Source organism: Fusobacterium ulcerans, from assembly GCF_003019675.1.
GTDB classification, from domain to species: domain Bacteria; phylum Fusobacteriota; class Fusobacteriia; order Fusobacteriales; family Fusobacteriaceae; genus Fusobacterium_A; species Fusobacterium_A ulcerans.
On the sequence record NZ_CP028105.1, the window covers coordinates 3,402,620 to 3,460,290 of the forward strand.

The 57,671-nt window shown below is 29.8% G+C and carries 62 protein-coding genes and 7 riboswitches (2 of these 69 running past the window's edge); of the genes, 23 read left to right on the forward strand and 39 right to left on the reverse strand.

Going from position 1 to position 57,671, the window contains the following annotated elements; translation table 11 throughout:
• The 8 genes from C4N20_RS15780 to C4N20_RS15815 all read right to left on the reverse strand — a co-directional run.
• A protein-coding gene (locus C4N20_RS15780; RefSeq protein WP_005980067.1) for an HNH endonuclease crosses the window boundary here: on the reverse strand, window positions 1–407 show its 5' portion. It extends 229 nt beyond the left edge of the window; the window shows 407 of its 636 coding nt (coding positions 1–407); the start codon lies at window positions 405–407; the stop codon falls past the left edge of the window.
• Window positions 400–1,005 (reverse strand): hypothetical protein, encoded by a 606-nt coding sequence (locus C4N20_RS15785; RefSeq protein ID WP_005980068.1) that lies wholly within the window; start codon window positions 1,003–1,005, stop codon window positions 400–402. The genes C4N20_RS15780 and C4N20_RS15785 overlap by 8 nt, the downstream gene beginning before the upstream one ends.
• Before the next feature lie 3 nt (window positions 1,006–1,008).
• Entirely contained in the window at window positions 1,009–3,165 is a 2,157-nt protein-coding gene (locus tag C4N20_RS15790; RefSeq protein WP_005980070.1) for an ATP-binding protein, read from the reverse strand.
• Between the two features lie 16 nt (window positions 3,166–3,181).
• Entirely contained in the window at window positions 3,182–4,615 is a 1,434-nt protein-coding gene (locus C4N20_RS15795) for an Eco57I restriction-modification methylase domain-containing protein (RefSeq protein WP_005980072.1), read from the reverse strand.
• 119 nt (window positions 4,616–4,734) lie between these two features.
• Window positions 4,735–4,929 (reverse strand): hypothetical protein, encoded by a 195-nt coding sequence (locus C4N20_RS15800; protein ID WP_005980074.1) that lies wholly within the window; start codon window positions 4,927–4,929, stop codon window positions 4,735–4,737.
• Between the two features lie 20 nt (window positions 4,930–4,949).
• Window positions 4,950–6,155 (reverse strand): hypothetical protein, encoded by a 1,206-nt coding sequence (locus tag C4N20_RS15805; RefSeq protein ID WP_005980076.1) that lies wholly within the window; start codon window positions 6,153–6,155, stop codon window positions 4,950–4,952.
• 61 nt (window positions 6,156–6,216) lie between these two features.
• Window positions 6,217–6,639, reverse strand: a complete 423-nt coding sequence (locus C4N20_RS15810) for a S24 family peptidase (protein ID WP_005980078.1) — start codon at window positions 6,637–6,639, stop codon at window positions 6,217–6,219.
• Window positions 6,640–6,658: 19 nt separating this feature from the next.
• A complete protein-coding gene (locus tag C4N20_RS15815; protein ID WP_005980080.1) occupies window positions 6,659–7,333 on the reverse strand; it encodes a LexA family protein in 675 nt (224 codons plus the stop codon).
• Window positions 7,334–7,490: 157 nt separating this feature from the next.
• Between C4N20_RS15815 and C4N20_RS15820 the strand changes: the two genes are divergently transcribed.
• The 13 genes from C4N20_RS15820 (at window position 7,491) to C4N20_RS15870 (ending at window position 15,176) form a co-directional block, all read left to right on the forward strand.
• A complete protein-coding gene (locus C4N20_RS15820) occupies window positions 7,491–7,688 on the forward strand; it encodes a hypothetical protein (protein WP_005980082.1) in 198 nt (65 codons plus the stop codon).
• A gap of 34 nt (window positions 7,689–7,722) precedes the next feature.
• Window positions 7,723–7,893 carry a hypothetical protein gene (locus tag C4N20_RS16570; protein WP_005980084.1) on the forward strand — a complete coding sequence of 57 codons (171 nt, stop codon included), beginning with the start codon at window positions 7,723–7,725 and terminating at the stop codon, window positions 7,891–7,893.
• 12 nt (window positions 7,894–7,905) lie between these two features.
• A complete protein-coding gene (locus C4N20_RS15825) occupies window positions 7,906–8,103 on the forward strand; it encodes a hypothetical protein (RefSeq protein ID WP_005980085.1) in 198 nt (65 codons plus the stop codon).
• 12 nt (window positions 8,104–8,115) lie between these two features.
• Window positions 8,116–8,583 (forward strand): hypothetical protein, encoded by a 468-nt coding sequence (locus C4N20_RS15830; protein ID WP_005980087.1) that lies wholly within the window; start codon window positions 8,116–8,118, stop codon window positions 8,581–8,583.
• A 246-nt stretch (window positions 8,584–8,829) separates the two neighbouring features.
• Complete coding sequence (locus C4N20_RS16575; protein ID WP_005980091.1) at window positions 8,830–8,973, forward strand: hypothetical protein; 144 nt, start codon at window positions 8,830–8,832, stop codon at window positions 8,971–8,973.
• Entirely contained in the window at window positions 8,963–9,463 is a 501-nt protein-coding gene (locus C4N20_RS15840; RefSeq protein ID WP_005980093.1) for a DUF2786 domain-containing protein, read from the forward strand. The genes C4N20_RS16575 and C4N20_RS15840 overlap by 11 nt, the downstream gene beginning before the upstream one ends.
• A gap of 18 nt (window positions 9,464–9,481) precedes the next feature.
• Window positions 9,482–9,664 carry a hypothetical protein gene (locus C4N20_RS15845; RefSeq protein WP_005980095.1) on the forward strand — a complete coding sequence of 61 codons (183 nt, stop codon included), beginning with the start codon at window positions 9,482–9,484 and terminating at the stop codon, window positions 9,662–9,664.
• A gap of 21 nt (window positions 9,665–9,685) precedes the next feature.
• The gene (locus C4N20_RS15850; RefSeq protein WP_005980098.1) at window positions 9,686–10,564 is read left to right on the forward strand and encodes a hypothetical protein; all 879 of its coding nucleotides are present in this window, start codon (window positions 9,686–9,688) and stop codon (window positions 10,562–10,564) included.
• Between the two features lie 6 nt (window positions 10,565–10,570).
• Window positions 10,571–10,762 (forward strand): hypothetical protein, encoded by a 192-nt coding sequence (locus tag C4N20_RS15855; RefSeq protein WP_005980100.1) that lies wholly within the window; start codon window positions 10,571–10,573, stop codon window positions 10,760–10,762.
• Between the two features lie 10 nt (window positions 10,763–10,772).
• Window positions 10,773–11,474: a ParA family protein gene (locus C4N20_RS15860; RefSeq protein ID WP_005980101.1), complete on the forward strand. Its 702-nt coding sequence runs from the start codon at window positions 10,773–10,775 to the stop codon at window positions 11,472–11,474.
• Window positions 11,471–12,175: a ribosome-recycling factor gene (locus C4N20_RS16405; protein ID WP_005980103.1), complete on the forward strand. Its 705-nt coding sequence runs from the start codon at window positions 11,471–11,473 to the stop codon at window positions 12,173–12,175. Before C4N20_RS15860 ends, C4N20_RS16405 begins: the two co-directional genes overlap by 4 nt.
• A 60-nt stretch (window positions 12,176–12,235) precedes the next feature.
• The gene (gene dnaB / locus C4N20_RS15865) at window positions 12,236–13,549 is read left to right on the forward strand and encodes a replicative DNA helicase (RefSeq protein WP_005980104.1); all 1,314 of its coding nucleotides are present in this window, start codon (window positions 12,236–12,238) and stop codon (window positions 13,547–13,549) included.
• A 133-nt stretch (window positions 13,550–13,682) separates the two neighbouring features.
• The gene (locus C4N20_RS15870) at window positions 13,683–15,176 is read left to right on the forward strand and encodes a recombinase family protein (RefSeq protein WP_005980108.1); all 1,494 of its coding nucleotides are present in this window, start codon (window positions 13,683–13,685) and stop codon (window positions 15,174–15,176) included.
• A gap of 14 nt (window positions 15,177–15,190) precedes the next feature.
• Here the strand turns inward: C4N20_RS15870 and C4N20_RS15875 are convergent, their stop codons facing one another.
• The 4 genes from C4N20_RS15875 to C4N20_RS15890 form a co-directional block, all read right to left on the reverse strand.
• Entirely contained in the window at window positions 15,191–15,772 is a 582-nt protein-coding gene (locus C4N20_RS15875; protein WP_005980110.1) for a hypothetical protein, read from the reverse strand.
• 1 nt (window position 15,773) lies between these two features.
• Window positions 15,774–16,367 (reverse strand): HD domain-containing protein, encoded by a 594-nt coding sequence (locus tag C4N20_RS15880; RefSeq protein WP_005980112.1) that lies wholly within the window; start codon window positions 16,365–16,367, stop codon window positions 15,774–15,776.
• A gap of 24 nt (window positions 16,368–16,391) precedes the next feature.
• Entirely contained in the window at window positions 16,392–16,802 is a 411-nt protein-coding gene (locus C4N20_RS15885) for an META domain-containing protein (protein WP_005980113.1), read from the reverse strand.
• Between the two features lie 826 nt (window positions 16,803–17,628).
• Window positions 17,629–18,339 carry an NAD-dependent protein deacylase gene (locus C4N20_RS15890; RefSeq protein WP_005980115.1) on the reverse strand — a complete coding sequence of 237 codons (711 nt, stop codon included), beginning with the start codon at window positions 18,337–18,339 and terminating at the stop codon, window positions 17,629–17,631.
• 297 nt (window positions 18,340–18,636) lie between these two features.
• On the opposite strand from C4N20_RS15890, the gene C4N20_RS15895 reads away from it, so the two are divergent.
• Both C4N20_RS15895 and C4N20_RS15900 read left to right on the forward strand, forming a co-directional pair.
• Complete coding sequence (locus C4N20_RS15895) at window positions 18,637–19,482, forward strand: aldo/keto reductase (protein WP_005980117.1); 846 nt, start codon at window positions 18,637–18,639, stop codon at window positions 19,480–19,482.
• Between the two features lie 31 nt (window positions 19,483–19,513).
• Window positions 19,514–20,695 carry a MalY/PatB family protein gene (locus C4N20_RS15900; protein WP_005980119.1) on the forward strand — a complete coding sequence of 394 codons (1,182 nt, stop codon included), beginning with the start codon at window positions 19,514–19,516 and terminating at the stop codon, window positions 20,693–20,695.
• Between the two features lie 190 nt (window positions 20,696–20,885).
• Here C4N20_RS15900 and C4N20_RS15905 read toward each other — a convergent pair whose 3' ends face one another.
• The 4 genes from C4N20_RS15905 to C4N20_RS15920 are packed head-to-tail and all read right to left on the reverse strand — an operon-like array spanning window position 20,886 to window position 23,814.
• Window positions 20,886–21,131: a TIGR03905 family TSCPD domain-containing protein gene (locus tag C4N20_RS15905; RefSeq protein ID WP_005980121.1), complete on the reverse strand. Its 246-nt coding sequence runs from the start codon at window positions 21,129–21,131 to the stop codon at window positions 20,886–20,888.
• A 10-nt stretch (window positions 21,132–21,141) separates the two neighbouring features.
• Window positions 21,142–21,888 (reverse strand): ABC transporter ATP-binding protein, encoded by a 747-nt coding sequence (locus C4N20_RS15910; RefSeq protein WP_005980123.1) that lies wholly within the window; start codon window positions 21,886–21,888, stop codon window positions 21,142–21,144.
• Between the two features lies 1 nt (window position 21,889).
• Window positions 21,890–22,927 carry a FecCD family ABC transporter permease gene (locus C4N20_RS15915; protein WP_005980125.1) on the reverse strand — a complete coding sequence of 346 codons (1,038 nt, stop codon included), beginning with the start codon at window positions 22,925–22,927 and terminating at the stop codon, window positions 21,890–21,892.
• Between the two features lie 26 nt (window positions 22,928–22,953).
• Window positions 22,954–23,814, reverse strand: a complete 861-nt coding sequence (locus C4N20_RS15920) for an ABC transporter substrate-binding protein (RefSeq protein WP_005980127.1) — start codon at window positions 23,812–23,814, stop codon at window positions 22,954–22,956.
• Between the two features lie 79 nt (window positions 23,815–23,893).
• Window positions 23,894–24,064: riboswitch (cobalamin riboswitch) on the reverse strand.
• A gap of 242 nt (window positions 24,065–24,306) precedes the next feature.
• A riboswitch (cobalamin riboswitch) is annotated at window positions 24,307–24,484 on the forward strand.
• Window positions 24,485–24,647: 163 nt separating this feature from the next.
• On the opposite strand from C4N20_RS15920, the gene C4N20_RS15925 reads away from it, so the two are divergent.
• Entirely contained in the window at window positions 24,648–26,627 is a 1,980-nt protein-coding gene (locus C4N20_RS15925) for a TonB-dependent receptor (RefSeq protein ID WP_005980128.1), read from the forward strand.
• A 223-nt stretch (window positions 26,628–26,850) separates the two neighbouring features.
• Here C4N20_RS15925 and C4N20_RS15930 read toward each other — a convergent pair whose 3' ends face one another.
• Window positions 26,851–27,444 carry a toxin-antitoxin system YwqK family antitoxin gene (locus C4N20_RS15930; protein WP_005980130.1) on the reverse strand — a complete coding sequence of 198 codons (594 nt, stop codon included), beginning with the start codon at window positions 27,442–27,444 and terminating at the stop codon, window positions 26,851–26,853.
• A 298-nt stretch (window positions 27,445–27,742) separates the two neighbouring features.
• Window positions 27,743–27,921: riboswitch (cobalamin riboswitch) on the forward strand.
• A 136-nt stretch (window positions 27,922–28,057) separates the two neighbouring features.
• Between C4N20_RS15930 and C4N20_RS15935 the strand changes: the two genes are divergently transcribed.
• Together C4N20_RS15935 and C4N20_RS15940 are read left to right on the forward strand one after the other, a co-directional pair.
• Window positions 28,058–30,091 (forward strand): TonB-dependent receptor, encoded by a 2,034-nt coding sequence (locus tag C4N20_RS15935; RefSeq protein WP_005980132.1) that lies wholly within the window; start codon window positions 28,058–28,060, stop codon window positions 30,089–30,091.
• Window positions 30,092–30,111: 20 nt separating this feature from the next.
• On the forward strand, window positions 30,112–30,642 hold the full coding sequence (locus tag C4N20_RS15940) for a hypothetical protein (protein WP_005980134.1): 531 nt from the start codon (window positions 30,112–30,114) through the stop codon (window positions 30,640–30,642).
• A gap of 128 nt (window positions 30,643–30,770) precedes the next feature.
• Here C4N20_RS15940 and C4N20_RS16580 read toward each other — a convergent pair whose 3' ends face one another.
• The 10 genes from C4N20_RS16580 to C4N20_RS15985 all read right to left on the reverse strand — a co-directional run bounded on the left by C4N20_RS16580 (window position 30,771) and on the right by C4N20_RS15985 (window position 37,691).
• Window positions 30,771–30,941 carry a hypothetical protein gene (locus C4N20_RS16580; RefSeq protein WP_005980136.1) on the reverse strand — a complete coding sequence of 57 codons (171 nt, stop codon included), beginning with the start codon at window positions 30,939–30,941 and terminating at the stop codon, window positions 30,771–30,773.
• On the reverse strand, window positions 30,938–31,162 hold the full coding sequence (locus C4N20_RS15945; protein ID WP_005980138.1) for a hypothetical protein: 225 nt from the start codon (window positions 31,160–31,162) through the stop codon (window positions 30,938–30,940). The genes C4N20_RS16580 and C4N20_RS15945 overlap by 4 nt, the downstream gene beginning before the upstream one ends.
• Before the next feature lie 85 nt (window positions 31,163–31,247).
• Complete coding sequence (locus C4N20_RS15950; protein ID WP_005980140.1) at window positions 31,248–31,994, reverse strand: toxin-antitoxin system YwqK family antitoxin; 747 nt, start codon at window positions 31,992–31,994, stop codon at window positions 31,248–31,250.
• A gap of 135 nt (window positions 31,995–32,129) precedes the next feature.
• Window positions 32,130–32,316: riboswitch (cobalamin riboswitch) on the reverse strand.
• Window positions 32,317–32,341: 25 nt separating this feature from the next.
• Entirely contained in the window at window positions 32,342–32,653 is a 312-nt protein-coding gene (locus C4N20_RS15955; RefSeq protein WP_005980141.1) for a hypothetical protein, read from the reverse strand.
• 93 nt (window positions 32,654–32,746) lie between these two features.
• A complete protein-coding gene (locus tag C4N20_RS15960) occupies window positions 32,747–33,436 on the reverse strand; it encodes an energy transducer TonB (RefSeq protein WP_005980144.1) in 690 nt (229 codons plus the stop codon).
• A 15-nt stretch (window positions 33,437–33,451) separates the two neighbouring features.
• A complete protein-coding gene (locus C4N20_RS15965; protein ID WP_005980146.1) occupies window positions 33,452–33,862 on the reverse strand; it encodes an ExbD/TolR family protein in 411 nt (136 codons plus the stop codon).
• Window positions 33,859–34,488, reverse strand: a complete 630-nt coding sequence (locus C4N20_RS15970; RefSeq protein ID WP_005980148.1) for a MotA/TolQ/ExbB proton channel family protein — start codon at window positions 34,486–34,488, stop codon at window positions 33,859–33,861. The genes C4N20_RS15965 and C4N20_RS15970 overlap by 4 nt, the downstream gene beginning before the upstream one ends.
• A gap of 163 nt (window positions 34,489–34,651) precedes the next feature.
• A riboswitch (cobalamin riboswitch) is annotated at window positions 34,652–34,827 on the reverse strand.
• 192 nt (window positions 34,828–35,019) lie between these two features.
• Window positions 35,020–35,799, reverse strand: a complete 780-nt coding sequence (locus C4N20_RS15975; RefSeq protein ID WP_005980149.1) for an ABC transporter ATP-binding protein — start codon at window positions 35,797–35,799, stop codon at window positions 35,020–35,022.
• Window position 35,800: 1 nt separating this feature from the next.
• On the reverse strand, window positions 35,801–36,802 hold the full coding sequence (locus tag C4N20_RS15980; protein ID WP_005980150.1) for a FecCD family ABC transporter permease: 1,002 nt from the start codon (window positions 36,800–36,802) through the stop codon (window positions 35,801–35,803).
• Window positions 36,789–37,691, reverse strand: coding sequence for an ABC transporter substrate-binding protein (locus tag C4N20_RS15985; protein WP_005980151.1), 903 nt, complete (start codon window positions 37,689–37,691; stop codon window positions 36,789–36,791). Before C4N20_RS15985 ends, C4N20_RS15980 begins: the two co-directional genes overlap by 14 nt.
• Window positions 37,692–37,804: 113 nt before the next feature.
• Window positions 37,805–37,978: riboswitch (cobalamin riboswitch) on the reverse strand.
• A 149-nt stretch (window positions 37,979–38,127) separates the two neighbouring features.
• A riboswitch (cobalamin riboswitch) is annotated at window positions 38,128–38,308 on the forward strand.
• Window positions 38,309–38,434: 126 nt separating this feature from the next.
• Between C4N20_RS15985 and C4N20_RS15990 the strand changes: the two genes are divergently transcribed.
• Window positions 38,435–39,373, forward strand: coding sequence for a sirohydrochlorin cobaltochelatase (locus C4N20_RS15990; RefSeq protein WP_005980154.1), 939 nt, complete (start codon window positions 38,435–38,437; stop codon window positions 39,371–39,373).
• Between the two features lie 157 nt (window positions 39,374–39,530).
• Here the strand turns inward: C4N20_RS15990 and C4N20_RS15995 are convergent, their stop codons facing one another.
• Complete coding sequence (locus C4N20_RS15995; RefSeq protein ID WP_005980157.1) at window positions 39,531–40,283, reverse strand: DUF4261 domain-containing protein; 753 nt, start codon at window positions 40,281–40,283, stop codon at window positions 39,531–39,533.
• A gap of 253 nt (window positions 40,284–40,536) precedes the next feature.
• A complete protein-coding gene (locus tag C4N20_RS16000; RefSeq protein WP_231940470.1) occupies window positions 40,537–44,016 on the reverse strand; it encodes an autotransporter outer membrane beta-barrel domain-containing protein in 3,480 nt (1,159 codons plus the stop codon).
• A gap of 321 nt (window positions 44,017–44,337) precedes the next feature.
• On the opposite strand from C4N20_RS16000, the gene C4N20_RS16005 reads away from it, so the two are divergent.
• A complete protein-coding gene (locus C4N20_RS16005) occupies window positions 44,338–45,507 on the forward strand; it encodes an IS110 family RNA-guided transposase (RefSeq protein WP_005976615.1) in 1,170 nt (389 codons plus the stop codon).
• A 566-nt stretch (window positions 45,508–46,073) separates the two neighbouring features.
• Here the strand turns inward: C4N20_RS16005 and paeA are convergent.
• Window positions 46,074–47,417 (reverse strand): polyamine export protein PaeA, encoded by a 1,344-nt coding sequence (paeA, locus tag C4N20_RS16010; protein ID WP_005980163.1) that lies wholly within the window; start codon window positions 47,415–47,417, stop codon window positions 46,074–46,076.
• Between the two features lie 184 nt (window positions 47,418–47,601).
• Between paeA and C4N20_RS16015 the strand changes: the two genes are divergently transcribed.
• Complete coding sequence (locus C4N20_RS16015) at window positions 47,602–48,315, forward strand: sulfite exporter TauE/SafE family protein (RefSeq protein WP_005980166.1); 714 nt, start codon at window positions 47,602–47,604, stop codon at window positions 48,313–48,315.
• Between the two features lie 79 nt (window positions 48,316–48,394).
• On the opposite strand, the gene C4N20_RS16020 is transcribed toward C4N20_RS16015, so the two are convergent.
• The 3 genes from C4N20_RS16020 to C4N20_RS16030 form a co-directional block, all read right to left on the reverse strand.
• Window positions 48,395–48,829, reverse strand: coding sequence for a bactofilin family protein (locus C4N20_RS16020; protein WP_005980168.1), 435 nt, complete (start codon window positions 48,827–48,829; stop codon window positions 48,395–48,397).
• Window positions 48,769–49,662 (reverse strand): M23 family metallopeptidase, encoded by an 894-nt coding sequence (locus C4N20_RS16025; RefSeq protein WP_005980169.1) that lies wholly within the window; start codon window positions 49,660–49,662, stop codon window positions 48,769–48,771. Before C4N20_RS16025 ends, C4N20_RS16020 begins: the two co-directional genes overlap by 61 nt.
• 190 nt (window positions 49,663–49,852) lie before the next feature.
• Window positions 49,853–50,635, reverse strand: a complete 783-nt coding sequence (locus C4N20_RS16030) for a sigma-70 family RNA polymerase sigma factor (RefSeq protein ID WP_005980170.1) — start codon at window positions 50,633–50,635, stop codon at window positions 49,853–49,855.
• A gap of 143 nt (window positions 50,636–50,778) precedes the next feature.
• Between C4N20_RS16030 and ruvC the strand changes: the two genes are divergently transcribed.
• Together ruvC and C4N20_RS16040 are read left to right on the forward strand one after the other, a co-directional pair.
• Complete coding sequence (ruvC, locus tag C4N20_RS16035; RefSeq protein ID WP_005980172.1) at window positions 50,779–51,351, forward strand: crossover junction endodeoxyribonuclease RuvC; 573 nt, start codon at window positions 50,779–50,781, stop codon at window positions 51,349–51,351.
• A gap of 22 nt (window positions 51,352–51,373) precedes the next feature.
• Window positions 51,374–51,949: a nitroreductase family protein gene (locus C4N20_RS16040; RefSeq protein WP_005980175.1), complete on the forward strand. Its 576-nt coding sequence runs from the start codon at window positions 51,374–51,376 to the stop codon at window positions 51,947–51,949.
• 142 nt (window positions 51,950–52,091) lie between these two features.
• Here C4N20_RS16040 and C4N20_RS16045 read toward each other — a convergent pair whose 3' ends face one another.
• From C4N20_RS16045 to C4N20_RS16070, 6 genes are all read right to left on the reverse strand, one after another.
• Window positions 52,092–53,255 carry a GNAT family N-acetyltransferase gene (locus C4N20_RS16045; RefSeq protein WP_005980177.1) on the reverse strand — a complete coding sequence of 388 codons (1,164 nt, stop codon included), beginning with the start codon at window positions 53,253–53,255 and terminating at the stop codon, window positions 52,092–52,094.
• 147 nt (window positions 53,256–53,402) lie between these two features.
• On the reverse strand, window positions 53,403–53,642 hold the full coding sequence (locus C4N20_RS16050) for a hypothetical protein (RefSeq protein WP_005980180.1): 240 nt from the start codon (window positions 53,640–53,642) through the stop codon (window positions 53,403–53,405).
• 9 nt (window positions 53,643–53,651) lie between these two features.
• Entirely contained in the window at window positions 53,652–55,010 is a 1,359-nt protein-coding gene (locus C4N20_RS16055) for a membrane protein (protein ID WP_005980181.1), read from the reverse strand.
• 12 nt (window positions 55,011–55,022) lie between these two features.
• Window positions 55,023–56,324, reverse strand: a complete 1,302-nt coding sequence (locus C4N20_RS16060) for an acetyl-CoA hydrolase/transferase family protein (protein ID WP_005980183.1) — start codon at window positions 56,322–56,324, stop codon at window positions 55,023–55,025.
• A gap of 4 nt (window positions 56,325–56,328) precedes the next feature.
• The gene (locus C4N20_RS16065) at window positions 56,329–56,607 is read right to left on the reverse strand and encodes a NifU family protein (RefSeq protein WP_005980185.1); all 279 of its coding nucleotides are present in this window, start codon (window positions 56,605–56,607) and stop codon (window positions 56,329–56,331) included.
• A gap of 3 nt (window positions 56,608–56,610) precedes the next feature.
• Window positions 56,611–57,671, reverse strand: the 3' portion of a protein-coding gene (locus C4N20_RS16070; RefSeq protein ID WP_005980187.1) for a 4-hydroxyphenylacetate 3-hydroxylase family protein. Its footprint extends 391 nt past the window's final position; only the last 1,061 of its 1,452 coding nucleotides appear in the window; its start codon lies beyond the right edge, outside the window; its stop codon occupies window positions 56,611–56,613.

Genomic DNA, 57,671 nt, shown 5'->3' on the forward strand with positions numbered 1-57,671 from the left:
TCTCTGTAAAAAATTTTCTTTATTTCTTCTTTATCTGGTTGCAATTTCTCTAAATACTCATCTTTAATTCTTAATCCTCCCTTACTTCTATTACAACTACGGCATGCTACAACCAGATTCTCTAATGCACCAGCCTCACCTGTACTAGAACAAGAAGCCTCATTTTTATAATGATCTATTTCAAATAAATCAGGATCTAATACAAAGACTGAAGTTCCACAATAAGCACATTTATAATTATATATCTCTAAATAATTCCCCTTAAATTCATTTCTTACAATATTATAGAAATTATTAGTTAAAGGATGATTATGTGTTCTTATTATTTCTTTTAGTTCCTCTTTTTTTCCAGAAATTTTTTCTAATTTTTTACAGTAAGTAGTATTTCTATAATCATTTTTATCCATCTATAGCCCTCTTTAATTTTTTAAATTCTTCAATAAGTTCCTTGATGTCTTCACTTTTTAATTCTGAATATTCATCTCCACCATCTAATGAAAGTGAAATTTTTTCTAATAACTCACTATCTACTTCTTTTTTTTCATCCAATTTTTTAAATATTTCTCTTCCCATCAAAATTTCATTTATTTTTTTATCTATACACTTCCCTAATATTTCTGAATAATATTCTTCTGGATCTTGAGATAAATTTTTATCACAATTATATTTTTTTATAATATCATATGAGTCTTTTTGCTCATTTTGGCTAATTACAATAGTTTCAATATATGGAAACAGCCTTTTTAATATTATTTTAAACTCTTCTCCTGTAAATCTTTTATCTCTTTGGTCATCTAAAAGAAATAATGCAGAATCTATAACTAATAAATTTATGTTTTTATCAGTCAATTTTTTTAACAATGTTTTGTAATCATCTTCTTTTGTAAATTTAATCTCATATGATCTAATTTCAACTGGTTTTATATTGTAATCGTATTCATCTAAAAATCCAGATATTGCTCTCTCTATTATATCATCTACATATGCAATATTAATTACTTCCATATTTTATATATCACTTCCTAGTCTAAAAGACATATAAAAACCTCTATTAACTCCCTTGTCTAAAATATTTTTAATTTCTTCAATTTCCCCTGAAGTTTTAATAATGGTATTATTAGTAATCCACATACCTAAACCATGTCCATTTTCTCGTGAAGTTTCATGAACATTTAATATCTTCATAGGATCTTTTATATATTTTTCAAGAAGTCCTCTACCATCATCCTCGTAACTTATTTCTAAAAATTCACCAATTTTTTCTATATTAATTTTTATATTAATTTTATCTTTAGAACTATTTTGTTGAAAACTATTTAAAATTAAATTATCAAAAATAACTTTGAATATATCTTCCGAACTTTTAAATCTTGTATCTGGGTCAATAATTAAATCTATTTTTAACATTTTATAATCTCTTTCCCAAATATTTTTTATCTTTTCCATTACTTCTAAAATTTTCAAATCATTACTTTTAAATTTATTTTTTTTAATATCTTCCAGTAATGTTCCAATAAAAACAGATACTTTCTTATTTATTTTTTCATTATCTTCCAACATTTGAGGTACATTATAAATTGCTTTTTCTTTATTTTCTTCTTTATCTAAAATATCCCAAACTTTATGTTTAATTAAAGCTTTTTTTAAATCCTTACATAACCTATTAATATTATTTCTTTCATTCTGTAAATCGTGAGCTACTGAACTTGCTTTTAGTCCTATTGTAGACAACATATTTAATATCCTTGCATCATATTTAAAATTATTTTCAACTTCTTTTAAAACCTCTTTAATAGACTGCTCTCTTTTTTGCAATCCTAAAATTTCTGTTTTTAATTTTTCTTTTTCAAATTGATCTAATCTTTCTATCATAGTAAAATCTTTTATAATTCTTTGTAATATTTCCTCTTCTGAAGTTTCTTTCAATACATTTTTTTTATTAATTTCTCTTATTATTTCCTGACGATAAACCTCAAAAGCTTCTAATACTTTCTCTATAATTTTTATAAAAGTTTCATAATATTCATTCTCTTCTAATCCTTGACGATTTGATAAATCTCTCAATACACTATTTTCATTTTTATCAATTTCTACTTTTCCAGCAATATTATTTTCTCTAACTTTCCAAGCCCCAGTAAGATGTGTTGCAGCAGCTGGTGACTTTCGAGCCCTTTGACCTATTCCTATCCAATCTTTAGTTCCATCATATGAAGATATACTAAAAGAGTTTCTATACAAAATAATCCCTTCTATATATTGCTCTGGAATTCTTAAATATTTATATAAAAATTTTTCTTTATCAGTTTTTGAAGCAGATATCCTAAAGTAAAATTCTCCTTTAAAGTTTCCAAGTTCTTGTAGCTTATTTTGAAGTTCTATATCTTTTTCATTTTTTTTAGAAAATAGGGTATATATATCTAATACTTCATTTTTAAAGTGAATATTTCCTTTATAGTAATTTTTTGCTTCATCAGTAAATTCATCTGAAGTAATAGTATACTCCAATTTTTTATCTAGTGCTGAATATTCAAATCTTATTATACTTAAGCAATTAATTCCTAGTTTAGGTTCTGAAAAAAATTCTTCTATTTTATAAACTTTCTCTCTAAATTCAATATATATTTTCATTTTTGAATTTCTTGTTGTTCTGGATAAATATTTTTTTAAGTTTTCAATACTTCCTTCATTCCATCTATCTCTTAATTCAGATATTATTATTTTAGTTTTTGAATCTTTAGTGATTATATCTTCAGTATTAAAATTAATGTTATTCCAATCTGTTTCCCAAATGACTTTATAATCTTTTAATTTATTAGAAATAAGTTTTACTCTTTTTCCTAATCTAGCTAAAGCAAACCTTCCAATTCCCTTTGATCCTGAATAAATTCTTTCGTTTCCTTCTATATCATAAAAACTATATTCATTTTCTTTACTACTTTTCCCAACATGCATCCATTTATTTCTTATGTCATCTTCATTCATTCCTTTTCCATTATCTTCCAATATTAATTGATCTTCTTTAAAAATTATTTTTAATTCACTTGCTCCAGCATCAAAAGAATTTTTTACTAATTCCAATATAGCTGATTCCTTTTTAGTAAAGTTTTGTACTCCTAGCAATTCAGCTACACGACTATCTTCTACTATATATTTTAATTTCCCCACTGCTTACCTCCCTATTTTAAAAATAATAATTATTAATATCTTTAGCAGTTATCATTATTGTTTTTCCACTAGCATTTTTCCCAACATTTTTTATATATTTATAAAACTCTTGACTTTCTAATATTTGTTGTGCTAATTTTAATGGTAAATTTGATTTAGCTATAATATAAATTCCTGAATAAGGTATATAAGTATCATTTAAAATATAAGTTTCAACTCTATTTGTTATTAAAGTTGAAAGTATTAATTTATCCGTATTTAAATATTGCAGTGCTTGGCTTCTTCCATATTCAAACCACTTTGCTGACCTATCAGCATCTCTTTCCATTAATGCTTCATAATGATGTAATAAATAGTTTTTAGCTTCTGGAAATAATGTCCCAAATTCTTCTTCAGAAAATTTATATAATTTATCTTCAATATATTTATAAGGGAAAATTATAAGCTCATTTTTTCCTTTTTTCATTCCAGATGGGCTTGCTCCTCGCTTTAATATTTCTCTTTCTATTTTCATTCCATTTTTATAAACATAAATTTCATCTTCTTTGTAATCATTTATAACAAAAGATTTATTACTTAAAGTTGCTACTCCCATAGAAACTTTAAAATAATCCCCAAATTTTTTTAAATTATCTTTAAGTAAATCGTTTTTTTCTTCTACAAATATCCATTTTTTATTTAAATTTTCTTTTAATATTTTTATTTGATTTTTATTTTCATAATCAAAATATAACATAGATTTTTTCTTTTTTCTCTTGTCACAAATTAGAATTGCTGATGTGGTAGAAACATTTTTAAAAATTTTATGAGATTTATAGTCAACAATTTTACTGAGTGAAGGCAATATTATTTTTCTTAATTCTTCCCCAAATTCATTTTTAAAAATACTATTTGGAATTAAATATACAAACTTTCCAAAACTAGATAAACAGTTTAAACTTTCTTCTATAAATGCATAATAATAATCAAACTTTCCTTTTTTACATGAAGTATATTTCTCTTTTAATTCTTTTCTAATAGTATCATTTATATCCTTATAAGAAATATATGGTGGATTTCCAATAATATAGTCAAATTTTTTATCCCATTCTTTTTTTAATGCATTTTCATTAAATACTTTCCAGTTGACATTTCTAATCCCATAAGTTCCTGCTATCATATCTAAATTTTTTAAACAAGTTGAATAATGTTCCTTATCAAGCTCAATCCCATAAATATCATTTTCTAGACCAAATTTTATTTCATCCAAAGTTTTCATTTTCAATAAACTATTTATATATTTATTAACTATTACTTTTAAAATTTCGCCATCTCCACATGAATTTTCAAGTATTTTTTTTCCAAATAAATTTTTTTTATACCCTGCATATTCTAGAAGTTTATTTGCATATTTTTCTGGTGTAAATATTTGGCATTTATTTAGTACTGATTCTTGCTCTACCATCCCCATTTTATACTCCTACCTTTAATAAATTTCTTTCTTCTAGATTATACTATAATTTTCTTGTTTCGTCTATAGCACCAATAAAATTAAATTTAATAATTAAATATAATTTTATTAACAATTTTTTAGCTACAAACTTTACAAGGTTGTCTTCCTCCAACTTTAGAAATATCAATTTCTATGATTTGTTTGCTCCTAGCTAAAGTCCTACAATTTTTTGTAGAATGATATTTTTTTCCTTTAGGAGTTATATACACTAATTGCCCTGCTATGCTTATAGTTGTAAAAAGTATAAAAAGAAATATTATAATTTTTTTCATAGCTACTTCCCCTAGACTTTTTATTCTCTTATATTATCAACTATTCTAACAACCACAAAACTCTCTATTTCATTAATCTCCAACTCAAATCCAAAATTTTCTATTTCAACATAAGTATTGCATCCTTTTTCCCAATTAGCTTTATCATAAAATCCTAATTTATCCATAAGATTTTTAAATGTACTTTCAGAAATTTTTATCCCAGATGAAGCTATTACTTTTTCAACTATTGCTAAATACTCTTTTTTTAATTTTTCAGAATTTTCTATCTGAGCTCCAACTATAGATAAATTTGTAAGTTTATTACTTTTCTTATTCCAAGAATTGAATATGCCAATATTTTCAGTTAAATATAAATTTTGATTAAAATAAGTTCCCTTATCTTCTTTTTCTACATATATAATTTTTTCACTGCTAAAATATTTAGATATATTTTTTCCCCATTGTTTTCTTGTAAGTTTAAATTTAGGTTTATTATAATATAAATTTTCTAATTTTTTTGAAAGATTACTTCCTTCTTTTATCTCATTATTTAAAATTATATTTTCCATTTCTTTGTTTTCATTTTCAGTTAAAGCACTATTTGCTGAATAAAAACTTATTTCTTTTATTTTATCATTTTCAGAGGTAAGATATAGAGTTCCAAGTGTTTGATGACTATTATTTAATAAAATATATGAATTCATACTATCTTTACTAAAATAAGGTTCTCCATTCTTATTTATAAAACCTTTTATACTACTACCAATTTCAATTGGAATTATATTCTTATATTCTATAAAGCCTAACCTTCCTATAAAATCTGGTTTAATAGTCATAATTTCATATTCTAATTGATATTTAAAATCCATTACTTCTATTTCTTTATCACCAACTTTTCTTATATCATAAATAGCAATTCCACTTTTATCTAATGTACTAGAAGTAAGACTTGAAGATATTGGAAGTACAAATATAGCAAAATGATTTTCCTTATTAGGATATATTTCCATCAAATCTTTAAATACAGCTTTTAACTCTTCAATTGTTGGAATTCTTTTAATTTCAGATTCAGAATTTATATCTACCAAATTCACTTTAACAATATTTTGTACTTTTGGTCCATTATCATAAATATTCTTATACAAATATGGTATTAACTTAACAGGTTCTTCTTTCTTCTCTTTACTCCCTCCACATCCTAAAATACTAAATAATAAAAATAATAAAATTGCTAATTTTTTCATAAAATCCTCCCAGATTATTTTTATTTTCTCTTTAATAAAGAGATTTTAATTTTTTTTGCATTTATTTTGCTATTGATAAAGTTCCTTTGTATAATCCAACTATTGTGAAGTCATCTGAAGCTTTTATTTCAATGTCATCATAATAACTATTGTCACTTCTCAATACCATTTCTCCTTCCTTCTCACAAAGTCTTTTTAAATAGGCACACCCATTCAACATAAATGCACCTATCTTTCCAAAAGGAATATCATCACACTTTTTAATAAAGACTATAGCTCCATCTAAAATAGTATCTTCCATACTATCTCCTTTTACAACCACTCCAAATACATCTCCAGTAAAAACATCATTAAAATTTACAACAGATATATAATTTTCAATTTCATTTTCATAAGAACCATAGCCTGCACTTATACTTTTGTAAATTGGAATATCTTTAAATTTACAATCAGTTGCTATATTTGATTTTATTTCTCTTCCCATGTTTATTATTTGTTCCCCTTTATTCTTCTCTTATGAATGATCCAATGTATTTCCCAACTACAATGAAATCATCACCAGCTTTTATTTCTATATCTCTATATTCCCTATTATCACTTCTTAAAAATACCCCATGTTCATCTTCAAAATATCTCTTCAAATAAGCATTATTATTAACTATAAAAGCTCCAATCTTTTTATTTTGAATCTCTGCATCTTTCTTTATAAATACAATAGATTTATCTTCTATAGTATTTTCCATAGAGTCACCATGTACCTGAACAGCAAAAATATCTCCTGTAAATGTTCCTTGGTAATTTGGAAGTGAAATATAATCTAAAATATCACTTTCAGCAGCTCCATACCCTGCACTGATATTTTCATAAACAGGAACTCTCTTAAAATTAAATGCTATCTCTGCATTAGGAACTATTTTTTCGTCTTCATCTAAATATCCAACTATTTTATAAAATTCTTTATAATCTACATTTAAAGCTTTTGCTAATTTTTTTAAGTGGAATGGATTTACTTTTTTAGCTTTACCATTAATTATTTCATTCAAACTTCTAACATTAACTCCACTTTTCATAGCTAACTGATTAAATCCATAATTTTTTTTATTTCTTAATTCTTCAATATAATCTCCAAGTTTTTTTCTTAATTCTTCTTTTATTTCAACACTAACATTTTCAGTCATAATTCCCCCCTTTCAAAACTATTTTACCCTTTATATTTCCATATGTAAAACAACTTTTAATTTTTCTATTTACATATTGAATTTTTTATGTTATATTTACATTATGAAATATTTACAAAACGAAATAAAATTATAAATTGAAATAGGAGGTTATTTTATGGAAAATTTAACACTAACACAAATTATAAAAATTGAGTGTATAAAACAAAACAAGAAAGTAGAAGATTTATGTACTCAAATAGGTTTATCAAGACAACTTATGTGGCATCATGTGAGAAGAAAAAATAATGAAATAATAAACAAAATAGAAACAGCTTTATCTCTACCAAAAGGAACTTTATTAAATTTATCATGAATATTTACCTTTGTATTTTTAAAATGGAGGGCTAATGAAAGTTTATTATTTTATTTATGAAAATGGTTCATATACTAAAAAATTTATTTCTTCTGATAAAGAAAAACTAGAAGAAAGAAGGATGCAATTATCTAAAATATATGAACCTACAAAAAATGTGAGTAAGCTTATAGAACTAGATATTTCTAAAATCAATATTATTTAGCTAGGAGGACAAATGATAAATACTCAGATAAAAGAATTGATCAATCCAAAAGAAGATAAACGACTTGTCAAAATCATAGTCAAAGGATTTTTAAAATTAATCTATCTAAAAATTATTAAAAGAGAAGATATAACTAAAGAAGCTGTTGATGAAATGATAGATTATTTCAAAAATGATACTAATTACAAATATAAACAATATATAAAATAAGGAGATTAATTTATGAAAAATTGTAGTGGAATTTCTTCAGACTTAGAAAGAAGCATGAATCTTCAGAGCAGAATAATGACTTTTGAGGAATGTTTAAGAAATGCAAAAGTAATAGATGCTCTAGATGATAAGAGAAGAGTAAAAATGTTTAATCTTTTAGTTTGGAATGATGATATGCAAAGTAATTTTATTTCTAGATTAGATAGAATAATTCTTGAAGCAGAAATTGAAATACTTAAACAAGATATCAGAGAGCTGAGGAAAAACATGAAAACTTTTACTGAAAAATTTAAAAAAAGTATAAATGTAGTAAAAAATGATGAAATAAAATATGAAGAAATGGATGATAATTTAAGAGAATTTCTAATAAATTATGCTGTAGAGTGCAGAGAAAAGCTAAAAATAGAAAATTCTGAAGTAGAAACAAAAATGATACTAGAAAATCTTGAAAAAAGAAAACAGAGAGGGTTATATGATTAAATGCCCTGAATGTGGAATAAAGCTTTCTCCTTACTGCACAAAAATAAAAACTGGTATTAAAAGAAGATACTATAAATGCTTTGTATGCTCTCATTCTTTTACCACCAGAGTTACAGAATCTGAAACAATAGAATTAAATCAAAATGAAAAAAAGGCAGACCACAAGATCCACCTACCTTCGACAAGTAGAGTATATCATGGTCTCCTTAAAAATTTCAAGCTTTTTTTTAAGGAGGTTTTTTAATTATGAGACAAATATACCTAGAACATATAAACTTATTTATGCTTTCAATCATTATTGGTGGGACACCTAAAATTTTTATAGGAACAGATGAAGAAATAAAAGAGAAAATAGTTGAATTGAAAGGTGGTGTTCTAATTGCTGGATAAATTAAGAAAATTAAGAGCATTATCACAAGATATGACAACCACTGAAGCTGAAAGGGAATTAGCATATAAAAGGTATCAAGAAATCAAAAAAAAGTATGCAGTTGATGATAGTGAATTAGAAAAAAAAGAAGAAAGATTTCACATTCGAGTACAAAATATTTTTGAAAAAGATTTACTTAGATATATTCTTTGGAGTTTTGATTTAACATCATACACAGAAAAGTATTGTTCAAAATTAAAAGTAATTTTTTATACTAAAAAAAGTGTTTATGAAGCTATTCAAGATGATTTTAAATTTCATTCTAGAAAAACAAATGCAATTTTAGATGGAGTTTTAACGAAATATCTTCACACACAGATTAAAGAACCTGAACTTGTTGCATCTCCTGAAACTATAAATAATTTAGATCCAGATATGTTAAAAGCATATTGGAATAATAGCTGGATGAATAATGAAAATTATTCAAAAAAATTTAAAATTGAAGATTAAAAAATGAGGTGATGGCAAATGTCTAAATTAAAAAAAATTCCTGTGTATTTAGTAAGTAAGAATGGTATTCCTGTCCATATTTCTACAAACAAAGAAGTAGCAGAAGATATTGTAAAAGAAAATGCAGGACATACATACCAAGTATTATATTTACCACTAACTAAACAATTTATAAAAACTTGTATAGCTACTGCTGAATAAAGAAGTTAGGAGTGATCAAAAATGAGCTACTTTGATAAGAGTATTTTAAAAAAGAAAAAAAAGAATAACTATACAAGTATTTCAAACGACTTTTTGCAAGATCCTTATATTTCTTTTGAAGCTAAAGGACTAGCTGCTTCTCTTCTTTCAAGACCTGAAGACTGGGAAATTAATGTTTCCGCTTTAATGTCTGAAGGAAAAATTGGAAGAGATAAAGTTAATAAAATTATTCAGGAGTTAATTAAAGCTGGATATATGTATAAATCCCAAAGTAGAACTTCTGGAAAATTTTCAAGAAATATTTTATTTATATCTGATGAAAAAGATTATCTTTTTGAAGAAGTCATAGAAAAAGAGGGAACTTCACCGTTAACTGAAAAAACCGCAACGGTAAAACCAGTAACTGGTGAACCGTCAACGGAAAATACTGAACAACAAACTAAAGAATATACAAATACTAATATAACAAATACTACTACTACTAAAAAAGAAAAAAGTAGTAGTAGTCCATATGAATTTTTAGTAATAAAAGAATTCCCTCTTTTGAATGCTGCAACTATAAGCAATATAAAAAGATTTATTCCAGATCTTACAGAGGATATATTTAAAAAAGCTTATTCTCTTACAGAGAAAGAAATAACACTGGGAAAAGGAAAAGACTTTAATGCTATTCTCTACAAAGCCTTAAAAGGAGAATGGTCTTTCACAGAAGAAAAGAAAAAAGAATCCTCTACTGTGAATGAAGAGAATAAAATAAAAAGTAAATTTGAGCAATATGCTGCTATGGTTTCTACTTGTGGAAATTTCAATTTTGCTTTTGAAGAGTTTAAAAAATCTATTACTAAATATGATAAAAACTTAGCAACTAGCTATCTAGAAAAATTTAAAAAATTGGAGTGATAAAATATGGGAATTTTAAAAATAGAAATGCCTCTGGAATGGTGGACTAGAATCAATGAAAAATGCAAAGAACTCAATCTAAATCCTGAAAGTTATACAGAAGTAAAAAATTATGGAAAACTGTATTTTGACTTACAAAAACATCAATTTGATAGAAGATTTCCAATTCCAGATCCAAAAGATTATTTGAAAATATAGGGGGCATTTTATGGGAAAAATGATAGCATTTAAAAATAATAAAGGTGGAGTAGGTAAAAGTTGGATAACTCTTCAAGTTGGACATGCTCTTGTTATTTTATTTGGATATAAAGTATTAATAATAACTTCTGATACTCAGAACAATATTTTACTTTTTGCTGGAATAGATGCCGAGCCTGGAGCAGGATTAGAAAGTTGGGTAACAAAAGGTGATGGTGACTTAATCAGATTAAGAGAAAATCTTTACTATATCCCTCTTTCTGTAGGAGTGGAAATATCAAAGAAATTTAAATCAAATTTAAAAAATACTATATCCCAATTAAAGCAAGAATATGACTTTATACTTTTAGATCCTAATCCTACTTTAAGGCTAGATAAAGAGTTCACAGATGAAGCTGATTACTTTATTATACCTACTTTTTTAGATCAAGCTACTTCTCAATCTATGCTTAATATTATAAATGATACTGACAAAAGAAAAGTAAAAGCTGTTATTCCAAATAGATATACTAATACTAAAAAAGAAAAAGAATATTATAACAATCTAAAAGACATATTTAATTCTTATGATATTTATTTAAGTTTACCTCTTGCTCAAAGTTCTACAATAGGGAGATTAATAGATAAAGGGAAAACTATATGGGATGTGCATAATCAAGATGTAGCACAATTTAAGCAAATTATAGAAGATGTATTGGATGTGATAGTGTGAATAAAAATGTTTTGAATAAATTAGAAGCAGCTTTGGAAAAACAGGAGTATAAAAGTAATTTTGATTTCGAAAAATTTGAAATTAGAGAAAAAAGTGTAATTGACTTAGTTATTCAAAAAGAAAAATTAATTTCTAGAAAATTAGATAAATATAATGAAAGTTTATTTGATATCTGTGAAGCTATATATGATATTTCTGTAGTCTTAAAAGCTACAAATAGCTTTATGGAGTGGTATGAAGGCTGTGGACTTACAAAAGACATGATTTCTATGTATTTAAAAAGACATTCATTGTATCAGGAATTTCCAAATTATAAAAGTTTTATATCTGCTCTTACAGATTCAGCTGTAAAAATTCTTACAAATAAAGATGTTACATATGATAACAGGCTTATGATAGTAGATAAAAGAATGTCAAATACTCAAGATATAAAAGAATTTTTACAACCTTGTATTGAAAAAACAAAAGAAGAATTTAAAAAAGAAATACCTTTTTTCAATACAAAAAGAATAAAAAAAATGAAAAAAAGAGTTGATAAAATAGAGGATCCAAAAGAATTAAAATCTTTAGTTGATAAAATTTCCATTTATAAAAAAGAAATAAAAGAAATAGAACAATTACTAAAAGATAAAGAAAAAGAATTTGAAAATAAGAATAATCTTCAAATTGAATATAACGGTGATGAAAATGAAAATGATTAAATATCACGGTTTTGTAACTTTTCGTTTGACTTTTTTGGAAAAAATAAAAAGGTGGTTTAGATGAAAGATTTTGAAATAAAAAAAATTCCTTATAATACAGAAGCTGAAAAAGCTGTAATTGGTGGTATATTTTTAAAACAAAATGCCCTTACCGATATAGCAGAGTTTCTCTCTCCAGATGATTTTTATAATAAAGACCTTAAAATCATATATGCAGCCATCTTAGAACTTTACAATGAAAATAAAGCAATAGATCCTATTCTGATTTTAGAAAAAAACAAAAATATAAAAAATGATACTTTTTATGAAGTAATAGAATCTGTTCAAACAGCTGCAAATGTTATTGAATATGCTCATATAGTTATGGACAAAGCTAAATTAAGAAATCTACAAGATTCAGCTACTAAAATTGTAGAAATGACATCTGATGAAGAAGAAACAACTGAAGATATAATAGATAGATCTGAAGCTCTTATTTTCAAAATAGCAGAAAACAATAATACTAGAAATGTTATCTCTATAAAAGATATGATGAATAGTGAATTTACTAGACTTCAAAATGTTTATGATAATAAAGGAACTACAATTGGGATTTCATCAGGATTTACTGATTTCGACCAGATGACAAATGGATTTAATCCCTCTGACCTTGTAATTCTTGCTGCTAGACCAGCAATGGGAAAAACAGCTTTTGCACTTAATTTAGCTTTAAATGCTGCTAAGACTAATAAATCTATTCTTATTTTTAGTTTAGAAATGTCAAGTTCTCAACTGCTTCAAAGATTTATTGCAATAGAAGCAGGGATAGGATTACAAAAAATTAGAACAGGATTTCTTTCTGAAAATGATTGGGGGAGAATGGGGTTGGCAAGCGAAACATTAATGAAAACCCAATTGAATATTGCAGATCTTCCAAATGCTACAGTAATGGAAATAAGAACTGTAGCCAGAAGAATGAAAGCAGCAGGAAAACTTGATATGATACTTATTGACTATTTACAATTGATAAAAGGCAGCAGTGGAAAAAATGAAAATAGGCAGCAAGAAATATCAGATATATCAAGATCACTTAAAGGAATAGCTAGAGAACTTGATGTACCTATTATAGCTCTTTCACAGTTATCACGAGCTACAGAACAGAGAGCAGATAGAAGACCTATGCTTTCAGATTTAAGAGAATCTGGAGCGATAGAACAAGATGCTGACATGGTAGCATTTCTATACAGAGATGACTACTATAATGAAGAATCTGAAGCTAAAGGGATAACAGAAATAATTATAGGTAAACAAAGAAATGGCCCTGTAGGAACTATAAAATTAAGATTCTTTCACGAACTTACTAAGTTTGCTAATTATACTAATAAAGTTTATTAAAAATAAAGGAGAATTAAAATGTTTATAAAAGACCCTAGTATAGATGAAATAATATCAAAAGAAAAAATGAAAGAATTTTGGGAAAATTTAGAATTTTTAGGAAGGGAAATAAATAGTAAATAGAGGTAATTTTATGATAAAAGAAAGATTACAAAAATTAGCTATTGAATTAGGACATCCTCCTCAAGCTTATCTCTATGCTAGAATATCCAGAGAAGATTACAAGGATGAAACTAATCCACAACATGCCATTGAAAGTCAACTTTCTATTTTAAGAAGAGTTGTTAGTGAGAATAACCTTAATGTATATAAAGAAAAAGCTGAAATAGAAAGTGGTGTAACTGCTGAAGATGCACAAAGAGAAATTCTTGAACTTATAAAATCTAGAACTATAAATATATTAATAATTAAAGATTGGTCAAGATTTGCAAGAAATAGAGCTTGGGCTGAAAAAATGCTTGATTATGCTGAGTTATTTAAAAAAACATTTATTTTATATTCTCTTTCAGATAGGGAGGGAGTATATAATCCAGTTGCTAGAATGTATTGGGATTTAAATAATGTATTTAATGCGCAATATGTTAGAGATATCGTATCTAAGATGAAAACAGCAAAAGAAGAAAGTGCTAAGCAGGGATTCTATATGACTAGACTCTTTGGTTATATGAGAGTAAATAAAAAAACTTACCCTGACACAGTAGAACCTCTAAAAGCACAGATTGTAAGAGAGTTACATGATTTATTTGATAAAGGTAAGTTTAAAAATAAACACCAAATGTTAGACTACTGCAAAGAAAAATATCCTCAATATAAGTTTGACTATACACGAATTGATAGTTTCTTCTTTAATCCTGCATATAAAGGAACTGTTATATATGGGAAAGTTAAAACATACAAAGGAAAAATAATAATGGAAAATACTGAAGAAGAAATAATTGAAGTAAATAACTCTCCAAATATTATTCCTCTGATTCCTCCAGCTCTTTGGGATAAAAACAATCTTAAACTAAGACAGGTTACAGAAGTATATAGAGCAAAAAGTGAGGGAGCATATTTGTTTTCTGGTAAAATCTTTTGTTATTGTGGTTCAAAAATATATGGAAATGAAGAATACTACAAATGCAATTCAAATTCTATAAATGAAAATCATAAGCATTCAAATAATAAGATTATATGTGACTGGAAACCAAAAAGAGTAGAGGTTTTAGAAAACTATATCCTTGATAAAATAATTACTGAATTTAATCATATTGAACATTGTAATACCTCTTTGGATGATGAAATAGAAGCTCAACTTGAATTTTTAAATGAAAATATTGACAAATGTAATAAATACATTAAAAACATTAAAGAAAGTACTAAAATTGGTATTTACACACCATTAGAAGCAAAAAAAGAAATAGAAAATATAAATAAAGAATTATACAGACTTGAAAAAGAAAAAAAATCTCTTGAAGAAAAGAAAAAACAACAAAGTTTAGATATAAATAAAGAAGAAATATTTAAATTAATTATTGAATATAGCAAAAAAAATAATAGAGTTATGCTTAAACGATTGCTTAATTGCTATATATCTAGAATAGTGTTTTTCAATTATTTTAATGCTGAAATTTATACATATTTTTAAAAATCCCCAGAAATTTACTTCTGAGGATTTTTTTCTATGTATTCAATTACTTTAAAAGTTCTGCCATCAAAAGCTAAATGATCTTTTTTCTTTTTAGGATGATATAAAACCATATAATTAATATTATAATCTGATTTAAATTTTTCCAATTTATTCTTTTCCCCATATATCTCTATATGATCTTTAAATAAAGTATATTCAAACTCTTTTAAATCTTTTTTTAAATCTTCTATTTCTCCAATATAAGGTAATAATACAGAAAAAGAATCTGCATTCTCTGTAAAACCTCTCAATAAAGCATTTACTATAGTAGTATCAAGAAACCCATTTTCAACACTTAATTGTCTCATTACTTTTCCCGCTTTTAAAAGATTAAATAATGTCTTTTTCTCTTTATATTTTTTATACTTTTCTCCATAATCTTCTAAAAAATCAGAGTAAGTATAATCAATTGGAGAAATATCTATTCTAGAAGCTACAGTTTCAAGTTTTGCAAATTCTCCTCTTTTCAATCTTCCAACTAAAGAAACAGATAATTTTTCTTTTAATTCTTTTTCAGTATATTTATTTAATAGTTTTTCATAAATAATTGCCATTTTATTCCTTTATAATCCCTTTATCAATATACTTCTGCACTTCTGGCATCACAAACTCATAAAAAAGCTGTGGTGCATACTCAACTATAGGTGACATTCTCTTCAGTACCATTTCTTTTGTAGCATTGAATTTCTTCCATGTGTGCCCATCTGAAGTAAGATTTTGTATAAATCCCTGAAATCTATCAAAAGTATTAGCAAATTTTGCTTCTTTTGTTTCCATATTCTCAAATTCAAGCCATAGCTTCATGAACTCTTTTTCCTGCTCTTCTGGAAGCATTCCATATATCTTCTCTGCACTTTCAAGTTCTGTTCGCCATTTCTCCTGTTTGTTGTAATTCGAAAACGCAGGAGTATCTCCTGCGTATATTTCAACAATATCATGTATAAGTATTAGTTTAAGAACTTTTTCCATATCTATTTCTCCCAGATTGGAATATTCTTTCAAAGTCATTGCACACAATGCCATGTGCCAGCTGTGCTCAGCATCATTTTCTCTTCTATTCAAATCTCCCAGTACAATAGACTGCCTTAAAATACTTTTTACCTTATCTATTTCTATTAAAAATTTAACTTGATCTGCTAATTTTCCCATCTTTTCCCTCATTTTCTTTAATTTTTATTTTTTTATAAAAATCATTTCCTCTTCTTTCTCATTAGTTAATATCAATTTATCTCCATCTTTTTTTATAGTCTTAGCATTTTTTAAAAGAGTAAGATATTGATCTTCAACTATCATTTTGTCTCTAGGTCCACCCATTCTAGTTGTTGCTAATGCTCCAATATTTATAGTTCCATTACTTACATCTGCTTTTCCAAAGAATCTGTTGATTCCAGCAAATCCAAATATTCTGCCTTCTTTATCAAAACCAAGAGTTAAGTTGTTTTCTACAAAAAGATTAGTTAACAGATACTCATTACCAGCTACATTTTCAAGTGATACCTCCACAGGAACTTCTACCTTAACTGGAGTAGAGCTACATCCCACTAACAGCATCAAAGTTGCTAAAAAGATAAATATTTTTTTCATTGTTAAACCACCTCGTATAATTTTTTGTCTCTTCTATGAAATTATACACCAAATAAGTGGTTCTGTACAGATTAACAAATTATATTTCTTTTATAAATTCACACAGCCCTATAATCAACCAAAGTCTATTTTGATTGTATAATTCACTTCATAGTTATGCTGAAGATTATTTGAGTTAGAATAATCCACTTTTTAATTTAGCCATAAGAAAATTATATCCTCCATTTTAGTGTCTAAAATTTTGAGGTGCAGTCCAATTATTATCACTGCTTATTTTTCATATATAATTGACATTGATTTTTTTTATTGAAACTCCTTCTTTTCTTCTATTTTTTAATAATTTTAATTTAATAAATTAATTCTCATCTTCTAAAACTTATATATTCATCTATAAAATATATTATTGCATAAACGAAATTTATGATATATAATTATATTAAGAAGAAATTCTTAGACGCATTGCCCCCCGGCGATGTATACGTCAACTAATTTTCCTTCCAATAATTTTTTATCTGACCAGTAAAAAACTATTGGAAGGAACTCCAAATTAAAAGGAAGGGAAAAAATGGAAAAAATATTATTGCTTATTATTGCTGTTTCAATAGCTTTTGTTATTAAGAGTTGGATTTATTCTGCTTTTATTCCACTTTTTTTTCTTATATTATTATTAATCTTTATTCCAAGCTTAATAATAAAAAAATAGATTTTCAGCTTTCAAATTTAATTAAAGAACACTCTTGTATATTATCTTTCATCATACTTACATAAAAAATGAACCCTTGTCATTAGATTATCTCTAATAGTTTGGGTTCATTTTAATTTATTTTTATCCTTTCAACAGTTCCATAGTTTCAGTCATAACTTTAGCAAAATTTTCATTTATTACAAGAGAAGCATCATTGTCATATTGAGTAGCATCTTTATTGAGTATTACCAGATTTCTTCCTTTGAAGTATTTTATGTAATAAGCTGCTGGATATACAGTGAGGCTGGTTCCGACTATAATTAAAGTATCAGCTTTTTCTATTTCCTTGATAGCTTGATATGTAACTTCCTCATTAAGCATCTCTCCATACAAAGTCACCTCAGGTCTTACTATCCCTCCACAATCACACTGAAATCTCTTGTTATCTTTTTTTCCACATTTCAGACAATACCATTTTTTCAATGTCCCATGAAGTTCCAGAACATTTTTGCTCCCTGCTGCCTGATGAAGGTCATCTATATTTTGAGTGATAACAGCTTTTACTTTTCCCATTTTTTCCAATTCTGCCAGAGCTTTATGCCCAGCATTTGGCTTGATTCCATCTATATCTAATTTTTCATCAAGATACTTATCAAAAATATCCCTATGATTAAAAAAGAAATCATGGCTCAATATCTCTTCCGGCTCATATCCCATATATGTTCTGCTGTACAGTCCATCTTTGCTCCTAAAGTCTTTTAACCCAGAATCTGTCGATGCCCCTGCTCCTGTGAAAGCAACAACATAGCTGCTGTTTTTAAGAATCTCTGCTAATTTTTTTATCTTGTCCATAGATACCTCCTATCTCTTTTTAAATCTACCTTTCTATATATTATACTATATTTTTTTATTTAAACTGCATACTTTTTTAACTTTTAAAGAATCTCTAATTTTTATAAAAAAAGGCTGTATTCATGTATCTAAGTCTGATAAAAATATTTGTATACAGAATAGAATCTATCTTCTTTCAACACCTCTTTAATCTCCAGATTAAACATTGCTTATTTATTTTATAAAATAATTGTTATCACAAAAAAAATGAGTTATAATTGTAATGGAACTATTAATTTATTACAAGGGGGAATAAGCATGTACAAATTAAGAAACGGTGTAGAAATACCTGAAATAGCTTTTGGAACTTGGAAAATCACAGATCCGGAAGTATGTAGAAAAAGTGTAAAATATGCTTTGGAAACTGGTTACAGACATATCGACACTGCAATGGTATATAGAAATGAAGAATTTGTTGGAGAGGGAATCAAAGAATTCCTAGCTGAAAATAAAAATGTAAAAAGAGAAGATCTTTTCATCACTACAAAAGTATGGAACTCTGATCAAGGATATGATTCAACTCTAGCAGCATTTGAACTTTCTCTTAAAAAACTGGACCTTGAATATGTAGATCTTTACCTTATTCACTGGCCTAATACTCCTAATATGAAAACTACAATCGATACTTGGAAAGCCCTTGAAAAACTTTATAAAGAGAAAAAAGTAAGAGCTATTGGAGTATGCAACTTTGAAATTCATCACTTTGAAGAACTTCTTCCAGAAGCAGAGATCATACCTATGATAGATCAAATCGAGCTTCACCCACTAAATCAACAGCTTAAATCAAGAGCATACTGCAATGAAAAAGGTATCATAGTTGAATCTTGGAGCCCATTAATGCAGGGAAATCTTGAAAATGATGTCATAGAAAAAATCGGAAAAATACATGGAAAAACAGTTGCTCAGGTTATCCTTAAATGGCATCTGCAATCTGGACTTCTTCCATTGCCAAAATCTGTAACTCCATCTAGAATAAAAGAAAACAAAGATCTTGATTTTACTCTTTCTACTGAAGAAATGAATACTATCAATGCTTTAAATAAAAAAGAAAGATTTGCAACTCACCCAGATAATATGAGTTCTGGTTTTGAAAATTTAAGATAAAATTATCAAATATCTATGGAGGAAATGTTAAATGAAATATAATTTTGATGAAATAATTGATAGAAGTAAGACAAACTCTAGAAAATGGAACCCTGAAATATATAAAAATACATATAATGGAAAAACTGATCTGCTTCCTTTATGGGTAGCAGATATGGATTTTAAAGTTGCTCCAGCTATACTTGACAGCCTTCAAGCTATACTGACTCATGGTGTACTTGGGTATACTGCAACTGATGATGAATATTTTCAAGCTATCATTGACTGGAACAAAAACAGAAAAAATGTAGATCTTAAAAAAGAATGGATAATATTTACAAACGGAGTTGTACCAGCTCTTAACTATATGATACAGACATTTACTAAGGAAGGGGATTCTATCCTTATACAAACTCCTGTATATCACCCATTCAGAATATCTACTGAAAACAACAATAGAAAAATAGTTACTAATCCTCTGATAGATACTAAAGGTTACTACACTGTAGATTTTGATGATCTTGAAAAGAAAATAGTTGAAAATAGTGTAAAAATGTTTATCTTGTGCAATCCTCATAACCCTGTGGGAAGAGTGTGGACTAAAGAAGAACTTGAAAAAATGGGAGAAATCTGCTTAAAACACAATGTACTTGTGATATCTGATGAGATTCACTCTGACCTTATTTTCAAAGACAGCAAGTTCACTTCATTCCTTACATTGAAAGATGAGCTTAAAAATAATTGCATAGTTTGTACAGCTCCAAGCAAAACATTCAATCTTGCTGGACTTCAAACTTCTCTTATCTTTATAGTTGATGATGAAATAAGAGATAAATACAAGAATACTCTTATGAAAATAAGACTTGAAACTCCTAGTACTTTTGGTATAGAAGCTATCAAAGCTGGATATATGCACTCTGGTGAATGGCTTGATGAGTTGATAGACTATCTTGATGGTAATAGAAAATTCATTGAAGAATATATCAAAGAAAATATGCCGGGAGTAAAATATCTAAAACCTGAAGGAACTTACCTTGCATGGATAGATTTCAGAGATGTATTAAAAGATGGAGAAACTTTAGAAGAAATATTTGAAGATAAAGCAAAAGTTGCTATTGACTATGGTAACTGGTTCGGAGCAGAGGGAGCAGGTTATGTAAGACTTAACTTTGCATGTCCTAAATCGATAGTTAAAGAAGCTCTGGACAGAGTTAAAAATGTAATATATAAATAAAATAATAGATAGAAATCAAGAAAATAGTTATGTTACAGAAATTCAGGAGGACTTAATGCACAGTCTGATTTCTAAAGATATTCAAAATTTAATGGATTAAAAACAGTTTTACAGTAAAATAAGAAATTTAATATTGATATATTTTCAAACAGCCTTAACCCTCAATATCAAGAGCTAAGGCTGTTTTATTTTATCTCCCTGTCAGCTGCATAAGTATTTTACACAATTCCCTCATACATGAAGTTCCTCTTTCTCTGCATTCAATATGATACAGATCATTTATTATCTTGTCTATCTTCATATCTTTCAGCAGTATTTCAAAAGCTTTTGAATCTCCATCACAGCACCCGAAAAATTTTACTTTTCTCAATATTCCATCTTCAATTTCTACACCAATCTCTTTTGCACATACACCATTAGTTTTGTATATTTCCATACTGCACCTCCTAGAATATAATAAGTGGTCTGTTGGTTTTTGGATGCTTTGCAACTTCGCATTCTACATCAAAAACTTTCTTTATATTTGCCTTAGTAAAAACCTCATCTGGACTTCCCTGAATCTCTATTTTCCCTTTTTTCATTCCATAAATATAGTCGCAATATGAACTGGCAATATTCATATCATGTATCACAGCTAAAATAGTTTTATTGGTCTTTCTTACAAGCTTCATTATCTCAATCTGATATTTTATATCCAGATGATTTGTAGGCTCATCCAATACCAATATATCACTGTCCTGAGCCAATGCTCTTGCTATAAGGACTCTCTGCATCTCTCCCCCAGAGAGAGTGAGAAAACTTCTGTCCTTCATCTCTTCCAGCCCCACTGATGCCAGTGCTTCTTTTATAACTTCTTTTTTCTCCAGAGTGAACAGGGAATTTTGATGAGCATATCTTCCCATTTCCACTATCTCCTCCACAGTAAAATCAAAGTTCATATTCTGTTTTTGAGCCAGTACAGCCATTTTCCTAGCAATAATTTTTGGCTTGTAATCATTTAATTCTATATTATCAATTATTATCTCTCCATTTTTATGTTTAAGAAATCTGTATATATTCTTCAGAAGTGTACTTTTTCCACAGCCGTTAGCACCAATTATCCCTACAAATTTCTTTTCTTTCACTATGAGAGATACATCTTCCAGTATATTTTCATTATCTATAGAATACCCAAGTTTTTTTACTTCTATCATACTACTCCCCTCCAAATCTATATGCTTTCTTTCTCAACATATTTAAAAAGAATGGAGCTCCAAACATAGAAGTTATAACTCCTATTGGTATTTCCTGCGAGGTAAAAAGACTCCTAGTCAGAGCATCTGTCAATATGAGGAATACTCCTCCCATAAGTATGGCACAAGGTATAACTTTTTTATGATTTCCTCCCACCAGTCCTCTTGTCACATGTGGAATCACTAAGCCTACAAATCCTATTATCCCTGTATTTGATACTATTACTCCTGTTAAAAATGTTGATACCAGCACTATCAGAAGCCTTATTTTCTTTACATCAACTCCCAGAGCTACAGCATTTTCATCCCCTGTTACCAGTATATTCAATTCTCTATACTTTGGATATACCAGAAAAAATGATACTCCTAGACTTATTAATGCAAAAGGGATATATTTCCAGTTGGAACCTCCCAGACTTCCTGACATCCAGAATATGGCCCCTCTCAATTCTTTTTCATTAGGTGCCATCATTATCATCAATGTAGTTATCCCAGAAAAAAGCGAAGATACTGCCACTCCGATAAGTACCAGTCTTGTACTGGAAAATCCCCCTGCTCCTGCAAAATAGAAAACTAAAAAAGCTGTAAAAGTTCCAAATACAAAAGCTCCTATTGGAACAGAGAGCATAGTTCCCCCTAAAAACAGAATAGCCATTACTGCCCCTGTACTTGCCCCTGCTGATATCCCCAATATATATGGACTTGCCAGAGGATTTTTAGTAAGACACTGCATCAGTATTCCCACCAGTGCCAGTGCCCCTCCTGCTGTCATTCCCATTATTATTCTTGGAACTCTCAAATTCCACACTATTATCTCTATACTATTTTTCCATTCTTTCTGAAAAATTTCTCTCCCCAGACTCTTATTCACTATTATTTTCCAGACATCTGTTCCTTTGAGAGATACAGACCCTATAGTCACTATGAATGTAGAACACATAATGAGTAATATACATAGAATCAGGCATAATACTTTGTAATTGTTAAATAATTTTTTCATTTTTTCTCCATCTTAGTATTTGTTATCTAAATTTCCACATTATGAAACTCTTTTGCAAGTTTTTTTACTGCATTTACATTTCTTATTCCTGCTGATATATCTCCCAATCTTATCACTGCAAATCTCTCGTTTTTTACAGCATCAATATCTTTTATAGGAGATTTCTCCTTTAAATATTCTATCTTTTTATCAACAGTATTATCACCATAATCTATTATCAGTATAATTTCAGGATCTGCCATCAACACTTTTTCCCATGTACCATTTCCAAAGCTTCCTCTGATATCTTTAAATATATTTTCTCCTCCAGCCAGCTCAATGATGGTATTTCCTATTCCTCCCCCACCAACAACAAAGGGAGCACTTTCTCCTCCATCATATGGAAGTACCGTTACTTTCTCTTTTGGAAGTTTTTCCTTGATCTGTTCAAGTTCATTTTTCATATTTGCAACTATTTTCTGAGCATTATTTTTCTTATCAAATATCCTGCCAAATTCCAATATATCATCAAATACATCATCTATATTATTACTTTCCAATGATTTCATGAAAAATACTTCTACTCCATTTCCATTTAACTCCTCTACACTTCCTAGATTATTGGGCATACTAAGAGATTTCCACCCTGTTACAAAATCTGGATTTACTGAATAAAAAACTTCCTTGCTCGGATATTTAGAAGATAGAACAGGTATCTTTTCATATTTTTCTTTCAGTTCAGGAAGTATTTCATTATCCATAAATGCCGTTCCTGCCACTTGTTCCTCTGCTCCAATAGCAAGAAGTATCTCTGTAGTAAATTGTGAAGCTGATACAGCTCTTTGAGGTGCTTTTCCAAAACTGATATTGCTCAGAATAACCAAAAATAGAAGTAATCTTTTAAACATATTTTCCTCCAAAAAATAAAAAAACCGTTCTTAAAATAAGAAGACGGCATAAAAATACCTTATCCGTCCTCGCAGATATAGAATAAATCAATCTTTGGCAGGTCTCCTGACTTGACTTCATTTTACTTGCAAACCTTCCCAGCCGTGAGCCAGTGGTGCTTTGCTTTCATCCATCTTACAGTGGCGGGACCGTGCAGGATTTCAACCTGCTTCCCTTTTAATCAAATGAACCATAGATTTCTATTATATTTATATTTTTGATTAATTATACAATACTTAAATTTTTTAGTCAAATGAATAGTGAAATATCTTCCATTATTTATATTTTAATCTTTTAGTTTCATAGAATATAGATGCTTTTCAGCTTAAAATTCAGTACTTTCTTTTTCTTGTTCTTCCAATTTTACACTTTCATTGTAAATTAAAATTTCTTTTTTTCATATCACATGTTATTTTAGTTGACATTATATTATTAATTTAGTATAATCTGTGCGTAATAAAATATATTTAGGTGCTTTTATAAAGCTTAATAGAGGAAGCAGGGTGAAAATCCCTCACAGCGAGAGCTGCTGTATAGTGGACGAAATCACATTATGTCACTGGGAAACTGGGAAGGCGTGAGAGTAGGATGAAACTGAGTCAGAAGACTTACCAAATAGTCATATATTTTGTTTAAAAAGCTTTTTTGCTTATTAAACATATTTTTAAATTGACTCTCTAGTAAGGTAGGATCTCTATTTTATTAGAGTTTTTTTATTTCTAATAAATAGTTCCCTTCCTACCAAAACACAGGAATTTTTTACAACTGAATCTTAAAAATATGGAGGAAAGAAATGTACAAAAAAATTGGAATTTTAGCTTTGATTCTAAGCTCTACTATTTATGCTGAAGAAGTTCAAAGTACAAAGCTTAATGAAAGTGTTATCTCGACTGAAAACTTTGAAACAAGTGTAAGAGATACAGCAGCAAATATCTCTATTGTCACAGCAAAAGAGATTGAAAAAACTGGTGCAAAAAATCTTGTTGATGCTCTTAAAAATGTTCCTGGTATCTTTGTTAAACATTATGCTGGGGGAATAAAATTTGACATAAGAGGACTGAATTCAATGTACAGTGACAGAAATGCCCTGATTACACTTGATGGAGTTCCTGTGACATCTGCACAAGTATCAAATATTCCAATAGAAACTATTGAAAGAATTGAGGTAATCCCAGGTGGAGGAGGTATTCTCTATGGAGATAAAGCTATTGGAGGTATAGTTAATATTATCAGTAAATCAGCTCTTGATAAAAAAAATTATGGAACTGTCTACTCTCAATTTGGAAGCAACAGTGAACATAAAGTAGGATTCAATTATGGAACTAAACTTACAGACAGACTTATTACAGAAGTAGGATATACAGACTATGATTCTGATGGTTGGAGAAGAGGAGAGAAGTTTGATAAAAAAGAGGGGCGTTTTAAAGCTAAATACCTATTAGATGATGGAGAAATAGAATTTAAATACAATCACTCAGATAACAAAACATATAAAGGAATAGCTGTTCCAAGCTATATTCTTGATGATGACAGAAGAAATCCCGGAAGTCTTTCTAAGGGTAAAAATAAAAGTAATGATTACTATTTAAAATGGAAGCAAAACCTTTCAGAAGATACAGAGTTTTTGATATATGGAAACTATTATGAGAATAAAAAATGGCTTTTTAACAAAAGTAAAAACTCTTTCTACAGAGATGGGGATGAAGTAAGAAAATATGTGAAAGCTCAAATTAAACATACATATCTTCCAGAAAGCTATTTTATAGCTGGTATAGATATACTGCAAGATGAAGTGAAACCTTATGATACTTCAGCTAAATGGAATGGATCTCTTGGAAGGTATGTAAAAAGTGGCGACTCAACTAAAGATGGTTTTGGTATCTTTGCTTTGAATAAATATTCTACTGGCAAATTCCAATTTACTCAAGGAATAAGATATGATTATGCAGATTATGACTTCTATTGGAGAAATGCCTCTCTTAATGCTTCTGACAAGAGAGGAACTAGAGACAACGCAAAATATAATGACTATTCTTTTGAGCTAAGTGCAAATTATCTATACTCTGAAACTGGTTCTACATACCTTACATACACAAGATCTTTCAGAACTCCTACTGCTGGAGAAATTTATTATACTCGTAATTCAGAAAGACTTGATCCTCAGCTTCAGGATACTATCGAGCTTGGTATAAAAGATTTCTTTGCTAATACTTATGTATCTGCTTCTACATTCTATAAAATGACCCATGATGAAATATATTCAACTATTCCTCCTGAATTTACTGGAATGGTAAACTACAATATAGGGAACAGTGAAAGAATAGGAGCTGAAGTTTATGCTGAACACTATATAGGTGATCTGACTTTGAAATCTTCAGTGACATATCTGCATCATAAAGTTATAAGTGGAAAATACAGTGGAAGCAAAATACCGAGCGTTCCCAACTGGAAGCTGACTTTTGGAGCTGGATATGACTTCAACAGCAATTTCTCTGTAGGAGCTGATGCTATCTATGCTGGAAACACATATGATCTAGATGATATAGCTAATGACAGAAAAGAGGATACTGGAGAATATTTTACAGTGGATATATTCTCACAATATAAATTTGATAATGGAATATCTCTTACATTTAGAATCAACAATGTATTTGATGAAAAATATAATGAATATGCCGGATTCTGGGATGACAGTAAATACGGTATAGATCAAAGACATTATTACCCTGCTATTGGGAGAACATATACTGCTGGCATAAGCTACTCGTTTTAATTAAAAACAACATATCCCCTTAAGAAAAAAAGCATCACATAAATACTAAATTATCTTAAGGGGATTTTATTTTTTTAAAATTCAATATTAAAAATCTGTTGGTGAAATAAGGAGAGTGTGAAAAAATTTCTGTAAATCATAACTTTATATAATAAAAATTTGAGCTTTCCAATATAAAAGACCTGTTAAACAAAACTTTTGCTTCACAGATCCTTTCTTATTATTATTCACTTATATTTTTACTTGATACAATTTCACCATCTTTATATTCTCTCTCTAAAATTACTTTTCCATTTTCATATATTTTTTCTGTACCATGAAGTACATACTCTTTGTAATTTTGCTCATGCTCTAAATTACCATTTTTGTCATAAAATTTTGATGTTCCATGAAGGCAGTCTTTCTTGTAATTCAACTCTGCTATTATTTTTCCATTCTCCTGATAGCCTTTTTCCATCCCATCCTTTTCTCCATCTTTGTAGTTTGTTTCCATTTTAAGCTGTCCACTATCATAATATATTCTGCTTATTCCATCTAATTTACCATCTTTGTATCCTGTAGACTCCCATTTTATAGTTCCATTTTCATGATATCCCTTTTCTGAATTTAATTTCCCTTCATTATAAACCTGCTTCTTTATTATTTTATCCCCTTCACTTACACTCATTATTCCAGTATATGGTTTGCTCTCTTCCTTTTTATATAAAAGCTTATCTTCTCTCACTTCTACATTATAATATTCTTCATTTCTTTCTGTTCCAGAAACAGTGATAAAGACCACCAATAACAGCAATAATATTATAAAAACTTTTTTCATAAACTCATTCCCCCAGTATCTCAAATTTTGTACAACTTTTTAAATTTACAAAAAATACTCTTTCTCTCTTTATAATGATATATAAAAGAGGGTTTCTTGTCAATGCATTATTTATTCCATTTTAAATATTAATTATATAACTCCTCTTAAAAAGATAAAAGATAAATTTAATGAAATTTTAAAAATTAATATTATAAAATTAAATCTTTTCTGAAGACTCTATTCAAAAATTATCTTTCATAGAACAAGGATGAAATTAATGTTGACATTATATATTAAATCAAGTACAATTGGTTCGTAATCAAAAATATATTTAGGTGCTTTTTGTAAAGCTTAATAGAGGAAGCAGGGTGAAAATCCCTCACAGCGAAAGCTGCTGTATGGTGGACGAAATCACATTATGTCACTGGGAAACTGGGAAGGCGTGAGAGTAGGTTGAAACTAAGTCAGAAGACTTACCAAATAGTCATATATACACTTATCAATGATTTGAAATCTCATTGTGTATTTTTAATTTGACTCTCTAGTAGGTAGAACTCTCTATTTATTAGAGTTTTTTTATTTACAAGACCTTATATATTTTTTGAAAAAATAATATTTTAAGGGGGAAAAAATGTATAAGAAAATTGGGATTTTAGCATTAATTTTAAGTTCATCTCTGTTTGCAGAGGAATTAGGAAAAAAGGAAGAATTTGCTGTAAAGCTTAATGAATCAACTATTACATCAGAAAGATATGATGAGACTCCTGTTATTGAAACAGCTAAAAATGTTACTGTTATCACAAGTGAAGAGATTGAAAAAAGAGGATATAAAAGTGTGGATGAAGCTCTTGTAAATGTTCCCGGTCTTTCTTTTGCAGGTGGATATTTATCAATGAGAGGGCAAGTTCCAAGCATGGGAAACAAACATCTGGTTGTACTGGTTGATGGGATTCCTCAAAATGGCATGGATAATAGGTCATTCGATTTAGATTTTATTCCTGTAGAACAAATAGAAAAAATAGAGGTAGTTCCTGCTGGAGGAGCTATTATGTATGGAGGAAATGCTACTTCTGGAGTTATCAACATCATTACTAAAGAAAATGAAAACAAAAAATATTGGGGAAATGCTGGACTTCAAGTGGGTTCATTCAATGAAAGAAAGTATAAATTAAACTACGGAACTAATCTAACAGAAAATTTATCAATAGATGCCAGATATATTAATACAGATAAAGATGGGTATAGAGATTATACGAAAAAGGAATCTGAATTTGAAGAAATAGGGGCTAAATACAAATTAAAAGATGGAAATATAGGTTTTAAATATATTCGCAATGAAAGAAAATCAACAGGTTCTGGATATCTTACCAAAGCTCAATATGATCATGATAGGAGGCAAAATGATTCAAGTTATAAAGAAAAAATAGCTCATGATACACAAGATAAATATATTCTTGAATTTAACAAAAAGCTGTCTGGCAACTTATCTCTTTCAGCTGTAGCTGAATATCGTGAGAGGGAATATACTTATTCTCAGCCTAAAACAGCTGCATATTCATCATATCATAGCAGAGTAAAAAATACTGATTCTCTATATACAAATGCGCAGTTAAAATATAGCTATGCTGAAAAAAGCAATTTAATATTTGGAGGAGACTATTCTAAAGCTAAAGTTAAAGAAGATGGATATAGTACTTCTGGTTCTACAATTTATCGTAAAACATATACAGTAACTGACTATGAAGCTATTGGTGGTTATCTTCTTAATAAATATAGTTATAATAATTTTATCTTTACTCAGGGAATTAGAGTGGAAAGAAATAAATTTGATGAAGATGAAGCCTCTTATAAGACTGATGGAACTTTTAAAAATAAAAAAAATATTAATGATTCCAATACAAATACAAACTATGAATTAACAGCAAACTATATGTTTTCTGAAGATACTTCAGGATATGTCAGCTGGAATAGAGTATATAGATCTCCTAATCTGACTGAATATACTAGTTGGAAAACAAATAAAAATACCAATGAAACTGCTTCAAGAGATTCTCAGGAAGTTGATACTTTTGAAATTGGTCTTAAGTCTCTTATAAATAATATTTATTTGTCTGGAGCTGTATTCTATATCAAAGGGAATAAAGAGATAATGTACGATTATTATAGAGATGAAATAGCAATAGATAAATCTGAAAGTGGAAGCTACTACAACCTTGATGGAAAAACTGAAAGAATAGGAATTGAACTTGCCAGTGAACAATATTTCGACAAATTAACATTGAGAGAAAATTTTACATATATGCATAATGAAATTGTAGATGGCCCATATAAAGGAAACGATATTCCTGGTGTAAGCAATGTAATATTCGGATTAGGAGCTACCTATGAAATCACTTCTCAGTTTACTTTTAACATTGAATCAAATTACCATGGAAAAGCTTATCTAATCAATGATTATTATAATAAAGTTCCCAAAAGAAATAGCTATATGGTTACAAATATTTCTGCAAAATATAATTTTGAAAATGGTGTATCTCTTGCTGCTGGAATAGATAATGTTTTCAATGAAATTTACTGTGACTATATTACTTATGCAGGTACAAAAATCAATTATTCTCCTTCACCTGAGAGAACATATTATGTAAGTGCTGAATATAAATTTTAATTCTAAACAGGGAGGAGACAATGAAAAAATTTAATAAACACTTTATACTCTCAATACTATTTCTATTTTTTACATTGAATACATATAGTTATAGAGTAAAAGAAAGCCCTACAGAGAGATTCAAAATCGAAAATTTTAAAGATGAAATTAAAAAGACAAATTTTAAGTTTGACGAATTTGGAAAAGCAAAAGATTACGGAATTCTTGGATACTATAATTTTGTTCCTTTAAAAAGCAATGGTAAAATATCCGCATATGCCTGTTTGACTCATCTTAAAGTATATGACAGACATGAGCCTTTTATTGTTATAGTTTCTTTAGATGGAAAAATAATAGACTATTCTATTCCAGAAGCAAAGAAAAAACATTTTCCTCTTAATTCAGATAATGTGAAAAAAATGGTAATTGGGAAAGATAAAAACAATGTAAAAATGGACGCAGTAGCTGGTTCTACTTTTCACGTTCCTGCCATTAATGCTGAATTAAAAAACATATTAAATATTTTTGAATATCGAAAAGAAATAATTAGAAAAGATGAAGTAAAAGTATAAAATTTTGTATAATAAAATGAGATGAGCCCAGCTGCAAGTTCATCTCATTTTTATTTATATTTCATGCTTGATTCCCAGTATTTTTAAAAATTCATCTTTGTTTTATAATTTAAAAATTGTTGTAAATTTTACTTTTTCTTATCTTTTTCAATTTCTGTATTTCTATTGAGTTTTTCTAAAATATTCAGATTAGTTATTTCGTGAAATTCCTCTTTTTCATCCTTTTTCTCAATTTGAACTTTTCTATTCAATTCTTCCAAAATATTTAAATTAGTTAAATCTTCTTTTCTACTTTTCATAGTTGGTCTCCTTTTATAATGTTAAATTTTAATAATTTTTCCATATTTGCTTCAATAAATTTATCAGTAATAATATATGACACTGTTTTTTGAATCACTGGAAGTTCTTTTCCAGAATAAATAAACTCCACTTTTCTTTCTACATTTTTAAAATGCTCTCCATTTTCAATTACTTTTGCCAGTTCTCCAATATCAAATCCTTTTTTTAAATCTCTATTCATCTCTTTCCTCCTCCTTAAATATTTATAATAAACATAAAATTAATATAAAGTTATTGCTGAAAAATATATTTTATTCCCAATAATTTTATGATGCTTCTCCTACAATTTTCCCTTCCATAAATGATGCTGTTCCCAGAAGTTTTCCATTTTCATAAAACATACTCCAGTTTCCATCCAGCATATCATTTTTAAAATAGCCTATTGCATTAATCACACCATTCTCATAATATCTTATATATCTTCCATTTTTTATATGTTTTTTGTACTCTTCTTTTATCTCTATATCTCCATTTTCAAAATAGTATGTAACTGCTCCCTCTAATTTAGCATTAACAAAATTTCTCACTACCTCTATCTTTCCATTTTGATAATAGAGTATATTTCTTCCGTGAAGTATATTTTTTCTATACATACTGCTTTCCTGTATTTCTCCATTAGGATAATAAGTCAATTTTTGCCCATTAAGTTTCCCGTTTTTAAAAAATGCCCTCATTTTAATACTGCCGTTTTCATAATATTTTACCCATTCCCCATCCATTTGATCATCCTTAAAAGATATATATTCTTCTATATTTCCATTGAGATAAAACTGTGAGAAATCACCATTTAATTTTCCTTCTTTGTATTCTGCCATCTCTTTTAATATTCCATTTTGATAGAATTTTTTACTTACTCCATCTTTGATTCCATTTTGATATGTTTCCTCTTCCTTTAAAATATCACTTGGATATCTGCATACTAATTTTCCAGTAAAAGGTTTATCTTCTCCTATTATAAATACTATTCCATTTACAGAAATTTTATTAAAAAATGGTACTTCTCTTATATTCATTTTTATCCCTCCATTTCATGACATAAATAAAAAAATCCCAAAACTTACGATTATGTAAATTTCGGGATTAAATATTTTGTATCAAAAAATAAATAACAAAATATGATCTCTAAATTCACACTCGTCCTCGCAAGTTGATCTTTATTATCAAAGGCAGGTCTCCTGACTTAGAATCACTTTACTCACATACCTTCCCAAGACATATTCTATGTCTCAGTGGCAATCTGCTTTCATCCTCATTACAGTGGCGGGACCGTTTGAGATTTTCACTCAATTCCCTTTTAATCTAGCAAAACTAGAACCATTTGATATTTTTATTTTATTCTTTTGTTTGTTTTATATTTTTATTAAGAATTTGCCCCTCTTACTATTTCCACTTTAGATATATTTCCAAAATCATTTAATGCTTTAGCAAAAGAAGTTTTTATAAGGTCCATATACTTTCTTACATATTCCTCTCCACTATTGATACAGTCTACTGTCATTTTATATACAGCATTCTCATCTTTGAAAAAATAAAGGTTGACAGTATCCATCACTGTAAATATTTCCATCTCTGCTACGTTACAAGGTATATCATGATTCTTCGCTTCTTCTACAGCTTTATTTATTAATAATGCTGGGATTATAGAATGTGTAGTCTCTGAATTGATTCTCATAATTATCACTCCTTTTAATTTTATACAGCTAAAAAACATTTATTTAAATTAATCTTTATACACTTTATTTTTTCTAGGTATTATTTTAAATATTTACTTTACATTAAATCTGAAATCTTTATAGAAATAGAGTTTTATTTTTTCACCATGATAAATAATTGGATCGAACTCCCATTTTTTAAGAGCCTTCTCTACCTCTTTTCTAAAGCCGTAAGAAGTAAAATTGTCCAGAAATATTATTTCCTCCACTTTTCCATTGAGCCCAATGAGGAATTTTGTTTTTATAACTACCTCATTTCTGTAGTTAGCTCTTTTAGCAATAATAGGGTATTCTGGTTCAACCTCTCTTTTGATTCTGTACCTGATGCCTTCTCCGCTTTTCTGATCTCCTATATAGGTACCAGTTCCATCTTTTACCAGTCCAGCCAAAGGATTATATGGTATTGAATTTCCAGAAGTTGTCTCCTCTTTTGCAGTTTCCTTACTTTCTTCTTTTATTGGTTCCTCTTTCTTTTTAACTTCTTTTTTAACAACTTTTTTTACTACTTTTTTCTCTGTCTTCTTTTCAACTTTCTTTTCTTCCTTTGGTTTTCCCTCTTTCTTAGGCTCTGGCTGTGCAAGAGACTGCAAAGGTGCTGGAGCAGGGGTATTATTCTCTACTTTCAGCTCGCTGAGATATACGAGAACATTCTTGCTATCCAGCTTTATATCTTTTACAGGCTTGGTATATACAGCAAAAATCAACAGCAGATGACATAAAAAAGAGATTACATAGAATTTCAATTTCATCACCTACTTTTACTTTATACTGTTTATTTCTAATTTTTCCAGTCCTATATTCTTCAGCCTTCCCATAGTTTCAATTACAGTTTCATATCTTAAATCTTTATCAGCACTGACAATAAGGGTTTGTTCCTTTCTTCCTTTCATCAGTTCACTTACAGTTTCTTCCAGTTTTGTATTTTCTATCTCTACAGAATCCTCACCATTTTTAAAGAAATACTTTCCATCTTTATCTATTATCAGTTCAGCTCCCTCTTCTGTTGTATTTATTTCCTCTACAGAAGATTTTGGGAGATTCATATCAAATTTATTGTACTGGCTGAATGTAGTTACCAGCATAAAAAATATCAACAGCTGAAATACCACATCTATCAATGGTGTCAGATCAGGATTGATTATCCCCTTCCTTCTTCTTAGTTCTCTCATATCTCTTCCTTCTTTCTAGCCTTTTTGATATTGATAAGGGCAGTAGACGTTTTCTCTATCTCAAGCATTATCTTGTCAGCTTTTCTGCTGAATGTCTGATAAGCTATTATTGCTGGTATTGCTATAAATAATCCTGCTGCTGTTGTAAGAAGTGCTTCTGATATCCCATTGGCTACTACATTTGGATCTCCTGCCCCTTGTAATGCTATGGCTTTAAATGATTTTATCATTCCAAGTACAGTTCCAAGAAGTCCAGCCATTGGAGAGATATATGCCACTATTCCCAATATAGACAATCTTCTTTCAAGGTTTTCTATCTGTTCCAAAGCTTTTTCTTTCATAAGCTTCTCTTTGCTTTCATATAGATCATTTTCATTTCTATATGCTAAAAGTATGCTCTTTACTGTTCTTGACACTGAATTATTTGTTTTATCACACAATGCTATTGCTTCGTTTTCTTTTTCTGCTCTCACTAAGTTTACTATTTCCTCTTTAAATTCTGTTGTTATTCCCTGTTCATTTTTCATGAAATAAGCAGTTCTCTCCAGTATTGTTCCCAATCCTACTATAGACAATGCAGCTAAAAGCCACATCATTATTCCACCTTCTACAAAATAAGTGTACATTTTTCCTCCTGATCTGTATTTTAAATTAATTGACTACATTAAAAAATCTCTGATAAAAAACAAGTGCCCAAGCCCCCATTTTGTTTTTATCAGAGAATCTTAAATATCATATTATTTAAATAAATATTTAACTTCTTATCCTCCCTTTTTCCCACCGAAAAAGTAAAAAACTAGTTTTTAGGTAAGTCTCCTGACTCAGTTTCATCCTACTCCCTACCTTCCCAGATCAGTGATCCAGTGGTTATAGGTTTCATCCACTTTACAGTAGCGGGGGCTGTGTGGGTTTTTCACCCATCTTCCTCTTTTAAGCCTTACGGCACCTAACACTATACTTATATGATATGATTTATCTTGTACTTTGTCAATCATTTTCATAAAAACTGATATATAAATTATTAAACAGCTATACTTCTTGAAAATTATACTTTTCAAAATTTTATTTTTTATAATTTATATTTTAAAAGCTATTCCCTACCATAAGTTTATTTTTTCATCAGCTCTCTGAAAACTTTTTTATTTCAAAATTATTTTTTATTTAACTATCCCTTTTAATCTAAAGTATGGAACTCCATCTTCTATTTCAATTGAAGATTCCACTCTGTACACCTCTCTTATGAGCTGTGGTGTAAGAACTTCCAATGATTTTCCCTCTTTATATTTTTTACCATCTTTAAGCACAATTATTCTGTTGCTGTATTGAGCAGCCTGATTCAAATCGTGAAGCACCATTATTATAGTTATTCCCAGATTCTGATTCAATTCTCTCACCAGCTCCATTATCTCAAACTGATGACATATATCCAGATATGTAGTAGGTTCATCCAGAAGAAGTATTCCTGTCTTTTGAGCAAGTACCATTGCTATCCATACTTTCTGCCTCTCTCCACCTGACAGACTCATTACTTTTCTCTCTCTGAATTTATCCAGTTTGCACATTGTAATAGCCCAATCTACAATATCTTTATCTTCCTGATTATATACTTCATACCATTTTTTATGAGGAACTCTTCCATACATGATAAAATCATATACAGTTATATCATCAGGAATCTCATTGTTTTGTGATACAAATGCAAGCTTCTTTGCAAATTCTTTGTTTTTTATATTACTGATCTCTTCTCCATCTAAATATATGTTTCCATTTTTACATGGGAGTACTCTTGATATAGCTTTCAAAAGAGTTGATTTTCCACAGCCGTTAGTCCCTATTATAGAAACTACCTCTCCCTTAGTTATCTCAATATTCAAATCGTGAATGATGACCTTTTCTCCATAAGCCAGTTCTATATTATGTCCTTTTATAGTTTCCATTCTAGTCACCTACCTTTCTCAGCAGGTACAGGAAGAACGGCACACCAATTACAGCCATTACTATACCAGCAGGTATCTCAATAGGTGAAAACATAGTTCTTGATATTGTGTCAGCTATTACCAGCACTACAGCACCAAGAAGTCCAGCAAATGGTATCAGATATGTGTGATCTGAACCTATAATCAATCTGGCTATGTGAGGAACTATCAGTCCTACAAAGCCTATCAGTCCTACATTTGCTACTGATATTCCTGTTAGAAAACAGGCAAGAGCACAAAGTTTTAATCTTTTTCTAGGAATATCTACTCCCAGATTCACAGCAAAATTATCTCCTAATTGAAGAATATTTGCATCTCTTATCATAGTAAAACAGGCTAAAATTCCCACAGCAGTATATGGAAGCAGTCCTGTTACATGTCTCCAGTTTTTCCCATTGAGACTTCCATTTAGCCATGACAATACTCCCTGTATCTCATCACTGAATAATATAAACATCAATCCTGTAATACTTCCAAGTATAGCATTTATAGCTACCCCCGACAGAATTACCCTGATAGGCTTCAGCCCTTTTTTCCATGCCAGCATAAATACAATGGCACAGGCTATTGCTCCCCCTACAAATGCAGAGAAATTCATAAAAAATATAGCTTTAGGATAAAGTATCATAATAATCAGAGCAGTGACGCTAGCTCCTGAAGACACCCCTGTAAGACCCGGATCAGCCAGAGGATTTTTCATTACAGCTTGTAACAGCACTCCAGCCAATGACAGATTACACCCTACCATTACAGCAATCAATATACGTGGTATTCTTATATCCCATAAAATAGCTTTTAATATCTCATCGTCATAACTTTTTATAAAAAGAGATTTCAGTATCTCTCCAGAAGTATAATTTACACTCCCAAATCTCACTGAAAATATTATTGAAAAACCTAGAATAACCAGAGCAGTAAAGATAAGAATTATCTTCCTCCCTCTCTTATCTTTATTCATAAACATATCTGTATAATTCCTCCAATGCGTCTATCGAATTTACCCCGGCACTCATTCTGAACAATGTAGGATCGATATCCAGTATTTTATTATTTTTATATGCCTTTGTGAGCTTCCATACAGGGTTGCTTGAAAATATCTCTTCAAATCCCTCTCCATTTTTAGTCTGACTTGTAGGAAGTCTCAATATTACATCAGGATTAGCTTTAATGAGCTGTTCCATGCTGAATGGTACTGATCTTTTCAAAAGTACACTGTTATCAATAGAAGTTACTACATTTTCACATCCTATCTTGTCCATAAGCCCTTGCAGAAAATGGTTTTTTCCAGTCATAAAAAAACTCTCTCCATTTCCATAAAGGATGGCTACTCTCTTCTTTTCTTTTCCCTTTAATTTTTCAGCCAGTATTTTTTCTCTCCTTTTCACATCATCAAGTATAGCCTTAGCTTCCTTGTCCTTATGAAAAGCTTTTCCCAATATCTCAATAGCCTTCATAGATTCATCATATGTATCTACTTTCATATAAAAACTAGGTATATTGAGATTGTCATATTTAGGCTTTAATGCTGGTTTAGAATAAATAGTAGAGATTACAAGATCTGTTCTCAGAGCTTTTACTCTTTCCAGATCAGGTATTCCAGATCTCCCTATTCTTGGCACCTCATCATATTTTTCAGGTATCTTTGTTGTAGAACTTGCCACTCCTACCAGATCAATATCCAGAGCTGCCAGAAATCTTGATATTATAGCCGAATCTGTAACTACAGCCTTTGGAAAATAATCCAGCTGCAAGTCCTCTTCTCCCTGATGTATAGAAAATTTCTCTTTTCCAAAAGATATATTTCCTATTACAAGTAGGAATACAGCAGTTAGAATAATATATACTTTTTTCATTATTTTCTCCTGTTATATAATTTTATCCAATAAAAAAACCCAGCACAAAGAAATACCAGGCTACATCAAAAGCTCTTTAAATTTCTATGTAGCATAACTTTCCTCGGAAGCTTGTACAATAATCTTTCTAAGCAGGTCTTCTGACTTATAGCTCGAACACAGCTCCCTCCTTCTCGGATATATCCAATGGTATTTGGAAGCTATTTGCTAAATTACAGCGGCCGGACCGTTTGAGATTTTCACTCAATTCCCTTTTAATTAAAAAAACTTAGAATAAACATCATATACAATATATTTTAATACTTTAATTTTATTACTTAACAGCTTCTTTGTCAATGAAGAATTATATAAATATCCTTTCACCCAAAAATTCTAAAGTGTATTTTTAATTTTGGGTATTGACATTTGAAAGAAAACATAGTATATTCATACTGAACAGAATAATTGAATTTGAGGTTCTATATTTTAGAATAATTGGGAAGTGAGGTTTAATCCCTCCGCGGTCCCGCCACTGTGATGCTGACGAAAGATATAACCACTGGATTATTTTTAATCTGGGAAGGGTATCTAGTAGGATGAAGCTAAGCCAGGAGACCTGCCTCAGATGTATTGCTGTGTAATATCATTGCGTGGACGAGAGATATTGACCTTTGTTATTTTTATTTAATCAAGGCATGTATCTCCTATCAACAGGAGATTTTTTTTATTAAAAAAATCCCTGCAAATTTATTAGGAGGATGATCATGGGAAAAATGAGAAATTTATTGGCTGGAGCTATGCTTCTAGCTGGAGGAACTGTTGCATTTGCACATTCAGAAGGAGGATACGTGGATAACAATTTTTTCAAAGGAATGCAGAAGGGTGACAAAGCAGCTGTACTTATGGTTCACTTTGGAACTACTTATGATGACACAAGAGCTTTAACTATTGATGCCATCAACAAAAAAGCTAAAGATGAATTCAAAAATGCTGATGTAAAAGAAGCTTACACTTCAAGAATAATTATGAGAAGACTAAAAGCTAAAGGAATTGAAAAACAAAATCCTACTGAAGTTATCAACGATCTGAAAGCTAAAGGGTATACTCATCTTTTAGTACAAGGTACTAACATTATGAATGGTGTAGAATCTAACAACCTAGCTGAAGAATTAAAAAAATATGAAAAAGATTTTAAAGATATAAGAATGGGAAATCCACTATTAACTGACCATGAAGATTATGAAAAAGTAGCAAAAGCTATTGCTAAAAAAATTGGACCTCTAAAAGCTAACCAAGGTGTAGTTTTAGTAGGACATGGAACTCATCACTTTGGTGGTTCTGCATATGCTATGATGGACTATGTATTTACTGCTGAAGGAATGGACACTTATGCTGTAGGTACAGTAGAAGGATACCCTGCATTCGATAATGTAGTTGCTAAATTAAAATCTAAAGGTGTTAAAGAGGTTATCTTAATGCCATTTATGTTTGTTGCTGGAGATCATGCTAATAATGATATAGCTGAAGACTGGAACAATGACCTTAAAGAAGCTGGATTCACAGTTTCTAAAATCATATTAGAAGGTTTAGGACAAAATCCTGATATTCAAAATATCTATATTGATCATGCTAAATTTGCTGCTCAACATAAACCTGAAGATATGCAGGCTAAAAAAGTTCAATATGCAAATGATAAAGACTAGGTAAAGACAACTTTACATATATTTAAACTTTAATTACAATTTAAACTTTCTGTGTGTTTAAAAATAGAGAAGAGATATTTGGCTTAGACTCCTGAATATCTCTTTTTAATTTGCCAATAAAAAAACTGACCTCACATTCCCGACCAGTTTGCTTATACTAATATGTTATTTTTAAAGATTTTCCGCTTACAAATATCCCAGAAGATACCTTAAAAGAAAATCCATTTTTTCCTATTTTATAGAAACTTCCCTTTTCAACATTGATATCATTTTTTATTATCTCACCAACTATTCTCAAAAGAAATTCAAATATTTCTTCACATTCTCTGAGAGAATTCAATATTTCCACCTCTTTCTTCTTAAAATGATTAAGTCCTAAAGTGTAAGCTGATATACCATTTTTATCACTGGCTATTCCTATATACACCCATAAAAGCACAGGAAGTTTTCCCAGTTTTAATTCTTTGGCTAAACATCTATAAGTTTCTTTTTCAATAATCATAGGACTCATATATACAGCAATAGCCTCATCTTCTACTAATATACTGCTTGCTATTTTAGTAAATATTTTATGTCTTTCTATATTATCCTTTCCATTGAGTATGGAAATTATCACATGAGATCTATGTTTTGATACTTTTGCCTCTGCGTCCTCCCACATCCAGTTATCCTTGTAATGACTTTCCACTTCATGATCAGGAATCGGCCCTGGTACAAAACTGCAAGCTATAAGCATATCATCTACATTAAAAGCTATAGTATCCTCTTCTGCTGAATCTTTTATTTCTATCCCCCATTCATTCTTCAAATTCAATTTTAATTTATTGAAGTTGTAATCAAAACCTTCCAAGAGGACAAATCCCACTATAATATCTGGAAGCATTTTTTTCTTTTTTCCCCAAAACAACATTTTTATTCCTCCAACTTGCTCTACTCTAAAAAATTATATAGTCTCTTTCTAAACTATACAATTAATTATATGTCAATCTTTTCTTAAAAGCAATCAAAATATTCTGTTTTTATCGGCTAAATACTATTTATTTCATCTATTATTTTTATATTTAAATATTAAAAATTTTTTTAATATTTTATTAAAAAACAGAGAAATATTTCTCTGTCTTTCAATTAATTATTCATAGGTTGTTAGTATTTCTTATTTCACTTTAAAACTTATACCCCATTCCTGCTCCTGCTATCCATTCACCTTTTGTCTTGTTCTTTCCAGAACCATTGTGCGAATCTCTCTCTACAGAATAAGTTCCTTTTATATCAAATAGCACTCCATTTTCTAATTCAAGTGCATATTTAGCATTCAATCCAATACTATGTTCATTTTTGTGAGCTACTAAGATATCAAAGTCACTTCCACCTTTGAATCTTCCTGTGATATATTCTTCCTCTGCTCCATCTAATATTTTAGTATAGCTTACTCCTGCTGTTAAAGTACTTGTTCCTTTTTCATGAGGTATTACTTTTTTAAGGTCTACTCCTATTTTCCCTACTGTGTAGTCAAATGATTTAGAATCAGTTTCTATTGCTAAAGCTTTGCTTCCTTCATTAGCTCCATCTTGGTCTATGTATGTATATGACAATGTTCCATAAGGTTCTAGGAATAAGTTCTCTCCAACTTGATGTGAATATCTTCCATTCAAATAAATATCATATGTCATATCATTGTAATTATCTGAATATTGCATCACTGGTTCTGCTGTACTTGAAGCTACTTTGTTTACTGCTATTCTATCTGCATCATAATCTCCATACTGGAATCCTGCTCCTGCTGTTACTTTTAGATTTCCAATATACTTTTTAGCATATGCTCCAAGATACAATGCGCTTCCATCTACTTTCGATCCATTAGACAAGTCAGATTTTAGTTTGTTTCCTCCAATTACTACTCCTGAAGTTAGTGTATCTGATATTCCATATTCTCCTAACATATATGCACCAGTTATCTTAGTATCTGCATCCATGTCTGAACTTCCTATGTCATAAGTATAGTATCCTTTTCCATAATATGTATCTTTAGTTCCACCATCTACATGAGTAAGCCCACCATATATCATCCATTTTCCTGCATCAGCTTTAAATATATTATCAGTAACTATATCTCTAAACATTCCTGCTGACTTTCTTGAAAGCTCATTAGAATATGAGTATGGATTTCCTGCATAGATGTCATTTAGGTATCCTAAGAAAGTTGATAGTTTTTCATCATCATCTACATTGAAGTTTCCTATTAAATCTTCAACAGAAAGAATTCCATGATATATTTTATTTAATTGAGGATATTTTAAATAGTCTGGTAAATCCAAAATAGATGATATCATTATCTCATTATCAGATATTCTATCCACAGTATGAAGTTTTGATGTTGTACCAATAGTATCATTATTTAATCCCTCTCCTAAAGTAGTAGTATTAAAACTGATTATATTTTCTTTTCCTGCTCCATTTAGAGCAAGAAGAAGCTTACCACAATCTATTGACTTTATTGTCCCTGTATTTTCATATAGTGCATGACCTTTTATTTTTCCATTGCTAGAATCTTTAACAGTTGAGTCTATTCTTAAAACTAGTATTCCATCTTTCTGTATATTTATCTTTCCCACATTTGTTATTTTTGCATTTTCATAGAAAGCAACATTATTTACAATATTAAGATTTGCAAAGCCGCTTATTTCATTAAAAATATTCATAGTATTATTATATAGAACAACTCTTTTTTCATCTCTGTTTCCTATTAGATTTAGAGTATTATTACCTGCTGTTGCTAATATATCTCCATTGATTATACTTTCTTTAATAGTAATTATATTATTTGCTCCTGCTAATTCTATCTTTCCATTAATTATACTTTTTTCTTCAATGGAAAGAATACTGTCTGTTCCTGTCATAGAAATAGCTGATGATTTTGTAGCATTTACTGTAGTATTTTTAAGAATGAGATTATTATTTCCTGTCATAGAAACAACTGGAGAAGTTCCATCTAATCCTCCATTTACTATTGTATTGTCCAAAGTAAGTATTGAATTATTATCCATTACAACTGCTGTCTTATAAGCATTAACTATGCTGTTATTTAATTCGTTATACCATCCAGAAACTTTAAGAGTATCTGTTATTCCATTTAGAATATATTTTTTAGTTGAGTCAATAATTTCTTCTTTATCTTTTCCACCAGAAGCTTCATCAGAATCATAATATTTTAACTTTCCATTTTCCAATGTTAAACTTTCAGTTCCTATTACATTATCATCAGAATCTTTTGTTTTCGCTTTAGCATTGATTATTGTATATTTATCAGTTATTGGCTTATTAAAATTAAATTTTCCTTCATCTTTTTCATAGCCAATTACAACATCTGTATTACCATAAATTTCTCCAAATTTTCCTGAATACTTTTCTTCTAAAATATATTTATCTCCATCAACTTTAAAAGCAAGTCCATAACTTTTTATAAAATCAACTGTACCTCTATCATTTTGTACTACAAAATCACTACTACTCACAAGAAGTCCATAGTTATACGCATTATTTATTGTTCCCCCACTATTATGTATAGCATTTATTTCCCCATAGATAACTCCTACATTTTGGAGACTTCCTATATTACTGCTTGAACCTGAACTAGTACTATAATTCCAAATTCCAGAAATACCACTAGATATAACCCCAGCATTTTGGAGATTTTCTATAATACCCAAACCTAAACTTTCATTAGAAATTCCAGAAATATCACCAGATATACTTCCTATATTTAATAGGCTTCCTATATTACTGCTTGAACCTGAACTAGTACTATAATTCCAAATTCCAGAAATACCACTAGATATAACCCCAGCATTTTGAAGATTTTCTATAATACTTGAACCTAAACTTTCATTAGAAATTCCAGAAATACCACTAGATATAACCCCAGCATTTTGGAGATTTTCTATAATACCCGAACCTAAACTTTCATTAGAAATTCCAGAAATATCACCAGATATACTTCCTATATTTAATAGGCTTCCTATATTACTGCTTGAACCTGAGTCAGTACTATAATTCCAAATTCCAGATTTACCACTAGATATAATTCCTGTATTTATTAAACTCTCTATACTACCTGATCCTGAGTAGAAACTAGAATTACAAATTCCAGATTCAGAAGTACCAGATATAATTCCTATATTTATTAGACTTCCTATAATACTTTTTGAATCTGAGTCAGTACTAGAATTATAAATCCCAAAATTATTGCCAGATATAGTTCCGCTATTTATCAAATTTTCTATAACACCTGAACCTGAATCTTTACTCAAATTATAAATTCCATACCTACTGGATATAGCTCCATTATTTTTTATACTACCTATACTTCCATTCTCATTATAGATTCCAAGACTACCAAAACTTTCTGCTCCAAAAATTAAACCATTATTTATAAATTCTACTTCTTTTAAATTTCCACTTAATCTCAATCCATAGCCAATAATATTTCCATATACATTTTTCCCATTTTGATTTCCAGATAAAACCATATTATTTATATAAGTATTATCTTTCCAACTGTTTTCAGTATATGGATTTCCATCTTCCCATTTTGTTCCATCATCCTTACTAAATTCTATTGTTCCGCTACCACCTTTTATCCACAAATAATCATCTGCCTTTATTACAGCACTACAAGAGAGAAGCATTCCCACTACTGCTTGTATGATAAAAGCGTAGTAAATTATTTATCATACATCCTCCTTCTTTAATTCATTTTGGTATATAATTAATTATTGAAACTGTGGACTTTTTACTTTTGCCTAAAGATTCTTTTGAATACTTTTACTAGGAGATTATTGCCACTGTTTTTTCTCAAACACTTATAGTTGGTTAAAATTCTTTTGATTTTTTATGTTTGCAAGGATGTGTTGATTAAAACTTTGTGGATGCGCAGTTTCTTATCTCTTTTAAAGGATGTGATGTTTATGTTATTGTTAGGTATTGATATCGCTAAATTAAATCATGTGGCTTCTCTTGTTGATTCTGATTCTGGGGAACTTATTTTTTCTAATTTTAAATTCCAGAATAATATGCCTGGATTCCTCTCCCTTTATGAAAAAATTGTAGATTTTCCAATTAAAGACATTATTATTGGTTTAGAATCAACTGCCCATTATGGAGAAAATTTTATTAATTTTTTCTTTCAAAAAGGATTTAAAATTGCTGTAATCAACCCTTTACAAACTTCACATTTACGTAAAGCTAATATTAGAGATACTAAAAATGATCATTTAGACTCTATTACTGTTGCTAAAGCTTTACTTTTTGATAATTTCAAATTTGTTTCTCAAAACAATGTTTCTAATTTTGCGCTAAAAAAACTTACTCGTTTTAGAAAAAGTCTAGTTAAACAAAGATCTAGAAGTAAAATTCAGCTTGTTTCTTTACTAGATATTATTTTTCCTGAACTACAATATGTTTTTAAAGCTGGTATCCATACTAAGGCTCTTTATGCCCTTCTTAAGAAATATCCTTCTACAGAAAAAATAGCTGCTTTAAGAGAAAAATCATTATTTTCTATTTTAAGCAAAGCTTCTAAAGGCCATTATGACATGGCAAATGCTTTACTTTTAAAAAGTCATGCTAAATCTTCTGTAGGTGTCAAGGATACATCTATATCTATACATATCCCTCAATTAATTGAATTAATTGAGCTGTTAGATAAGCAAATTAAATCAATAGAAGAAGAAATTGAAGCTTCTCTTGATAATGGATCACCAATTCTTTCTATTCCAGGAATTAGTAATGTTGCAGCTGCCAGCATAATTGGAGAAATTAATGATATTTCTAATTTTGATTCCCCATCTAAATTACTTGCATATGCAGGACTTGATCCTAAGATAAGGCAGTCAGGAAATTTCAATGCTTCTTCATGTAGGATGTCTAAAAAAGGGTCTCCATATTTGCGCTATGCTTTAATTTACACTGCTTGGAATTTAGTAAGAAACAGCAAAATATTTAAAGACTATTATTTAATTAAAAGAGCACAGGGAAAATCTCATTACAATGCTTTAGGGCATGTTGCGCACAAATTGGTGAGAGTGATTTATGCTTTATTTAAGAAAAATTTAATCTATCAAGAATTTCAACTCTAACATTCTTAGATTAAAAATATTTTAAAGAGTTTTCAAACTCTAATTTTGTAATGCAGAAATATTAAGATGAAATTTATTTATTTTTATCTTGACTTTTCATAGTTGGTCTCCTATTGTTATATTTCTTCCTCTTTTTTTGTTGCTGCTTTTTACTGCTCTCATTATTTTTTCTATCATTATTCCTCCCCAAGAAAAATATATTTAATTAAATTATAAAGATTTTTTCCTTATATACCAAATGTGTAAAAAAGTTCTCTTTTATACACTTTTGCGAACACTTAACTCTTTATAATAATTATTCCATTCTTTGAACCTTGTTTTTTAAACTATTCTATTATAAGCAATATTACTCTTAAAATGAAAAATTGTCAAGTTTTTAGTTTTTTATAACGCTCTTAAAATTTAATAAACTATATGCTATTCGCAAAAGTGTATAAATGCGAACACTTGAGGTATCCCTTAAATACAAAAATCCTCAGCAAGTTTCTACTGAGGATTTTCTTAATTTTATTCTTTTTTTAAGTTTTTTATTATTTTTAAATTATATAATTTTTTCAGCTGTTTCTCTATTCAAGATTTATATTTCCTATATCTTCTGCTTCTTCATTTTCTTCTTTTTTAGTTACCAATAACTGATCAACTTTAAAGTTATCTACATCTACTACTTCAAATGTATAATTTTCAAAGTCTACCATAGCAGCTTTTTTAGGAATACTTTTCAGCATATACATCATAAATCCAGCTATTGTTTCATATGTATCTTCTTCTGGGAATTTCTCTATATCCAATACTTTTTTTACATCTTCAATAGGTGTGACCCCGTCCATAAGCCATGATCCTTCACCTCTTGATATTATCTGCTGTTCATCCTGATCCTGATAAACTATATCTCCCATAAGGGTATTTACAACGTCGTTTAATGTTACAAGTCCTACTACATGTCCATACTCATTTAATATTATAGCAAAGTCATCCCTTGCCTCATTAAATCTATCCAAAGCTTCTGATAACGTCAATGTATTTGGAATTATTAGAAGACTTGGATTACATATCTCCTGTATATCATGAAGTCCACTCATTTCACCTTTCAATATTCTAGGAAGAATATCTTTAGAGTCTACATACCCTAGAACTGTATCTATCTCATTTTGGCATACTAAAAACTTAGAATGAGGATAGTTGGCTATCTTTTCTTTTATGCTCTCTTCTCCCTCTTCTAAAGTAAGGTATACTATTTCATCTCTTGTAGTCATTATAGAAGAAACCCATCTTGTATCCAGTTCAAATATATTTTCTATCAGATGATGCTCTTTTCTTTGAACTACTCCAGCCTCTGCTCCAGCATCTACCACAGCAAATATATCATCATAGGTTATTATATCATTTCTTGTCAATGGCACTTTGAATAATTTAAAAACAAATGTTGCTGTCCCATTGAATATGAATATCAATGGTCTCAATATACATATCAGAATCATCATTGGTTTTATTATATGTACTGCTATAGTTTCTGGTGCCACCATTGCCAGTCTTTTAGGTATCAAATCTGCAAATTCAATAAACATCCCTGTTATAATAAGGAATGATATTACACTTCCTATTGCTGGAGCTTTATCAGCAAGCCCCGGTATCCATTTTCCTATAAAAGAGGTCACCCATGGCCCAGCTATATTGTCTCCAATTATACCACCTAATATTGCAATCGCATTTATACCTATTTGAATAGCTGTAAAAAAGTTCCCTGAAGTTTCCTGTACCTTCAGTACTTTTTCTGCATTTTCGTCTCCTTCTTCTATCATTATCTGTAGTTTCATCTTTCTTGCTGAAGCAAGGGATATCTCACTCATAGATAAAAAAATACTCATCAATATTAAAATAACGAGTAAAATAATTTTTAAAAAAACACTCATAATATCTCTCCTAATTTTATTATTTGAATACTATTGTTTCTATAATACTTAATCTTCTTTGTATCTTTTTAAATTTTTTTGTGCTAGAATATTTATAAAGTATGTATAATTACATTATTTATCTCCTTAAAATTATACCATATTTTTATTAATATTGCATATTGAAATATTTGGAGGCCTTTTTATGACACCTATTGAGATTTTTGGAATGATTATTCTTGGACTTGGGGCTGGTTTTAGTAAACTTGGTATCCCAACTGCTTTAGTCTTTTCTCCTCTGCTTGCTTCACTCTATGGAGGTAAAACTTCTGCTGGTATTATAATCATACCTGTGGTTATCTCTGATCTGACTATGCTCTACTTATACAGAAAAGAACTTGATTTAAAAATACTAAAAAAAATACTTCCTATGACAATATTTGGAATAATTGTTGCTGTGGTTTTTGGTAACAATATATCTGATGAAGTTTTCAAGAAAAGTATGGGAGCTATTATTTTAGCAATAGGTATTCTTACTCTTTTAAAAAGCCTCAATGTTAATTTTTCAAAATTAAGTTATGTCTTTGGGTTTCTTGGTGGATTTTCATCTTTTATAGGAAATGTTTCAGGACCTTTAATGAGCATATATCTTTTAAATATCAACTTAGATAAAGATAAATTTTATGGTACAAGAACTTGGTTCTACTTCATAGTTAATTTTTCGAAACTTGTCCTCTATTTCTTTTTCTTAAAAAATATTAATTTATTTACTCTTTCAAGAGGAGTATGTTCTATACCCACTGTCTTTGTTGGTGTATTCGTTGGAAGATACATAGTTGGAAAAATGAATCAGAATGTTTTTGAAAAATTTATTGTTATTGTAAGTATAATCAGTGGATTAAATCTTCTTCTTCGTTAGATTTTATGAGAGTGGCATTGTCACTCTTTTTTTATTCCACAAAAAACAGGCGGCACGAATACCACCTGTTCACATTTGTTTATTCGTCTACATCACTATCATCATATGAATTTGTTTTTTCTTCATCTTCCTTCATACTCAAATATTCATTAGATTTCTTTTTTTTGCTGTACCCTTCAAAATTTCCTCCATCTTCTATTACAAGTTTGTCACTGACAATATCTCCAATAACATTACTTGTAGATGAAAGTTCAACAGTATCACCTTCTAATTCCCCTTTAAAAAATCCACTTATAACAATTTTAGAAGCTGCTATTTTACCTTCTACCTTACCTTTAGGTCCAATGGTAACTGATGCTCTTGAAAGTATATTTCCATTGATTTCCCCATCGATAACCAGATTACACTCACTTACTACATCCCCTGTGAATGAAGTCCCCTGAGATACTTTAGTTAGTTCTTTTGTTGAATAATCTGTGTCTGCAACTTTGTCATTTCTAGTAAAGATTGCCATTTTACCCCCTTTTCGTTTTTAAATATATAGTCGTAATTCTCTAGACTCCATTTTGCAAAATTCTTTGGATCCATTCTTTTTCCAAGATAATGTATCTCATAGTGGAGATGAGGACCGCTTGATCTTCCTGTGTTACCAGATTTACCAATTACTGTTCCCTTAGTTATAAAATCTCCTACTTTTACATCTATTTCGTTCAAATGAGCGAAATATGTTTTAAATCCAAAATTATGTGATAATATGATAAGGTTTCCAAATCCTCCAGCATTAAATCCTGCATATTCCACTATTCCATCTCCAGGTGCAAGAATATCTGTTCCTATCTTAGCTACAAAGTCCAGTCCATAATGGAATTTTCTCTGCTCCAGTACAGGATGGAATCTTCCTCCAAATCCACTTGAATAGCCTTTAAATGGCGATATTGGATTCCCATTTGGTATCATTTGAAGAAGATATTTTTTATCTATTATATTAAGCTTTGTCAAATCAAGTCTCTCTATATCGTTAAGATTTACTGAATTAACCGCAGTATCCTCTCCCATAAGCCTTTCTATTTCACTTATTTTTTCACTTATATTTTCAAGCTCAAGATTTTTTTCTTCTAAATTTTGTCTATTTTCCTCTATTTGAGTATAAAGTTTTTCATTTTCAAGTTTAAAGTAGCTGTACTCATCTACTTTCTCTTTCAAGACGAAGATCATTATTATCAGTAAAACAAGTCCTGTAAAGAAAAGGCTTCCAACTACAAAAAGATATTTTTTTATTATTTTATCAAAAGAATAGCATTTTACCCCTCTGAAGTCAGTTATAGTTATATAAAATCTATTTTTCAAATGTCTTTCTTCCCCTTTTCATACTAAGTTTGTTATTTTTAACATACACTAATGATTCTATAATTTTTAACAGTATATGTCAATCGTTTTCCTTACTAATCTTTACAATTATACTTCAGAATAGCACAAAAAAAAGGGGTTTCAACTTATGAAACGCCCTTCACATATTTTTCAAATTTTTTATAGTTTTTTATAATGTTCCTCTTAATTTATCTATTGCTTCTAATTGTATTTGCCTTATTCTTTCTTTAGTGAGATTCATACGCTCACCTATTTCTCCTAAAGTAAGTACTTTTTCATCCAGCAGTCCATATCTATATATCAATACTTCTCTCTCTTTTGATGGAAGCTTGTTTACTTTCTTCATTAGATCAATAGTTGAGTTTTTAGCAATAACCTTATCTTCAAAAGTATCATCAAATATTATGCTGCTGCAATATTCTGCTATTTCTCCATACATTTCATTCCCAATACAGCTTCCTTTTTCCAGTACTTCAATATATCTTTCTGCTTCTTTTTTTCTCATATCTAAACTACTGCATATCTCCTCAATAGAAGGAAGATGTGAATTTTTATTTTTATAGTCCTGAACATATTTCTTCATTCTTGATATTCCATCATATACATATGAAGGAAATCTAATAAGTCCTCTGCTTGATGTTATATACCTAAGTATACTCTGTTTTATCCAAAATGTTGAATAAGTAGAAAATCTTATGTTTTTTTCTGGTTCATATTTTTCAACTGCTCTGATAAGCCCCATATTCCCTTCCTGAATCAAATCAAGTAAAGGTATTCCCATATTTGTATATTTTCTTGCTATACTTATAACCAGTCTGAGATTAGATGTAACCAGTTTTTCCTGTGCATCCTTATCTCCTGCTTTTGCTTTTATTGAGATATCTTTCTCCTCTTCAGGTGTTAAAAGAGGATATCTACTTATATCTTTTATATATTCAGAAATATCCAACATTTTTTCTCACCCTTCCTTAAGTTATACTTCACATTAGTTTTATACTATATAGTTGACGAAATTCCTTTATTTTTTTTATATTTTTTATTTAATAGAAAAATACAGGCAAATATGTTACACTTTAATTAGAGAGGTGATTTTTAATGAGAGTACTGGGAATCGATCCAGGGACAGCAATAGTAGGTTTTGGTGTAATTGATTATGAAGAGAGTAAATTTAAAATAGTGGATTACGGATGTTTTTATACAGATAAGGATACCCCTATGGAAGATAGACTCTGTCAGATTTATGAAAAACTTGATGATCTCATAAAAAAATATAACCCAGAGCATATGGCAATAGAAGAACTTTTCTTCTTTAAGAATAATAAGACTGTAATTTCTGTAGGACAGGCAAGAGGTGTTCTTCTTTTATGCGGAAAGCAGAATGGTCTAAAAATACAGGGGTATACTCCCTTACAGGTAAAAACTGGGATAACAGGATATGGAAAAGCTGAAAAAAAACAGGTACAGCTAATGGTACAAAAATTTTTGGGAATGAAAGAAATCCCAAAACCAGATGACGCAGCAGATGCATTGGCTATAGCTATCACTCATATAAATTCATTAAATAGTGGTTACTTTGGACAGGCTCTTGCTTCTACTATCAGTACAAAAGCACTGCCTAAAGAAAAACTCACTGCTAAAGAGTACAGAGACCTTATTTTAAATAGATAACAAATAAACTTAGGAGGATGCTATGATTTTAAAAGCTTTAGAAAACGTACGTTCGCACAGAAGTTTTACTGACAAGTCATTAACAAAAACTGAATTATCTAAAATAGTTGAAGGAGCCAGACTTGGTGCTTCAGCTAAAAATTCACAATCTATCAGATTTTTTTGTGTTTCTGATAAGAAATTATGTGATGAAATATTTGAGCAGATCAAATGGGCTGCTGCTGTAAGCTGGAATCCTGTACTTGAAGAATCTCCAAGAGCCTATGTTATTCTTTGTGCCTGCGAGCCTCTTACTCAGACATCTGATCCTTTGCTTCACTTTGACATGGGTATAGCTTCACAAAATATGCTCCTTTGTGCTGGTGAAATGGGATATGGAGGATGTATAGTCGGTTCTTTCAATAAGAAAGAAGTTGAAAAAATAATTGGTCTTCAAGAAAAATATAAATCATATTTTATACTTGCTTTAGGAGAACCTAAAGATAAAGTTAAAATAGTTGCAGCAGAAAATAAGGATACAAGATATTATAGAGATACTCTGAATAATCACTTTGTTCCTAAGCTGTCTCTTAATGAACTTATCATAGGAAATAAATAAAAAATAATAAAAAATAATTGTTGACTTTTTTAATAAGTTATTGTAAAATTAATTTACAAATCCTTTCTTTTTAAAAGTATTTTAATTTTTACGTATTAACAAAAAAGCTGACAGTTGCATGAAACCTGCCAGCTTTTTTGTTTTATTGATATTCCTGTATGTAGACTTTCTGCTTAGGGAATATCTTTTTTATTTCCTCTATTTTTTCTCTGTTGTTTATCTTTACTCTTTCTAACTCTATCATCTCATCTATTGAAAAATAACCAAATATCAAATGGTTCAAATCAGTTATATCTATTTCTATATCACTTTCTATTCTATCTTTTTTTGAAACAGCTCCATATACAGAAATTTCATAGACACCATTATTTTCCTCTATCACTTTATCAGTAACAGATATTTTTAATTCTCGATCCTCTATATGAAGTCTTTTCAGCATATTCTCCACATTGACTATCCTTCCCATTATAAATGGAAATTCAATTTTCTCCATGGATGTCTGATCATGAATGTAAAAATTCATATTACTGTTCACAGGAGCTTTTATTATTAGTTCAGGATAGTATTCCTTATGAGTTTTTATAAAGGCAAACATAGATTCAATTACTTTTTTATTAAATCCAAAAAGCTCTCTTACCTCAAGACTTCCTTCTCTCTTATATAGTGAAATATATCCTGCTGCTTTATTTTCCAGATAGAAAATATAGATATCTCCATTTTCATTTTCCATCTCTTTCAAAGCCCTTCTGTAGTAATTTTCATCCCTCTCTAAATATGCAAAGCTATTCTTCATTTTTTCCTTGTATATCTCTATTAAATCTCCATACAGATTCTTTTCTTCAGATACTTTCTTTATTTCATATGTTCTGTCTATCCTTTCAAAAGGTATATTCTCCATAGAGATACTATATTTTTCAAGACTGCTCATATATCCAAATCCGTATCTCCTATATATTTCAGTATTTATTGGGCTCAGAAAAACAAAATCCAGCCCTTTTTCCCTTGCATTTCTCAAGCTGTATCTTATTAGCTCTCCCATATATCCTTTTCCTCTGTATTGAGGGGATACTGCCACTGCTATTATGTAGAACGATGAAAGCTTTTCATTATTCATTATCATCTCATATGGATTTTCATGAAGGGATGCTCTTATCTCCTTTTCTCCATCTTCCATCAATAGAAAATTTTCTTTTCTGTATAATTCATCAAAATAGAATCTTACTTCATTTTCACTGTCTGTAAAACACTCTTTCCATATATATTCAGCCTTTATTTTATCCTTATCATTTCCATATCTTATTTCCATATCATACTCCTTATGCAGTATATTCTTTCTTCTTACATTATAAATAATATAGAGAAAAAAATCTACATAATATATTTTTAAAAGATAACCAAAAAAGAGGGTACTTCCAAAGTCTGCTGAATCAGCTCTGGAAATATCCCTCTCTCTTTATTTTAATTTCTCCATTATCCATTTTAATATTTCTTCTTCATGAAATTTACCTATATGTACAAGATACTCCTGAATATTTATCACCCTCTTATTTCCCAAAGCTTTTACACACCCTCTCTGACAACCATTCAATATTATTATTACTTCTTCTTTACTTGGCGGCAAAAGCTTTAGTTTTTCATATAGTTTCTCTCTATGATACAAAGGATTGCATCCTCCACAAAATCTAATTTCCATAAATTTTTCCTATTCTTTAACTTCTACTGTTTCATTCTGTTTATTTTTTACACTTACAAGGAGAAGATGAAGAATGATTCCTATTCCCATTCCCCATGCTGCACCTTTTGTTGCAAGCACTGCTGCCATTACCCCAGCTATTCCCATATCTAGTTCAGATTCACACATAGACATAGCAAGTCTTGTACAGATATATCCCTGAACCAGCATAGTAAGCGAAAGAGCCACTGGAAGTATAGGCTGTACCAATGAAACTATTGGTATCAATGCAACTGACACGCAAGTCATTATTCTGAATGTTCCTACTCCACCATATATAGAATCCATAGCTTCTCTTCCCTCTTTGTATCTCTGTGAAACAGAAGCTGTAACTGCTGCCCATAATGGTCCGCACATAGGGACATATGGAATCAATACTGCCTGAACTATATTTCTAATACCACTGATAAGATTAGAACGATTAGAGTTGAAATCTATTTTCTCATCCTGTCTTACTTCATCAGCTTCATTTATCAAGGCACTGCTTGTAACAAAATCTCCAAATGCAATTATATATACCATTACTGCCATAGGGATAGCACTTATGAAAAATGTCATCTTAGGAACCCCTACACCAAATATACTCACTTCTCTCAATATATTTCCAATTTCAGGTATCTTTATAACCGACCCTATCTCTATTTTAGGAAATGGAAGTTCTTTTACCAACGGACTGATTATTATACTCAAAAAAATTGCTGGAAGCATTCCATATTTACCAAAAGCATCTGCCAGTTTATTTCTTTTTCTTAAATCTCTGAATTTTACTGAGAAAAGAAGATAAAAAGAAAATAGTCCTCCAAAAGCTATTGAAATGGGATAAAGATTAAATCTTCCTTTTGCACTGAATTCTCCAACTACTGCTGCAAATCCTGCTCCTAACAATATCCCTGATTTTATAGATACTGGAATTATTCCCATAAGTTTTCCAGCAAGCCCTGTTATACCCATTATTATGAATATGCAGGCAACTAATATCTGTAAAGCTATAAGGGCATGTATTCTGTCTACACCAATAGTGAATTTAGAAAGATAAACTATTGTCAAAGGAATAGAAGGAGTTATCCAACCGGGTACTACAGGATCTCCAAGAAGAGCATGAAGATTGTATAATATTCCATTAATTATTACCATTGACCATGCCAGCTCAAAAGATATCCCCAGATGTTCTGTCAGTATAGGGATAGCCCCAAGGCAAGTAGCACACATAAGTATTGCCTGCATAGCTTCCGACCATTCCCATTTGTAATGGATAAAAGGGAGTCTCAGCTTGAATATCCCTAATGGAGTATATGGTTGTTCCTGTCCGTATTCTCTCTTAATTGCCATACTTTTCCCCTCCTAAAGTGTTTTATATTTTTCCAAAGCTTTCTGAGCCAATTCCTCTCTGAAATCAGGATGAGCTATTTTTATCAGTTCCTTAGCTCTTTCTCTCAAAGTTTTTCCTTTCAGATCAGCAATACCATATTCAGTAATTATATACTGCACATCATTTCTCGAAGTAGTCACAGCAGCTCCTTCATCCAGATAAGCAGTAATTCTTGATACTTTTCCTTTAGAAGCTGTAGAAGGTATTGCTATTACTGACTTGCCATTTAAAGCAAATGCTGTTCCTCTTACAAAATCTACCTGCCCCCCAGTTCCGCTGAATTGTTTTGTTCCCATAGTTTCAGCATTTACCTGTCCCATAAGATCTACCTGTATTGCTGAATTTATAGATACTATATTATCATTTTTTGATATCACTCTAGGATCATTTACATAGTCAACTGGATATATTTCTACACTTGGATTATCATCTACATAATCATAAAGCTTTCTAGTTCCCATAAGGAAGCTCACTATTGATTTGCCTTTATGAAGAGTTTTCCTGCTGTTGTTAATAACCCCTGCCTTCACCAGTTCCACTACTCCATCTGATATCATTTCTGAATGTATTCCTAAATCTTTCTTATCTTTCAGAAATGTAAGCACTGCATCAGGTATAGCCCCTATTCCCAGCTGTAAAGTATCTCCATCATTTATCAGACTCGCACAGTATTCTCCAATCTTTCTTTCAATATCTCCAATTCTAGGAGGATTTAAAACAATGATAGGCTCGTCTCTCTCTACTATTACATCTATTTCTGATATATGTATAAAGTTATCTCCCAGTACTCTCGGCATAAATTTATTTACTTGAGCTATGACGCATTTTGCATTTTCAGCAGCAGCTTTTGTATAGTCACAAGTTATTCCCATACTGCAATACCCATGCTCATCAGGTGTAGATACTTGTATCAAAGCTACATCTACTGGCATACTTCCACCTTTCTTAAAAAGTTTAGGTATTTCAAAGAAAAATGATGTTGTATAATCTCCATTTCCTGCATTTACCACATCTCTGGTACCTCCTCCAAGAAAAAGTCCATTATGTCTGAAATGCCCTGCCATTTCAGGCTTCATATATTCACATTTTCCAAGAGCTACCATGTGAACTATTTCAACATTTTTGTATTCTTTATAGTTTTGCACCATTGCATCCACCACAGTCTGAGGCTCTCCAGCTGCATGGCAGATTACCACACGGCTGTCTGATTTTATTTTTTTCACTGCTTCTTCTGGTGAACACACTTTTTTCTTATAGTCCTCTCTCCAATCCATAAATCTATCTCCCCCTCAAATAACTTTTAGCTATCTCTATAAATTCTTTGGAAGCACCAGCATTTACATGGAGTACTTCTATCTCTGGGAATTTTTCTCTTACACTTATTTTTATAAAATTCTCACTGGTATCAATTGAGTGAGGGCAGGTACAACACTGCCCCATCAATCTTAAAACCAGTTTCCTGTTTTTCTCATCATACTCCTCAACAGATATATCTCCATTGTGTTTACGTAGTTCTGGCCTTATCTCCTCATCTAAAAATTTTTCTATTTTATCCATAAATTACCCTTTGATATCTAAAATATCTTTTACAAGCTGTTTTTTAACTTCAAGATTAGACTGTCTGCTTATCATAATTCTTTGTGCCTGAGGCGACCCAGCTCCATGCATAGACTCTGTTCTGTATCCTACAGCTGCTGTTCCCAATGTAAGATTTTCTATAAGTCTAAGTACTTTCATCCTATCTATTGTAGGTACAGAAGCCACTCCTTTCAGATATTTTTCTATATATCCACCTAGTACTGGATCTCTGTAGTCTTTCTCAGAAGGCATAGTTACAAACAATCCACCAGCGATATCTTCTGCCAGTCTAGCTATTTCATATGGGAATCTAGTTACATTCTGCTTACAGATATTAGCCAGAAGCATATCTATCTCATATGACCCTGCCACTGTTGGATGCCCTTCACTCGAGCAGGCAATTCCTGCACAGTATAGAGTTTCATTTAAATGTATCATTTCAATTAATTTATCTTTTATGTGAGAAGCTTTTTTAGTTCCATTATAATCAGAAACAAGAGCTGCTGCTCCAATCAGTACATCTCCAACTCCTACTTTACATCCACCATAACTTTGTCTGTGGAATCCTGCAAATCTCTCTACCAGCATTCCAGAAAAATCATACTCTTCGCACATAAATATACGCTCAGTAGGTACAAATACATCATCAAATATAACCAGAGCCTCATGTCCACCAAATTTAGGATTTCCTCTGTCCAAAGTTCCCTCTTCAAGTTTTCTTGTATCACATGACTGTCTTCCATATATTATTTTTATTCCTTTAGTATCACTTGGTACAGAAAAAGCTACTGCATAATCTTTATCCTCTTCTGTCATAGATATAGTCGGCATTACAAGTACTTCATGAGAATTTACTATTCCAGTTTGATGTACCTTTGCTCCTTTGACTACAATACCATCTGCTCTTTTCTCTACTATATGAAGGAATAAATCTGGATCCTCCTGTTGCGATGGTGATAGCCCTCTGTCTCCTTTAGGGTCAGTCATAGCTCCATCTACTGTTAAATCTTCTCTCTGCACATATTCCAAAAATTTCTTAAATC

Bases quoted from the DNA above. Each gene is read 5' to 3' on its own strand.
- C4N20_RS15785 (WP_005980068.1), bottom strand. From the start codon at position 1,005: ATGGAAGTAATTAATATTGCATATGTAGATGATATAATAGAGAGAGCA.
- C4N20_RS15795 (WP_005980072.1), bottom strand. From the start codon at position 4,615: ATGGGGATGGTAGAGCAAGAATCAGTACTAAATAAATGCCAAATATTT.
- C4N20_RS15800 (WP_005980074.1), bottom strand. From the start codon at position 4,929: ATGAAAAAAATTATAATATTTCTTTTTATACTTTTTACAACTATAAGC.
- C4N20_RS15805 (WP_005980076.1), bottom strand. From the start codon at position 6,155: ATGAAAAAATTAGCAATTTTATTATTTTTATTATTTAGTATTTTAGGA.
- C4N20_RS15810 (WP_005980078.1), bottom strand. From the start codon at position 6,639: ATGGGAAGAGAAATAAAATCAAATATAGCAACTGATTGTAAATTTAAA.
- C4N20_RS15815 (WP_005980080.1), bottom strand. From the start codon at position 7,333: ATGACTGAAAATGTTAGTGTTGAAATAAAAGAAGAATTAAGAAAAAAA.
- C4N20_RS15820 (WP_005980082.1), top strand. From the start codon at position 7,491: ATGGAAAATTTAACACTAACACAAATTATAAAAATTGAGTGTATAAAA.
- C4N20_RS16570 (WP_005980084.1), top strand. From the start codon at position 7,723: ATGAAAGTTTATTATTTTATTTATGAAAATGGTTCATATACTAAAAAA.
- C4N20_RS15825 (WP_005980085.1), top strand. From the start codon at position 7,906: ATGATAAATACTCAGATAAAAGAATTGATCAATCCAAAAGAAGATAAA.
- C4N20_RS15830 (WP_005980087.1), top strand. From the start codon at position 8,116: ATGAAAAATTGTAGTGGAATTTCTTCAGACTTAGAAAGAAGCATGAAT.
- C4N20_RS16575 (WP_005980091.1), top strand. From the start codon at position 8,830: ATGAGACAAATATACCTAGAACATATAAACTTATTTATGCTTTCAATC.
- C4N20_RS15845 (WP_005980095.1), top strand. From the start codon at position 9,482: ATGTCTAAATTAAAAAAAATTCCTGTGTATTTAGTAAGTAAGAATGGT.
- C4N20_RS15850 (WP_005980098.1), top strand. From the start codon at position 9,686: ATGAGCTACTTTGATAAGAGTATTTTAAAAAAGAAAAAAAAGAATAAC.
- C4N20_RS15855 (WP_005980100.1), top strand. From the start codon at position 10,571: ATGGGAATTTTAAAAATAGAAATGCCTCTGGAATGGTGGACTAGAATC.
- C4N20_RS15860 (WP_005980101.1), top strand. From the start codon at position 10,773: ATGGGAAAAATGATAGCATTTAAAAATAATAAAGGTGGAGTAGGTAAA.
- dnaB (WP_005980104.1), top strand. From the start codon at position 12,236: ATGAAAGATTTTGAAATAAAAAAAATTCCTTATAATACAGAAGCTGAA.
- C4N20_RS15870 (WP_005980108.1), top strand. From the start codon at position 13,683: ATGATAAAAGAAAGATTACAAAAATTAGCTATTGAATTAGGACATCCT.
- C4N20_RS15875 (WP_005980110.1), bottom strand. From the start codon at position 15,772: ATGGCAATTATTTATGAAAAACTATTAAATAAATATACTGAAAAAGAA.
- C4N20_RS15880 (WP_005980112.1), bottom strand. From the start codon at position 16,367: ATGGGAAAATTAGCAGATCAAGTTAAATTTTTAATAGAAATAGATAAG.
- C4N20_RS15885 (WP_005980113.1), bottom strand. From the start codon at position 16,802: ATGAAAAAAATATTTATCTTTTTAGCAACTTTGATGCTGTTAGTGGGA.
- C4N20_RS15890 (WP_005980115.1), bottom strand. From the start codon at position 18,339: ATGGACAAGATAAAAAAATTAGCAGAGATTCTTAAAAACAGCAGCTAT.
- C4N20_RS15895 (WP_005980117.1), top strand. From the start codon at position 18,637: ATGTACAAATTAAGAAACGGTGTAGAAATACCTGAAATAGCTTTTGGA.
- C4N20_RS15900 (WP_005980119.1), top strand. From the start codon at position 19,514: ATGAAATATAATTTTGATGAAATAATTGATAGAAGTAAGACAAACTCT.
- C4N20_RS15905 (WP_005980121.1), bottom strand. From the start codon at position 21,131: ATGGAAATATACAAAACTAATGGTGTATGTGCAAAAGAGATTGGTGTA.
- C4N20_RS15910 (WP_005980123.1), bottom strand. From the start codon at position 21,888: ATGATAGAAGTAAAAAAACTTGGGTATTCTATAGATAATGAAAATATA.
- C4N20_RS15915 (WP_005980125.1), bottom strand. From the start codon at position 22,927: ATGAAAAAATTATTTAACAATTACAAAGTATTATGCCTGATTCTATGT.
- C4N20_RS15920 (WP_005980127.1), bottom strand. From the start codon at position 23,814: ATGTTTAAAAGATTACTTCTATTTTTGGTTATTCTGAGCAATATCAGT.
- C4N20_RS15925 (WP_005980128.1), top strand. From the start codon at position 24,648: ATGTACAAAAAAATTGGAATTTTAGCTTTGATTCTAAGCTCTACTATT.
- C4N20_RS15930 (WP_005980130.1), bottom strand. From the start codon at position 27,444: ATGAAAAAAGTTTTTATAATATTATTGCTGTTATTGGTGGTCTTTATC.
- C4N20_RS15935 (WP_005980132.1), top strand. From the start codon at position 28,058: ATGTATAAGAAAATTGGGATTTTAGCATTAATTTTAAGTTCATCTCTG.
- C4N20_RS15940 (WP_005980134.1), top strand. From the start codon at position 30,112: ATGAAAAAATTTAATAAACACTTTATACTCTCAATACTATTTCTATTT.
- C4N20_RS16580 (WP_005980136.1), bottom strand. From the start codon at position 30,941: ATGAAAAGTAGAAAAGAAGATTTAACTAATTTAAATATTTTGGAAGAA.
- C4N20_RS15945 (WP_005980138.1), bottom strand. From the start codon at position 31,162: ATGAATAGAGATTTAAAAAAAGGATTTGATATTGGAGAACTGGCAAAA.
- C4N20_RS15950 (WP_005980140.1), bottom strand. From the start codon at position 31,994: ATGAATATAAGAGAAGTACCATTTTTTAATAAAATTTCTGTAAATGGA.
- C4N20_RS15955 (WP_005980141.1), bottom strand. From the start codon at position 32,653: ATGAGAATCAATTCAGAGACTACACATTCTATAATCCCAGCATTATTA.
- C4N20_RS15965 (WP_005980146.1), bottom strand. From the start codon at position 33,862: ATGAGAGAACTAAGAAGAAGGAAGGGGATAATCAATCCTGATCTGACA.
- C4N20_RS15970 (WP_005980148.1), bottom strand. From the start codon at position 34,488: ATGTACACTTATTTTGTAGAAGGTGGAATAATGATGTGGCTTTTAGCT.
- C4N20_RS15975 (WP_005980149.1), bottom strand. From the start codon at position 35,799: ATGGAAACTATAAAAGGACATAATATAGAACTGGCTTATGGAGAAAAG.
- C4N20_RS15980 (WP_005980150.1), bottom strand. From the start codon at position 36,802: ATGTTTATGAATAAAGATAAGAGAGGGAGGAAGATAATTCTTATCTTT.
- C4N20_RS15985 (WP_005980151.1), bottom strand. From the start codon at position 37,691: ATGAAAAAAGTATATATTATTCTAACTGCTGTATTCCTACTTGTAATA.
- C4N20_RS15990 (WP_005980154.1), top strand. From the start codon at position 38,435: ATGGGAAAAATGAGAAATTTATTGGCTGGAGCTATGCTTCTAGCTGGA.
- C4N20_RS15995 (WP_005980157.1), bottom strand. From the start codon at position 40,283: ATGTTGTTTTGGGGAAAAAAGAAAAAAATGCTTCCAGATATTATAGTG.
- C4N20_RS16005 (WP_005976615.1), top strand. From the start codon at position 44,338: ATGTTATTGTTAGGTATTGATATCGCTAAATTAAATCATGTGGCTTCT.
- paeA (WP_005980163.1), bottom strand. From the start codon at position 47,417: ATGAGTGTTTTTTTAAAAATTATTTTACTCGTTATTTTAATATTGATG.
- C4N20_RS16015 (WP_005980166.1), top strand. From the start codon at position 47,602: ATGACACCTATTGAGATTTTTGGAATGATTATTCTTGGACTTGGGGCT.
- C4N20_RS16020 (WP_005980168.1), bottom strand. From the start codon at position 48,829: ATGGCAATCTTTACTAGAAATGACAAAGTTGCAGACACAGATTATTCA.
- C4N20_RS16030 (WP_005980170.1), bottom strand. From the start codon at position 50,635: ATGTTGGATATTTCTGAATATATAAAAGATATAAGTAGATATCCTCTT.
- ruvC (WP_005980172.1), top strand. From the start codon at position 50,779: ATGAGAGTACTGGGAATCGATCCAGGGACAGCAATAGTAGGTTTTGGT.
- C4N20_RS16040 (WP_005980175.1), top strand. From the start codon at position 51,374: ATGATTTTAAAAGCTTTAGAAAACGTACGTTCGCACAGAAGTTTTACT.
- C4N20_RS16045 (WP_005980177.1), bottom strand. From the start codon at position 53,255: ATGGAAATAAGATATGGAAATGATAAGGATAAAATAAAGGCTGAATAT.
- C4N20_RS16050 (WP_005980180.1), bottom strand. From the start codon at position 53,642: ATGGAAATTAGATTTTGTGGAGGATGCAATCCTTTGTATCATAGAGAG.
- C4N20_RS16055 (WP_005980181.1), bottom strand. From the start codon at position 55,010: ATGGCAATTAAGAGAGAATACGGACAGGAACAACCATATACTCCATTA.
- C4N20_RS16060 (WP_005980183.1), bottom strand. From the start codon at position 56,324: ATGGATTGGAGAGAGGACTATAAGAAAAAAGTGTGTTCACCAGAAGAA.
- C4N20_RS16065 (WP_005980185.1), bottom strand. From the start codon at position 56,607: ATGGATAAAATAGAAAAATTTTTAGATGAGGAGATAAGGCCAGAACTA.